Consider the following 55309-nt stretch of genomic DNA (forward strand, 5'->3'; position numbering starts at 1 on the left):
TAAAGACAATCTGGAAGCTTGGATCGACCGCGCAGCAAGAAGCCTGGTCGCGTCATTCGCCAACGGAGTCATCCGCGACCGGGCAGCGGTTCAGAATGCAATGACTTTGATGTGGTCGAACGGCCAGACTGAGGGTCAGATCACCAAGCTCAAACTCATCAAGCGGCAGATGTACGGCCGCGGACAGCTGGATCTGCTCGAAGCACGTATTGTGGGAGCGCCCTGATGTCATCGAGATTGCGTCAGAGCCAAGTTTGCACGCCGATTGACACCTTCCGGAGTTGAAGGAGTAGGCGACGAGGATGCCCATCGGCACGTAGAGAATGACGAAACAGGTGATGGCAAGCGTTGACGCACCCGGCAGCCGTTTGACGTTGAACGTGCCCTCAGCCATGGTTGGCCTCCGTCTTTTCGGAGGTGATGCGGGTGTACCAGACGAGTGCCAGCATCACGAGGATCGTGAGGGCGATGGCGAGTGCCGCGCCGAGCGGCCAGTTTCTGCCCTGGCCGAACTGCATCTCGATCAGGTTGCCCAGCATCATGGACTTGCCGCCCCCCATGATGCGCGGGGTGACGTAGGCGCCGAGCGCGGGCACGAAGACGAGGATCGAACCAGCGATGATGCCCGGGCGTACCAGGGGCAGGATGACCCGTCGCAGGCAGTAGAAGCGCGAGGCGTAGAGGTCATAGCTTGCTTCGGCAAGCGTGAAGTCGAACTTCTCGACCGCGGCATAGACCGGCAGCACCATCAGCGGCAGGAAGACATAAGCCATTCCGAGCAGCACCGCAAAATTGGTGAACATCAGTTGCAGGGGTTCCTGGATCAGTCCGAGCGCCATCAGGATCCGGTTCAGAACGCCCTCTGAGCGGATCATTTCCTGGACGGCGATGGTGCGGACCAGAAGGTTTGTCCAAAACGGTATGGTGATCAGGAAGAGCCAGAAACCTCGCTGCGATGCAGGCCGTGTCGCGATGAACCAGGCGGTTGGCAGGCCGAAGATCAAAGTGATGAGCGTGGTCGCAAGGGAGAGACCTACGGACCGGCCGAGAATCACGAGATTGGCCTGTGAGACCGTCACGGTGTCATCGAATATGTCCCGTTCGAAGAGGACCGAAAACCATCCGTCGGTCGAGAAGATCCATTTGACGTTGCCGAAGTCGCCAGGCGTGAGGAAGGAATAAACGAGAACGATGCCGAGCGGCAGGATGGAGAAAAGCATGATCGTCAGGATCGCCGGCAGCAGCAAGATCCAGCGGCGGGACGGTTCCGAGACAGTCATGCCGCAGCCTCCGTCTCGGCGATGATCTTCAGCGCCTGTGCCGGAAGTGCGATGGCGATCGTCTCTCCCTCAGTGAAGCTACGCGCTCCGTGCAGTGCATTCTGCACGCGAGCAACGAGCGGCGAGCCATCGGGCAGGGCGATATGCACGTGGCTATCGGTGCCGAGGAAGACCACCTGCGTAACGGTGCCCTTCAGGTTCATGGCGTCGTGACGATGCTCACCAAGCATGACATGCTCCGGGCGGATCATGAGTGTCAGCGGACCGTCGCCTGTGCCGGCGAACGAGATCTTGCCTGCCCCGACTTCTACGACACCGGCGGCTCCTCGTGCCCTCAGGAAGTTCGATTCCCCGATAAAGGAGGCGACGAAGCGATTGGCCGGGTTCTTGTAAAGCTCGACCGGGCTTGCGATCTCCTGGACGCGCCCGCCGCTCATGACAGCGATGCGGTCGGACATTGTCAGCGCCTCTTCCTGATCGTGGGTGACGAAGATGAAGGTCAGGCCCGTCTCGCGCTGCAGGCGCTTCAGTTCGGTCTGCATTTCCTTGCGCAGCTTCATGTCGAGCGCCGACAAAGGCTCGTCGAGGAGCAGTATGCGAGGCTTTGCGACGAGGGCCCTTGCGAGCGCCACGCGCTGCTGTTGCCCTCCGGAAAGCTCGATGCTTTTCCTATGTTTGACGTGTGAAAGCTGCACCAGTTTCAGCATGGCATCGACCGCCGGCTCGATCTCGCCGCGCGAGCGGCCCAGCGCCTCCAGGGCTAAGGCCACGTTCTGAGCAACCGTCATGTGAGGGAAGAGGGCGTAGTTCTGGAAGAGCGTGTTAACGGGACGCCGGTTGGGTGGCATATGGGCAATGTCTTTGCCGTCAAGGATCAGGGCGCCGTTGCTCGGGCTGCTGAAGCCGGCAATGAGCCGCAAGAGCGTGGTCTTGCCGCATCCCGAAGGCCCCAGAAGTGTGAAGAACTCTCCCTCGGCGATGGAGAAGTTCACCTCGTGCAGGGCGGTGACTGTTCCTTTGCCATGGCCGAACCGCTTGGATAACTCACTGATGTCGAGCATGTGCCTCTCATTCCCAAAAGCCTGTCGATATGGAATTGACAAAATTACTTTAGTCGATAAAATTTTTTATCGACGCAAATTTTTAATGGTGAGTAACTCATGGCCGGTCTGTCCAGCATTGCAAGCGTCGGCGAGCTTGGCTTGCGTAGTCGCAAGAAGGCGAAGCGGCGCGACGAGATCATCGCGGCGGCGGCCATACTTTTCGCCCGGCAGGGAATTGATCAGACCAGCATGGCAGACATCGCAGCCGCTGCAGGCATATCCATCCCGACGGTGTTCAACTATTTCGGGTCCAAGGACGGTGTTCTGATCGCATTGATCAGCGATGGCACCAGCGACGCGAGGGAGCAGGACCGCGATCAGCATTGGCGTGAGGGCGCCGATCTCGGCACGCTGATGGTCGAGCTTTACGTCCGTGTGTCTCGCCGGACGCTGGAGATCGCTGACAAGCGTCTATGGCGTTATGCGGAGTCTGCAGTGATCCGCCATCCGACAACGGAACTCGCGCTGCAGTATCAGGGTATCTCCGACGCGTTGGTCGATGTCGTTGCCGAATTCATCGACAGTCTGGAGCTCCGGCTGCGGCACGGACAGGTTGTCTCTGCGCCTTTCATGGCGCGACTCTTTCAGGACGTCTGGATGCCCTGTTTCCTCAGTTTCATCACGCATGAAGAGCAGAGCCTCGCCGCTCACGAGGTCATGTTGCGCGAGCGCATGCTGCCGCTCGTGGACATGCTGTTTGACGAAAGCTGCGCCAAGGCGCCCCAACGCAAAGGAAAGTGCGCATGACGGCTTCCCTTGTCTTCATCAACGCCCGGGTCCTGACAATGGACGCAGCTCGGCCACGGGCATCGGCCCTCGCCGTCGCCGGCAACAGTATCTTGGCGGTGGGCGAAGAGGACGAAATTCGCGACCATATCGGGTCGGGGACCAGGGTAATCGACGCCGCTGGTGCAACGGTGATGCCTGGTTTTGTCGAAAGCCACCTGCATATCTTCTCGGGCGCCTATGGCCAGACCCTTTTGCAGCTCGCCGATGTCAAAGGTTTTGACGCGATGAAGCGAGCCGTGGAAGCATTTGCGGTAGCGCGCCCGAACGAGGGGCTGCTCTTTGCTCAAGGGGCAGATTATGAAATCCTGGGTGCGGGAGTGCGACTGGATCGACACGCGCTAGATGCCATGTGCCCGGATCGGCCGCTCGCCGTCGTGGCTTATGATTTCCATACGCTTTTCGCCAATACCGCCGCTCTGAAGGCTGCAGGACTGCTCGACGGACGCGATCTGCCGGTTGGCAATGAAGTGGTGATGGGGGACGACGGGCTGGCAACCGGCGAGTTGCGCGAAAAGTTTGCCCTTCTTCCCGTCCTTGAGCTTCGCACATCAGGTGGGCGAGAAATGCTCGGCATGTCCGGGATCGAGCCACCGCAACCACCGACGGAGGCCGAGTGGCGCGAGGATGTCGAAATTCTCAAGGCCGGCATGCAGTTTGTTGCCTCGAAGGGGATCACGTCAATCCACAACATGGACGGCAACCGTCATCTTCTCGAATTGTTGCGCGATGTGGAGCGGGAAGGCGGGCTGCTCGCCCGCACGTCGGTGCCGTTCCACCTGACACGCGAAATGCCGCTTAGTGAACTTGATCGCGCGTCGGCCATGACCCGCGACTTTGTCGGCGATACACTGCGTTGCGGTCGCGTGAAAATCTTCCTCGACGGTGTGATCGAAAGCGGCACTGCCGCGATGGTCGCTGAGTATGCCGATCGTCCCGGCTTGCGAGGTGATCCCATTTTCGACCTGGAGAGCTTCAAGGAAGCAGCGATCGAGGTCGACAGGCGGGGTCTACAGATCACGGTGCATGCGATCGGCGATGCGGCTGTCCGAATAGCGCTGGACGGCTATCAGGCGGCGCGCGATACCAACGGTGTGCGCGACAGCCGTCACCGTATCGAGCACATCGAGATGATCGATCCCGCCGATATCGCCCGCTTTGCCGAGCTCGGCGTGATTGCTTCGTTCCAGCCGCTGCATGCGCCGAACGGGGAAAACCCGACGACACGGAGCATTGGAGCCGAACGTGCTCAGACCGCCTATGCCTGGCTCGCACTGGCGGAATCCGGTGCAGTGGTCGCCTTCTCGTCGGACTGGCCGATCGTGCCAATCGATCCTCTGCTCGGTATCCAGACCGCGCTCACACGCAAGCCGCATCTTCCGGGCCTGCCGGATCAGCGCCTGCCGCTCCATCTGGTGCTCGAAGCGTTCACCTGCAACGGCGCCTTTGCGGGCCATATGGAGGAGAAGACCGGGCGACTGGCGGCCGGGATGCTGGCGGACATCGTGGTTTTGGCCGGTGATATCGAGGCGACCCCGGTTCAAGAGATCGGATCGCTCGGTATCGTCATGACGGTCTGCAATGGACGCATTACCCATGAAGCGTGAAAGTCTGACCTTTGACATGATGAGCCTCGGTGCGGGTCGAACACTCCCGGCGCCGGTCTTGCGCAAGGCCTGCGTCATCCGTGCCGATATCGGGCAGGCCATGGAATTCATGACTACCGAGGGCCGCAGCAGAGCCTATTTCCCCATCATCGGCGGCGAAGTGCTCGGCGGAGGGTGGTCGGGCCGAATCGTACCCGGTGGCGCAGATTTTGCCATCGCTCTTCCCGATGGCTCCTATGCGATCGAAGCGAATACATGCTGGAACTTAACGACGGGACACCGGTCATGGTGAGCAATATAGGCCGAATGATCTGACAGGGGGACGGCAGTTATCATGGCCACACCCGTGCAACCCTTGAGGTGCCCGAGGGACGGCATTCGGTTCTAGGCAAAGCCTCCTATTTTGGCACGGCCCTCGCAGAGGCCGACGATCAGGATCACGTCTACATCGAATTGTGGGAAGCGGACCTCTGAAATCGAGACGCCTGGTTGGCTATGTTCTGCCATGCCGACCTGCAAGATCAATTTCCCATCGCCCCAGACACAAAGAAGCGGGCTATCTTCCGCAATTACACGGAGTAGAGCAAAATGGTTAGTATCCGCAGAGCCCTGGCCGATGCCACGCTCTAGCCCTTCTGGCTGGACAACAAGCTGGCGCCGGAGTCGGAAATGCACTTGGTCGGTCCAACCGATGCTGATCTGGTGATTGTCGGGGGTGGTTTCACCGGCCTTTGGGCCGCCATCTTGGCGAAGCAGGAAAATCCGGGTCGCGACGTGGTCATCATCGAGGCCGGCAAGGTTGGCCATGGTGCGTCAGGTCGGCCAGGCGGTGTCGTGTCGACCTCGGTGATGCATGGTCTCTACAACGCCAATCGGATCTTCCCGAATGATCTTGCAGCGCTGGAGCGCCTTGGTAAGGCCAATCTGGATGGATGGCAGAAGACGATCGATGATCATAAAATCGATGCCAACCTGGAATGGACGGGCGAGATGACCGTGGCCGTTGCCAATTCGCATCTCCAGGAACTGCAGGACGAGTATGAACTCGCCAAGCGACATGGCCATAACGTTGTGCTTCTTGATCGCGAACAGGCACAGGCCGAACTGGCGTCGCCGATCTTCGAGGGTGCCATGTGGTCGCGCGAGCGCAGCGGTATCGTGCATCCGGCCAAGCTGGCCTGGGGCCTGAAGCGCGTCGCCTTGAGCCTCGGCGTGCGCATCTACGAACACACGCCGATGACCGGCGTCGAGGACAATGGCTCGACGCTGACGATCACCACGCATGATGGTCGGGTCAAGGCACCCAAGATGCTGTTTGCCACCAATGCCTGGAATGCGGGTCACAAGAAGATCAAGAGCCGCATCGTCGCCGTTCGTGATCGGGTGATCGCGACCGAGCCTCTGACCGAAGAGCAGCTTGCGCGGCTTGGCTGGAAGAACAGACAAGGGGTCTACGACACGCGGACGCAGCTGAATTACACACGCCTGACCTCGGACAACCGCATCATCTTTGGCGGTCGTGTCGGCTACTTCTTCAACAACAACACGGATCCGGTCCAGGATCGTCAAATCGAAACCTATGAGCGGCTGGCCGGCTATTTCTTCAATACCTTCCCGCAGCTTCATGACGTGAAGTTCACCCACGCCTGGTCCGGTCCGATTGATCTGACCATGCGCCTTGCTGTGCATTTCCAGCGCTACTACGGCGGAAAGGGCATCTATGCGGGTGGCTATTCCGGTTTCGGTGTGACCACTACCCGTTTCGGCGCAAATATCGGACTGGATATACTCGATGGGAAGACGGGGCCGGACCTCAACCTGGATTTTGCCCGGACGCTGCCGAACTGGATCCCGCCTGAACCCTTCCGCTGGATCGGGGCCAAGCTCACCATGTATGCGCTCGATGAAGTCGACCAGAAGGGCGGCTGGCGCAAGCTGTGGATCAAAATGGTTCACCGGATGGGCTTCCCACTATGACGCCATAGATCGGATATGTGGCCGGTGGACTGGAATAGGCGCCCAGGCAAACTTCGCCAATGGCGTGTTGATCATTCCGCAGAAGGGAAGAATGGGAAACCCGACATTACGTTGGATAAGATCGTCCATGGGGGCATACTCGGTCTCAACCGCGATCCTGGCGCGACGACCGATACGGGCGAGTCCATCTCGATAAGCGTCCTCAAACAATCGGGACGCGGTGTGAGGATCAGCGGTTTGTCAGCAACGCTGTCGAGGTCCACCGGATGTTCTGGGGAAATCCCACTCCCGATCGGGCCGACGAGGTAGAGCTTTTCACGCAGAAGCGGCTCGGTGTGAAGATCGGGATCGTTCATCCGTCACAGCCTTGCGGAAATCTCGCTGACAGTTGGCCCCTTTGCCCGCCGGAGGATTGGCAGAATGTCCGTTGCGGCCACCACACGCACCCGGGTGCCGGCTTGCTTGCCGGCACCCGCTTGTCGGTCGTCAACTGACGTTTTTATTCGCTACCATCAATCATCGCGATCGATCGGTGACACGTCATGCATATCGCGGCTGCCGGCGATGATGGCGCGTTTGCCGACGTGGTTGGCGGGGCCGACCAGGCCTTCCTGCTCCATGCGCTCGACCAGGGACGCGGCCTTGTTGTAGCCGATCGAGAGGCGCCGCTGGATGTAGGAGGTGGAGCACTTCTTGTCGCGCATCACCACCTTGACGGCCTTTTCGTAAAGGTCGCTCGCATCCTCGTCGCCCATGGCGGTCTTGTCGAAAACGGCGGTGTCCTCTTCGGCAACCTCTTCCGCCGCTTCGTCGGCATCTTCCGTAACGGTGCCGAGATACTCCGGCCGGCCCTGCGTCTTGAGATGCGCCACCACCTTTTCAACCTCTTCGTCCGAGACGAAGGGTCCGTGGACGCGGGCGATCCGCCCGCCGCCGATCATGTGCAGCATGTCGCCCTGGCCCAGCAGGTGCTCGGCACCAGGTTCGCCCAGGATGGTGCGGCTGTCGATCTTTGAGGTCACCTGGAAGGAGACGCGGGTGGGGAAGTTCGCCTTGATCGTGCCGGTGATGACATCCACCGAGGGGCGCTGGGTCGCCATGATGATGTGGATGCCGGCAGCGCGAGCCATCTGGGCGAGCCGCTGGATCGCGCCTTCGATCTCCTTGCCGGCGACCATCATCAGGTCGGCCATCTCGTCGACGATGACGACGATATAGGGCATCGGTGTCAGGTCCATCTCTTCCTGTTCGAAGATCGGCTCACCCGACGAACGGTCGAAACCCGTCTGGACGCTGCAGAGGATGGTCTCACCCTTGGCGCGGGCGGTGGCGGCGCGGGCGTTGTAGCCATCGATATTGCGCACGCCGAGGCGGCTCATCTTGCGGTAGCGGTCTTCCATCTCGCGCACCGCCCATTTCAGCGCCATCACGGCCTTCTTGGGATCGGTCACGACGGGGGTCAGCAGATGCGGGATGCCATCATAGACCGAAAGTTCCAGCATCTTGGGATCGACCATGATGAGGCGGCATTCATCCGGGCGGAACCGGTAGAGCAGCGACAGGATCATGGTGTTGATCGCGACCGACTTGCCGGAACCGGTGGTGCCGGCCACGAGCAGGTGGGGCATCTTAGCCAGTTCGGCGATCACGGCTTCGCCGCCGATGGTCTTGCCCAGGCAGACCGGCAGCTTGAAGCGGGTTTCGGCATAATCCTGCGATTCGATCAGTTCGCGCAGATAGACGGTCTCGCGCACCGGGTTCGGCAATTCGATGCCGATGACGTTGCGGCCGGGGATGACCGCCACGCGTGCCGACAGGGCGGACATGGACCGGGCGATATCATCGGACAGACCGATGACGCGGGACGACTTGACGCCGGGGGCGGGCTCAAACTCATAGAGCGTCACGACCGGACCCGGGCGGACATCGATCATCTCGCCCTTGATGCCGAAATCCTCCAGCACGCTTTCCAGGAGGCCGGCGCTCTGCTCCAGAGCCTCCGGTGTTATGATGGTGGTCTGCTGGACCTGCGGCTTCTGCAAAAGGTCGACGGGCGGATGCTGGTATTCGCCTTCCGATAGGGCAGGGGCCTCATGGAAGACAGGCGCATTGCGCAAGGCGGATCGAACGGGAGCTATGACCGCGGCAGGAGCGGGCGCCACGGGATTTGCGACCAGAGGTGCTGCGATAGGTGCCGTGTCGATTGTCTGGGGCAGCGTCGCCGGTTCCACGGCAGCGGTTGGTGCAGGAGCTTCTAGCTGCGGCGGGGATGCCAGGTTCCGGGCGATCACCTGGCGGTAGAAGGCAACGACCGACAGGCCAGCTTCCTCGAAAGCGGATTGACCGATCGGTGGAAGCGGGGCGAGCACCACATGCGGGGCGGCAATCGCCACGGTCGGTGCGGAAGCGACGTCAGTGTTGACCGGAGCCGCGACCGACGGTGGCACGGCATCCAAGTCCAGGCCCATGGTTTCCCAGAAGGCATGGTCGGACAGGAAAGCGGCGGCGCTTGGCATGAAGGATGGGCGCGGCACATCGACGGGCTCTGTCGCAAATACGACCGGCTGAACTTCGGTGGCCGGGATAGGCGCAACCGCGTCCGGCGTCATCTCGGCGGCGGGTTCGGCGCCTGATGCAAGTTCGGGGTTGGCCGCCATTTCTGCCGCTTGCTGCTGTCGGGCCAGTTCGCGACGCAGGCGGTAGGTGAGGGCGCGCGCGCCCTTGGCGTCTTCCGGCTGGGGGAGGACAAGCGGCTTGGCGATACGTGGTTCGGGGCGCGGCACATAGACCATCGGCGGTGTGGGCGCTGCAACCGGTGCGGGAACATGAATGGCAACTTCCGGCGCGTTGGCCGTCAGGCCGGCATGCGGTGCGGCGGGCTGCGGAGCGGTGGTTTCAGGGCCAGGGCGCTTCGACAACGCGGCCTCGGGCGTTCGGGTGAAGCGCACGTTTGGTCCAAGCACGAAGGCGTTCTGCCACACGGGCATGTCGCTCCTACCCTCGATCTGGCTTGCGGCCATTTCATCGGCGCCAGGACCATCGCTCGCGTAGGACGGCGGGGTGGCCCGTGCCGGAGCAGGGTTGCGCGGCTGTGAAACCGCCTCTCGTCCGGCGCCTCCGTTATCCGCTATGTGGTTGACAGATGTCACGAAATTTGAGCGGGGAGGACGCATGGGCACCTGGGATACTCACTGATGGACAAAAAACGGCACACCACATCTGAATAGAAAATAAAGGTTAACCAGACATTGCCGTTTGGCCGGTCGCGTCAATTGTTCGTGCTGGCAGGCCAGCGAGTACCAAACGCCGAGGTTGCAGCAAGAGACGCCAGCCTTGTTGCCGGTCGCGCAGGGATTGTCAGTCAAATCCTCAGCATGACTAAAAAATTGTTTTTTGTTATATGAGTTGTACTCAAAATATTAAGCATTAACTGCGCGTATTTTAGACAATTCATCTGCACGCATCGGTGATGAAGAAACCTTAATATTAGCTGGGTCTGTTTCCATGTCGATTTCTTCCAAAGCTGCCGCTGCCATCAATGATCGCCTTAAATTTGTCGGTCTGGAGGACGCGCAGCGGAAGTCGCTGGCGGCCCTGCAGCAGACGATCGCCGAGAGCATCGGCCCGGCCTTGGACATCTTCTACGAGCGTGCCGCCAAGGAGCCGGAAACGAAGAAGCACTTCGCCAATGAAGGCCATATGCGGCACGCGAAGGAGATGCAGGTCCGCCATTGGAAGACGCTCGCGAGCGGCAAGTTCGACAAGGCCTATGTTGATGCCGTCATCCGGATCGGCGAGACCCATGCCCGGCTGGGGCTGGAACCCCGCTGGTATATCGGCGGCTACACGCTGATCATCGAGGGGATCATGCGCTCCATCGTCAAGCAGGCGACGTCGAGCCGTTTCTCGCGGGTGAACGGGGAGAAGCTCGCCGACGACATCACGGCCGTCATGAAGGCGGCGATGATCGATATGGACCATGGCATTTCGGTTTATCTTGAGACGCTGGCCGAGCAGCGGGAGGCCGTGACCAAGGCCGCCGCACAGCAGAAGGCCGAGCAGGATCAGGCCCTGGCCGCCCTCGACCAGGCGCTCGAGAAGCTGTCACGCGGCGACCTCTCCAGCGACATCCAGGCGTCGCTTGCCCAGGACTTTGCCGAGCTGAAGCAGAACTTCAACCGCACTGTGAGCAATCTTGGCGAGACCTTTACTGCGGTGGCACAGGCCGCAAACGACACGGCCAGCAATTCCCAGCATCTTTCCAGCGCCACCTCAGATATGGCACGCCGGGCGGAACAGCAGGCTTCAGCCCTGGAGGAGACCGCCGCCGCCATCGAGCAGATCAGCACCATCTCGCAGCAATCGCGGGAGCGGACCAATGAGGCCCGCGAAATCGTGCGCCAGACCACGGCGGAAGCCGAACGTTCGGTAACCGTTGTCGGTGATGCGGTGGCCGCGATGGGCGAGATCGAAAGCTCGTCCCAGAGGATCACGCAGATCATCGGGGTGATCGACGAGATTTCGTTCCAGACCAACCTGCTGGCACTCAATGCCGGTGTCGAGGCCGCGCGCGCGGGCGAGGCGGGACGCGGCTTTGCCGTCGTCGCACAGGAGGTCCGGGAACTGGCTCAGCGATCCGCGACCGCCGCGAAGGAAATCCGGCAGTTGATCCACAAGTCGTCGACGGACGTCACCAACGGCGTCGCCCTGGTCAACCGGGCCGGGGACGCGCTTACCACCATCGGCTCGCAGATCGCCTCCATCGAGACCCTGATCAATGCGATCGCCCAATCGGCGCAGGAGCAATCCCAGGGCATTGGCGAAATCAATTCCGCGGTCGGTTCCATGGACCAGATCACTCAGAAGAACGCCGCGCTGATGGAAGAGATCGACGCTGCCACGCACTCGTTGATGGCCGCCGGTGATAACCTTGTGGAGCTGATGCGGCGCTTCACCTTGAAGGGCGCTCCACGGACCAACGTCGCCGCGCAGCCTATGCGGCGCTCAGCCTGACATTTGCGCCAAGCATGACGGTGTTCGCTTGAAGTTGCGGATTAGGTCTAGATTTGTTCTGTAGGATTTGAGATGCCGGCTGTGGATTGTTGTGGAAAACTCTCCAGGCCGGCAACTGGCTTAAGAACTGGCACCCACCATTCGCGACTGCGGCAGCACGAAGGGCATGCGCGGCGGCGGAAAGCGGCCAACCGCTCCCCTGATCCCGTAGACATTCGAGACGGTCTCATCGGTCAGGGTATCTTCGGGCGAGCCTGCAGCAATGATTTTGCCCCGGTGCATGATGACCAGATGGTCGGCGAACTCCGCCGCGAGATTGAGGTCGTGCAGCACCGCCAGAACGGCACCACCGCCGCGCGCAAAATCGCGGGCAATGTCCAGCACGGCGATCTGGTGGCCGATGTCGAGGCTGGCGGTCGGTTCGTCCAGGAACAAGGTGCGGGGTATCCCGCCTTGAACCGGCTCCGGCAGTTGCGCCAGCACACGGGCAAACTGAACGCGCTGCTGCTCGCCGCCGGAGAGCCCGTGATAGGACCGGCCTTCGAAACCGGCGAGATCGACACGGTGGAGCGCGCGCCGGGCCGCAATTGATGGTTCAAGGCTGCCGAAGGCGACGGCGCCCATCCTTGCCACTTCCAGTGCAGTGAAAGGGAATGCCAATGCCGTGGACTGCGGCAGCACTGCGCGAAGGGCTGCGAGGTCGCGAGGGGCCATGCGCGTCACATCCCGGTCAGCATAGGTCACCGTGCCCTTGTCCGGCTTCAATTCACCCGAGAGCACCTTCAGAAACGTAGACTTGCCGGCGCCGTTCGGCCCGATGATCACGCAGAAGCGGCCAGGCGTCAGTTCAAGCGAGGCTCCATCCACGAGGGTTCTGCCGTCGCGGATGATGGCGATGTCGGTCGCTTTGATCATGAGAGATTGTCCATGGCGGCGCGACCGCTCTTGCCGAGAAGCAGGCTGAGAAAGACGGGCGCTCCGAGAATTGCGGTGACGATGCCGATCGGCAGTTCCGCCGGCGCCGCCACGCCGCGGGCGATGCTGTCGGCAAACAACAACAGGGCCGCGCCACCGAAAGCGGAGGCGGGTAGCAGGAAGCGGTGAGTCGGGCCGATCGCGAGGCGTAGCAAGTGGGGGACGACGATGCCGACAAATGCGATGGAGCCGGCGACGGCGACCGAGGCACCACAGGCGGCGGCGACCGCCAGGATCGTCACGCGCTTCACCCGCTGCACGGCGACCCCCATATGATAGGCCGCCGCATCGCCCAGCACCAGGGCATCAAGGCCGCGTGCCAGGAACGGCAGGGCTGCGAGGACGGCCACGATGAAGGGCAGGGTGGCGCCGACCTTGGTGTAGGTCGCGCCGCCCAGCGAGCCGAGGCTCCAGAAGGTGATGTCGCGCAACTGCCGGTCATCCGCCACGAAGATCAGGAGCCCGGTTGCGGCCGCGCTCATCGCCCCGATGGCAATGCCGGAGAGAATCAGCGCCATGGTGGATGTCCGACCATGGCGGGTGGCGATGGCATAGAGCAGGATGGTGTTCAAAAGGCCGCCGGCAAAGGCCATCAAGGACACGAAGTGATTGCCCATGAAGGCCTGCACGGGCGCCAATATGGTGGTGCCGAGAACGATGGCGGTGACTGCCGCAAGTGCCGCCCCCGAGGTGACGCCGACAATGCCCGGGTCCGCCAGCGGATTGCGAAACAGGCCCTGCATCAGGGCGCCGGAAACACCAAGGCCGGCACCGACGAGCATTGCCAGCGCTGTGCGTGGCAAACGCACCGCTTCGAGAACCACGCGTTCCTGCTGAGACAGTACGGACGGGTCTGCGAACAGATATTGCCAGAGATCGCCGAGCCCAACGCCGGTCGGCCCGCTGCCGAGCGAGACGAGGCAGGCGAGGGCCATGAGGGCCGCGGTCGCCATGACCGTGGCCGCGCCAACTGCATCGCGGTCGCCTGCCTGTCGGCGCAGAAAGCCTGAAGTCGCAGGCATCGTCATGGCTTGATCGCATCCGGATAGAGCTTGGCCGCCAGATCGCGGGCCGCCTCCGGCGTTCTGGGACCGAGGCCGAGGAGATAGAGCCCGTCCATGGCAATGAACGCCTTGTTTGCGGCGGCGGGGCTTGATTGCAGCGACGGCAGGGCAAAAGCTTCCTCCTGCGTCACCCGCGCGCCACCATTTTCCATGACCAATAGCACCTCTGGTGCTGCTGCGATGACGGCCTCGTCGTTGACGGGCTTATAGCCCGTCATGGCCGCGGTCGCGTTTTCGCCACCCGCGAGCCCGATCACCGCATTTGCCGCGGTATCCGAGCCTGCCGCCATCATGCGTCCATTGGCGACGGACAGCGCGAACAACACCTTCTTCCTCGGCGCCGGAATGGCTTGGATGTCCTTTTCAAGGGCAGCTAGCCGCGCCTCGACATCCGAAGCCAGAGCTTCGGCTTCCTTGGTCTTGCCCAGCACTGCGCCGACGGCGCGGATCTTCGGCGCGATGCCCTCGACAGTCGGCGGTGTCGGAATGGTGACGACAGGCGCGGAACTGGCCTTGAGAATGGAGATCGTGTCCGGCGGGCCGGCGCCTGCCTCCGCGAGGATCAGGTCCGGCTGCTGGGCGAGAATGCCTTCGGCGGAAAGCTGGCGCATGTAGCCGACATTGGGTTTTGCTGTGGCTTCCGGCGGATAGAGGCTGGTCGTATCCACGGCGATCACCCGGTCGCCGGCGCCAAGCGCGTAGATGATTTCGGTGACCGTTCCTCCGAGCGAAACGATACGCTTGGCATCCGGATAGCTATCGGCGGCGCTTGCCGATGACGGGGATACCAGCATGGCTCCGCCAAGCGTGAGGGCGAGCGCCGCGCTGATCGTGCGGAAACGGAATAGCTTCATAATATCAAAATCCTATCGTCTTCAGCGTCCACAGCTCCGCCACCGTTTCCGCGACTTTCCGGACCACCGGCTGCGCAAAACGGGGCGTCTTCCCGATGCCATTATTTAACTTGACTTCAATACACAAGATTAAATATCAACGCAACAAGCCTCGGCACGGAACCGCTCAAACCAGTGGCAATTCCGGTGCCCGGCGAGGCGCCGCTACGTGCGGCCGAAGGTTGGGGTCGGCGGATTTGGCGCTGGGAGGATGCATGATCTTTTGGTTCGGATTTCGCTATTCCAGGGCCTGTCGCGGTGCTCTTTTTTCCGGCCGTTGCCGTCTGTTGTGCGCAAAAGTTCCCGATATACTGGCATCGCTGTGCAGAGCTTGCAGGTCCCTTTGCCCGACCGATAGCGCCAGGCCATCCCTAGGTTTCACATCTCCAGCATAAGGAAGAAGCAGATGTATATTGCCATGAACCGTTTCCGCGTGGTGCCAGGTTCGGAGGAGGCCTTCGAAGCACAGTGGCGCAATCGCCAGGGCCGGCTTTCCGAGGTTCCGGGTTATGTGGAGTTCCACATGCTCAAGGGGCCGAAGGCTGAAGATCACACGCTTTATGCATCCCACACCGTATGGGCAACCAAGGAGGATTTCGTTGCCTGGACGAAGTCCGAGCAGTTCCGCGCTGCCCATGCGCGCGCCGGCGAAAGCAAGGTGCAGTATCTCTCAGGCCCGCATTTCGAAGGCTTCGACGTCATCATCCATGAGGACCGCGACGGCAAGCGCCAAGCGGACGCCGCGTGAGCCGCCATGGATAGCATGAGCAACGATCTTGCTGCCCGCCTCGAGCGGGCGAGGGCAGCCTTGGCCGAGAAGCCCGATGGCGTTGTCGAGGCGATCGCCTCAAGCTCGGGAACGACGCCGGCCGATGTGCTGTCGATCCTGCCGGAAGGCGCCGCGAAGCTGGTGCCTGCCTCGCATTTTGCCGATATCTGGACGCAGATGGGTGGCTGGGGCGAGGTGCTGATGATCGTCCATACCGAAGACATCGTCTTCGAGGTGGTCGGCTCGCTGCCGCAGGGCTCCGAAGGGCATGGCTGGTTCAACATTCACGGTGACAGCCCCATCGGCGGTCATATCCGCAAGGACCGCTGCGTCTCGATCGCCTTCGTGGATCGCATGTTCCACGGCCGACGCTCCTGTTCCGTCTGGTTCATGAATGCCGATGGCAACGTGATGTTCAAGATCTTCGTGCGTCGCGATGCCGCCAAGGAATTGCTGGCCGACCAACTCTCGGCCTTCACGGCGCTGCGCGAGACGCTGGCAACGGCCTGATCGGTCGACCCTCGACAATATCATCCGCCACCGCGACGATGCTCTCGTTGCGGTGGCGGATCGTTTTTTGCCCTGCAGCACGCGCTCCTTTCATTTGACCAGATCAGGCTCTATGTTCCGGCCGCTTCGCAGTGATTTCAGCCGGAAGATCGATCTTGCCTCCCATCAAAAGCCTTTACCTTCGCGTTATCCTGTCCTTGTTCCTGCTGTCCGTCGGGTTGCTGACCGCGCCCTCGCATGCTCAGGACGCAAGCCAGGACAGCGTCATTGTTGTCAATGATGTCGCCGAGGAGGCGCGCACCAAGCTGAACCAGGCGCAGGGGCGGTTGGAAGGTCTCTTTGCCACCGTCGAGGACAGCAAGACGGATGATGGTCGTCTTGCGGATACGAAGATCAAGGTGGATGCGCTTGTCCAGGAACTGCTTCAGGTTTCCGTCAGCCTCCGGCCGCGATTTGACCAGATCAAGGCCCGCCTTGCGGAGCTTGGCGAGCCCCCTAAGGACGGGCAGCCTGCGGAAGCCGTGGAGGTCTCGGAAGAGCGCAACAAGCTGACGGCCGAGCGGCTGGCGATCAACAATCTGACGGGCGACGCCGAAAACCTGTCGATCAGCGCCACGCAGCTCTCCAATACCATCAGCCAGATTCGCCGCGACCTGTTTGCTGACAGGCTGCTGGAGCGCAAGGAGATTTCCGGGGCGCTGCTGCAGGACGCGCTCAATGCGGCGGATACGGAAGTTGCGGATTTCAAGCGCACGGTGGGCAGCTGGCTTGCCTTCATCTGGAAGTTCAAGCGCGCGGCGCTAGGCAGTGCCGTCATGCTGTCGATATTCGTGGCGCTGGTGCTTCTGGTGGCGGAATACCGCCTGTTCGGCTCCTTCATCAAGCGCGATCCGTCGATCGAGGCACCGGCCTATGTCAGCCGCCTTTCCGTGGCCTTCTGGTCCACCATCATTCCCTCGCTGGCGGTCGGTGTCTTTCTCGCTTCGGCCTATATCTTTCTCGACGTCTTCAACGTGCTGCGTCAGGACACCGCGCCCATCGTCCTGGCCTTCCTGGCATTTGTCGGCCTGATCTTCTTCGTGGCGATGCTAGCGCGGGCGCTGCTGGCCCCAAAGGCGCCCAATTGGCGCCTGGTGCCCCTGTCAAACCGCGGCGCCGGCTATATCGCTGTGGCCGTGGTGCTGATGGCCGTGATCAACGGATTTGACTATGTGTTGAGCACAGTCTCGGAGGCCCTTGGTTCGCCTGTCGTCGTGACCGTCATGAAGAGCCTGCTCTCGTCGGCGATTGTCGGGTTGATGGTCTTCCTGATCTCCTTCCTGAAGCCGGTGATCAGTGCGGATGGCGATCCCACGGCCCCCGGGCGGCCCTGGCCAAGGGGCATTGCCTCGATGCTGCGCCTTATCGGTTTGGGCGTGATATTTGCCGGTTTCATTGGTTATGTCGGCCTTGCCCGCTTCCTGGCAACCCAGCTTGTGCTCACCGGTGCGGTGATCGCAACCATGTATATCGGCATCCTCTCGGGTCGAGAGATCTCGGCGCCAAATCGCTTTGGCGAGACCCGTGTCGGCCGATGGGTGGCCCGCCGCTTCGACCTCAATGAAGTTGGGATCGACCAGGCCGGCATGGTCGCGGGCTTGCTGATCTACATCTTTGCCCTGATGGTCGGCGTGCCGCTGATCCTGATCTCCTGGGGCTTCCAGCCGCGCGACCTGCAGATCTGGGCCTTTCAAGTCTTCACGGAGATCCAGATCGGCTCGATCCGCATATCGCTGATCGGCATCGTCGGCGGCATCCTGCTTTTCGCGCTGGGGCTCTATGGCACACGCTGGCTGCAGAAGTGGCTGGATGGCGGGGTTCTCGCGCGGTCACAAGTGGATGCGGGTGTGCGCAACTCCGTGCGAACGGGTGTCGGCTATCTCGGCACGGCCTTGGCCGGTCTTATCGGCATCTCGGCGGCGGGCATCGACCTTTCGAGCTTCGCGTTGGTCGCCGGTGCGCTCTCGCTCGGCATCGGTTTCGGCCTCCAGAACATCGTCTCCAACTTCGTCTCTGGCCTGATCCTGCTGGCTGAACGGCCGTTCAAGGTGGGCGACTGGGTTGCCACCGGCACGACAGAAGGGTTCGTGCGGCGCATCTCCGTGCGGGCGACCGAAATCGAGACCTTTCAGCGGCAGTCGATCATCGTTCCCAATTCGCAGTTGATCAACAACTCCGTTGGTAACTGGACCCACCGCAACAATCTCGGGCGTGTCGATCTTGAGGTCCGAGTGAGCCAGGAAAACGATCCCCGGCATGTGATCAACGTGCTTCAGGAACTGGCCAGCGTGCAGGCGGGCGTGCTGCGCAATCCCGAGCCCTTCGTCATCTTCTCCGGCTTTGGCCCGTCATCCCTGGACTTCAAGCTCTGCCTCTACATCCCCGATGTGATGAACAGCCGGGTTGTCAAGAACGAGACGCGTATCGCGATTTTCGACCGCTTCAAGACCGAAGGGATCGAACTGGCCAAGACCTGATGGAATTCGGATTTGCCAGATGCCGGTGTCGATGCCACAATCATCCTTCATGAACGAGATGTTCAGGTCCCGTTCAGTCGCAATGACGTAAACCGGCAACATATCGAAGGACGCGCTTTCCAATGGGTTCGTGTCCGGTCTGGTCGAACGAGAGGGCGGCGCTCAGGCGTCGAAGGGGCATGAAAAGACTTCTGACGGGTGCTCTGTTGCTGCTGTCTGTCGCGGGTGTTGCCCATGCTGCGTCGGTCACAAATGCCGGCGACACGGCCGTGGTGCTGACGGTGGTCGAGGGTGGAAGCCGCGTCCAAGTGGCACTTGATCCCGGCGCGACCGAGACGATCTGCACGGGAGGCTGTTTCGTCACGCTGCCAAACGGCGACCGGCTGCCGCTGAGCGGCGGGGAAACGGTGGAAATTTCCAACGGCTCTGCTGTCGTAAAATAGAACAGCACGCGATCTTCAAAGTTGCCAGCAACGCCCGCGCCACCCGCGGGCGTTTTCGTTTGTGCTGCCATTTTAGCCCGTGGTGATATTTTCCTTCCAGACACCCCCGAGATTAATGTTTCTGCAAATTGTTTCCGTTATTCCAAATGCTTGACAAAATCCTCCCGCAGCAAAAGGCGTGTCATGACTTTCTTCGGTATTTCTGGAATGCAGTATTCGGGCGATCTCTTTCCAGAAGCTCGCATCATCGTCGCCGAGGACTCCAACGTCTTTACATCGATGATCCGGACACGTCTTAAGGAACTCTTCAACATTGACGTTGAGATCTGCCGGACCTTCGAAGATCTACAGGCCGCCAACGAGCTTTCCGAAGAACCCGTCACGCTTGCGATCTCGAACATCAACCTGCCGGGTGCCGAGAACGGCGAAGCGCTTGAATACCTGATCGACCTGAACATCCCGACGATCGTCTTCACTGGGACCTTCCAGGAGCAGACGCGCGAGGCGATCCTGTCGAAGGACATCGTCGACTACATCCTGAAGGACAATGTGTTCGCGGTCGAACTTCTGGCTGAGGCCGTCTGCCGGTTCCTCACCAACCACCGCCATCACGTGTTGATCGTGGATGACAGCCCGACCGCCCGGGCGCTCTTGTCAAGCCGCCTGAAGCGTTACAATTTCCGAGTCAGCCTGGCTGAAAACGGCGCCAAGGCGCTGGAAATCCTGAAGGCCAACAAGGATATCGGCCTTGTGGTGACCGACTACAACATGCCCGATATCGATGGCTTCGAACTGACCCGGCGCATCCGCTCCGTGCGCGGCAGCCATGAACTGCGCATCATCGGCGTTTCGTCCTCGACCAACCGGCTGCTGTCGGCGCGCTTCCTGAAGGTGGGCGGCAACGACTTCATGCTGCGCCCCTTCATTGACGAGGAATTCTATTGCCGCGTCAACCAGAACCTCGACACGCTGACGGCCATTGCGGCGGCCCGTGTTCGGCGCGCCTGACGCAATCGGCACGCCGCGTCTGGTTATCACGCCAGTGTTACCTATATTGAGCGGGATATTTTTATGGATCCCTTCCCGCCATGGCCCCCATCATTTCCATCCGTAACCTTTCGAAGACCTATTCGAATGGGTTTTCCGCCCTCAAGAACGTGTCGCTCGATATCGAGGAGGGCGAAATCCTTGCCCTGCTCGGTCCGAATGGCGCCGGCAAGACCACGCTGATTTCGATCGTCTGCGGCATGACCAATCCGACCGGCGGCCAGGTGCTGGTCTCCGGTCACGACGTGGTCAAGGACTTCCGCAAGACCCGCGGCGAGATCGGCCTCGTTCCGCAGGAACTGACGACCGATATGTTTGAGAGCGTGATCAACACGGTCAGCTTCTCTCGCGGTCTCAACGGGCGAAAGCCCAATCCTGAGCTGATCGACGACATCCTCAAGGACCTCACTCTGTTCGACAAGCGCCAGAATGCGCTGCGTGAACTGTCCGGTGGCATGAAGCGACGGGTGCTGATCGCCAAGGCCCTGTCGCATGAGCCGCGCATCCTGTTTCTCGACGAGCCGACCGCGGGCGTGGATGTCGCCCTGCGCAAGGATATGTGGCAGCTGGTGTCGCGCTTGCGCGAGAAGGGCGTCACCATCATCCTCACGACCCACTATATCGAGGAAGCCCAGGAGATCGCCGACCGGGTGGGGGTGATTAACAAGGGCGAGCTTCTGCTGGTCGAGGAGAAGAACGCGCTGATGCGCAAGCTTGGGAGCAAGCAACTGGCGATCGAACTGACGACGCCGCTTCAGGCCATACCGCCTGAGCTTGCCGGGTTGAACCTGTCGCTGAGCGCTGATGGCCGGCAGATCATCCACGATTATGAACTCGGCGGCAATGGCGGTGCCATCGGGCCGCTGCTGCAGAGGCTCGAGGCTGCGGGCATAGGTTTCGGCGACCTCTCGACGCGTCAGACGTCGCTTGAGGATATTTTCGTCTCGCTGATTGGAGAAGCCAAATGAATTTCGAGGCGATCAAGTCCATCTACTTGTACGAAATGGCCCGCACGCGGCGCACGCTGCTGCAGAGCGTCGTGTCGCCCGTACTCTCTACGGCCCTATATTTCATCGTTTTCGGGGCCGCCGTCGGCTCGCGCATGCAGGAGGTCGAAGGCATATCCTACGGGGCCTTCATCACGCCCGGGCTGATTATGCTCACGCTGATCACGCAGTGCATTTCGAACGGGTCGGCGGGCATCTATTTTCCAAAGTTCACCGGGACCATCTATGAGATATTGTCCGCGCCGGTCGCGATGACCGAGATCCTGATCGGGTATGTCGGCGCTGCGACAACCAAAGGCATGATGATCGGCCTGATAACCCTGGGGACCGCGGCTTTATTTGTCGATCTGTCGATCGATCATCCCGCGCTGATGCTCTTCTTCATGCTGCTGACGGCCATCGCCTTCAGCCTTGCGGGCTTCATCATCGGCATCCTGTCGAAGAATTTCGAGCAGTTGACGCTGGTGCCGTCGCTCGTCGTGCCGCCGCTGACTTTCCTGGGCGGGACCTTCTATTCCGTAAACATGCTGCCACCCTTCTGGGAGGCGGTCAGCCACTTCAATCCGGTGCTCTATCTCGTCAGCGGTTTCCGCTGGAGCTTCTTCGAAGTGTCCGATGTGCATCCGCTGATCAGCCTCGGCATGATTACGCTGTTCCTGCTGGCAGGCCTTGGCTTCCTGGCTTGGGTTTTCCGCACCGGCTACAAGCTGCGCAGCTAGGGGCGTTGGGGCCGGTCTAGCGCTGGTCCCGCAGCCGCAGCTCGTCGGACTGGATGGTCAGAGAACCCAGCGTGCCAAGAAATGTCATGCCGAGCAGGCTCTGATGCAGCCGGCCCGGCTCGGCGACGATGGCCCTGATGTCGTTGCGCACGATGGGGCCAATGGCCACCTGCGACAGGCGCACCGGCGCGCCTTTGGCCTCGCCATTCGCCGTCAGGATCGTCTGGCTGTAGCGCAAGGTGTCCGGATCGATGCCGATGCGCATGGCGTCCTCGTAGCTTAGGGCGATGCTGCTGGCTCCGGTATCGACCAGCATGCGCAATTCGCGCGCATCGACGGAAACATCGGCCTCGAAGTGGCCACCGCGGGAGCGGTGCAGGATGATCTCGGCATTCCCTGACGCATCGGTCGCGACCACGGCGCGCCCGGGCATCAGCCCGGCGGTCAGTCTCTGGCCAAAGCCTTCGAGATCTCCGCGATAGAGGTAGCCCGCGACGAGGGCAAGTCCGATCAGCAGCCACCAGGAGAGGTAGCGCAGGCTCTCGCCCATGCGCCGGCCCGCCAGGATGCCCGCCGAGAGCAGGGCGACCATCGGCAAAAGCACGATCATGCGGCCGAAATCGTCATTGTCCATGCCAAAGCTTTGGCCGCTGTCATTGTTGAGGAACAGCACCACCAGGCCAAAGCCAAGGATTGCGAGAACGAAGCCGAGCCGCATCATGTCGTCCCACGCTCCCGTGCCATGCGGGTGCGGCGGGTCTCCCGGCGCGGCTTGCGTTCCACCGTTTCCAACCGCGCGGGAAGTTCGCGCATGATGGCGCGGCGCTGTTCGCCGGTATAGCCGATCCAGCCGGCAATTTCGTCGCGGGTGCGACCGCAGCCGAAACAGAGGCCGGTCTTGTCATCGATCGAACAGACGAGAATGCAGGGAGATTCCATAACTTGCTTGCCTTGTTGAACCCGGAATATTGGGATTTCAGATCGATGTGGCAAGGGCGGCCAGCGCAACCGCCTCGCAAATCTGCTGGGTTGCGCCGATGGTGTCGCCCGTATGTCCGCCCAGTTTGCCGCTGACATGGGCGGTGAAACCGGCTGCCGCGAGGCTGGCAAGGCCAAGAACAAGCGCCATCGTTGCGATCGACGTGACGGGCCAGAGCAGGATTGCAAACAGGGTTGTGCCCACGAGTATGGCCATACGAAAGGCCGGCTTTTCCGGCATGCCGGCATTGGCAGCAACCCCTTTGGCGCGCGCCGAGGGCAGGGACGACCAGTGCCAGACCATCATCATGCGGCTGAGGCTACCGATCGCGAGCAGGGCTAACGCGACGGATGTCGGCGGCAGGTCATGGGCGATCGCAGCGATGGCCGCGGCCCGCAGGCCAAAGCCCAGGATCAATGCGACGGTGCCGTAGGAGCCGATCCGGCTATCCTTCATGATCTCAAGCGCATGGTCGCGGTCGCGCCCCCCGAACAGGCCGTCGGCGCTGTCGGCCAAGCCGTCTTCATGCAGGGCACCTGTTGTCACGGTCTGGATGGCAAGCGCGACGATGGCCGCCAGCATGGGATCGGCGCCTAGTTCCATAAGCAGAAGCAGCGAGAGCGCCGAGGGCACGAGAATCAGCACGCCGGCAGCCGGAAAGGCTCTTACCGTCTGGGACAGGCTGCCGTCATGGCCGGCAAACACGCGCGCCGGCACGGAGAAGCGGCTGAGAAAAGCGATCGAGCGCAGGATGTCGGCAAAATAGTCCCGCAATTCCATTGGGTTGACCCGCTCCCTTGTTTTGGCGACAGGAATGGCCGCTTTTTGGGTTGTGGCGCCGTAAAGCGCTGATTATGAGAGGCGCACCAAGCCTGATTTCGACAGCAAAGACAAGGAACTTGCTCCATGAGCGTGACCGGCCTGCCATTCGACGATTTCCGCACCCTGCTGCGTGATCTGCCGGGTCCGGACACGGCGGCGCTGGTGGCGGCGCGGGAGCGGGACAAGCACCTCACCAAACCGCCGGGTGCGCTCGGTCGGTTGGAGGAAATTGCCATGTGGCTGGCCGCCTGGACCGGTCGCCCGCCCGCCGTCAACCGTCCTCTGGTCGCGATCTTTGCCGGCAATCACGGCGTGACCCGGCACGGCATCACGCCGTTTCCGCCATCGGTGACGCAGCAGATGGTGGAAAACTTTGCTGCTGGCGGTGCGGCCATCAACCAGATCTGCGTGACCCATGATCTCGGCTTGAAGATCTTCGATCTGGCGCTGGACTATCCAACCGGCGACATCACCTGCGAGGCGGCGCTTTCGGAGCGTGATTGTGCCGCGACCATGGCGTTTGGCATGGAGGCGATTGCGGGCGGCACGGATCTGCTCTGCATCGGCGAAATGGGCATCGGCAATACGACCATTGCCGCGGCGATCAATCTCGCGCTTTACGGCGGTGAGGCGGAAGACTGGGTCGGTCCCGGCACCGGCTCCCATGGCGAGATCCTGCAGCGCAAGATCGCGGCCGTGAAGACGGCGGTCGAATTTCACCGCGATCACCTCAACGATCCGCTGGAAATTCTCCGGCGCCTGGGTGGACGCGAAATCGCGGCGATGGCCGGTGCCATCCTGGCAGCCCGCGTGGAGCGGATCCCGGTGCTGATCGACGGCTATGTGGCGACCGCTGCGGCAGCCATCTTGAAGGCAGCCAATCCCTCGGCGCTGGATCATTGCCTCATTGGTCACGTCTCGGGCGAGCCCGGGCATCTCAAGGCGATCGAGAAGCTGGGCAAGACGCCGCTTCTGGCGCTTGGCATGCGCCTGGGCGAGGGCACCGGTGCAGCGCTCGCCGCAGGCATCGTCAAGGCGGCAGCCGCCTGCCATTCCGGCATGGCAACGTTCGAAGCCGCGGGGGTCAGCAACAAGACCGATGGATGATCAGCAGGAAGAGGGCCGCGCCGGCTACGGCCACGGAGTGCCGGGGCGGAAGGAAACGGGCTTTGCTCATTTTCTCTCGGCCTCCCGCTATTCCTGGCAAGGCTTTCGCCGCCTGCTCCGGGAGGCGGCCTTTCGCCATGAACTGGCCTGCTACGGCGTTGGGCTCGTCCTCTTTGCCATTGTCGGGGCTGGAGCCCTTGATTATCTTGGCTTCACGATCCTGGCTCTGCTGTTGTTCTCAGCCGAGGCGTTGAACACGGCGATCGAGGAGGTCGTCGACCGGGTGTCGCCGGAGTTTTCGCTGGTGGCGCGGCACGCCAAGGATCTCGGCTCGTTTGCGGTGTTCTGCCTGCTCGTCGCCAACGGATTGTTCGTCGGTTACGTGATTTTCTTCTAAAGCGCGTCGCGATCTTTCAGATTCGCTTTCCTCGCTTTAGTCCTTTGTTTTTTGAGCATGTCGTTATCGCAAAACCGCGGCACACTTTTGCGCGACATGCTCTAGCCGATCACGCGAAGTGCCGGCGACGCGGTTCGACCGCACGGGTTTCTTCGACGGCCGGCAGGCTTTGCAGGACGCGGACCGCCGGCAGGATGGCAATCACTTCGGTGCCCTCGCGCAGCTTGGACTTCAGCTTGAACTCACCGCCGTGCTTGGCAAGAATGGCTTGCACGATCGGCAGGCCGAGGCCTGTGCCTTGTTCAGCGCTCTTGATCGCGATTGATCCCTGACCGAAAGCGGAGAGCACGACGGGGATCTCGTCCTCGGGAATGCCAGGTCCGTTGTCCTTGATGGCGATATATTGACCGCCGCCAGCCGTCCAACCCACGCGCACCATGATCTCGCCGCCCTGCGGGGTGAACTTCACCGCATTGGAGAGGAGGTTCAGCGCAACCTGGCGCATGGCCTTCTCGTCCGCCCAGACCAGCGGCATCGAAGGTTCGAACTGCTGGGAGATCTTGATGTTCTTCGCGCCGGCGCGAAGCTGTACCATGCCGATGCAATCCTCGGCCAGTTCGAGCAGCGAGACCGAGTCTTCATTAAGTTCGTATTTGCCGGCCTCGATGCGCGAGAGGTCGAGGATCTCATTGATCAGGTTCAGGAGATGCTGGCCGGAGCGATGAATATCGTGCGAATATTCCTTGTAGAGCGGATTGTTGAGCGGCCCGAGCACTTCTGTTGCCATCACCTCGGAAAAGCCGAGGATGGCGTTGAGCGGCGTGCGAAGCTCGTGTGACATGGAGGCGAGAAAGCGGGATTTGGCTAGGTTTGCCTCTTCGGCGCGGCGGCGAGCCTCGTCGGACAGCGATTTTGCCACTTCCAGCTCGGCGATCAGGTCGTCCTTCTCGGTCTGGAAGGACAGGAGCGTGATCGTGGTCTGGTAGAGGCGGCTCGTGACATAGACGAAGAAGATCAGCGATGTCGTGAACATCGCGGTCATGCCGATGTCGAGCACCTGGCGATGGGTTGCCGCGACATAGATCAGGGCAAGCACCGTCGGCAGGAAACCGAAAAGCACCGCCTGCCGCAGCAGCATGGTCGCCATGGCCGTGACCGACAAGACGATCAACAGCACGGCGCCGCGATAGAACATGAAGCTCTGGCCATCGCAGGTCGAACAGGACTGCATGGCAAAGATTGCCCAGGCCAGACCCATTGCTACCTGGCCGACCAGCAGCAGACGCCGCCAGCGCGGCGTGTTTTCCGCGGTCAGTTCGCTTCGCTGAATTCGGCGCAGGATGAGGATGTTGGCCGCATGGACCGTGAGGCTAAACAGCGCCCAGATATAGAGTTCCGGACCGGGATCGAGATAGGCGCCGATGCCGGCAACGAGCACGATCATGAACGGCATGACCGCGGCGCCCTGCAGCGCTGCCGTGACATACATGCCGAGCGTTTCGCGATCGAAGACGGGGCTGCCCGTCTTGGCATATTGCAAACGCTCGCGCGTCACCCGAACGGCCTTCGACGCGGCCTTGTTGCGATGGCTGCGCGAGAGGTCGACGATGTTCTTGTCGGTGGAGGTACTGACGCCTTTACTCATGGACACACGTGATCGCTTACGCCTCGACCTGTGAAGACTAGTGGGTAAATCTTAAAAAGATTCCCCATGGCAAGGATTTGTTTGCCATTGTCGGCAAGGATTCGTTCGTCAACAAGGCGCAGATGTGGCTATCCTTCGCAAGATCCGTGATGCGATCGTGCTTGTCTGCATGCTAGTGCTGGGCCTGTTGATCCTTGCCAAGCTGGAGCAGCAGCAGGGATCCACCTATTCCGGGCCGTTCTGGGCTGTGGATGGCGACACGGTCTCGGACGCGGGGGAACGGTTGCGGCTGGCCGGCATCGATGCGCCCGAGCTTGCGCAGACCTGCGAGCATAATAATCGCCCCTGGCCCTGCGGCCGTGTTGCACGCGACCGCCTGCAGGCGCTTGTCACCGCACGAGAGGTGCGTTGCGAGGGTTTTAGCCAGGACAAATATCACCGAGTGCTCGTGACCTGTCGAAACGGCGAGGAGGACCTCGCCGCGCTTCTGGTCCGTGAGGGGTTGGCGGTATCCTATGGCCGGCATCAGAGCGAGGAGGCAGCGGCTCGTGCCGCGGGTCGCGGCCTGTGGGCGGGGCCGTTTATGCGACCGCAGGATTATCGCCGCCAGCAAGGGCTTGCCGAAGAGGATATCGGCGACGCATGGCTTTCAAGGCTTGTCGATTGGCTGTTCTGTCTCATGTGAGAGAGGAGAGATATCATGAAGCTCTATGACGGAGGCCGTGCCTCTAATCCGCGCCGGGTCACGATCTTCCTCAAGGAGAAGGGTGTCTCGGTCCCGACTGTGCCCGTGGACATGGCCGCGCTCGGTCACCGGGCGCCTGAAGTGACGAGCCTCAATCCGTTTCAGCGACTGCCGGTCCTTGAACTTGATGATGGCACTGTCATCACCGAATCGGTGGCGATCTGCCGCTACTTCGAGGAACTGCATCCCGATCCGCCGCTTTTCGGGCGCGACCCTCTTGAAAAGGCGTTGGTGGAGATGTGGGATCGCCGGGTGGAACTCATCTATTTTGCGGCGGTCGCCGCGGCCTTCCGGCATCTGCACCCGGCCATGGCCGGCTGGGAGGTGCCCCAGGTGCCGGAATGGGGCGAGGTGAACAAGCCCAAAGCGCTGGATTTCCTCGGTTTCCTCAACGAGGAACTGGCCGGTCGCGCCTGCATCGCGGGCGAGCGCTTTTCCATCGCCGACATCACCATGCTGGTGGCCTTCGATCTGATGAAGCCGGCGCGCATCACCTGTCCGCCGGAACTCAACCATGTCTGGCGCTGGTATCGCGAAACCTCGTCCCGCCCCAGCGCGGCGATTGCGAGGGTCTGAGCGGCGTGGCGGAGCGCATCTCCCTCCCGGACCTGCGGGGCGATATCGCCGCCTGCCGCATCTGTCGGGACAATCCCTTGCGCGGACCGGATGACCGTCTGCCGCACGAGCCGAGGCCGGTAGCCGTGATCTCGGAAACGGCGCGCATCCTGATCGCCGGGCAGGCGCCCGGGCTGAAGGTGCATGAAAGCGCATTGCCGTTCAACGATGCCTCCGGCGACCGGTTGCGCAGTTGGCTGGCCGTCGACCGCGAGACGTTCTACGATAGCGACAAGTTCGCGATCGTCCCGATGGGCTTCTGCTTTCCCGGCTATGATCTCCAAGGACATGATCTGCCGCCGCGCCGGGAGTGTGCGCCGCACTGGCGCCAGATGGTGATGGACGCGATGCCGCAGGTCGAACTCGTGCTCGCCATCGGTCAATATGCGCAGGCCTGGCATCTTGGCGGCCGCCGCGCCAAGACCATGACCCAGACGGTGCGGGATTGGCGCGATCACCTGTTGTCCAACAGTCCGCCGCGCATCCTCCCGCTTCCCCATCCGAGCTGGCGCAATACAAGCTGGCTCAAGAAGAACCCATGGTTCGAAGCCGAAGTCCTGCCTGTGCTGCGCCGTGAAATCGAGCGTCTGATTACCTGAAAAAGCCCTTTATGTCTGTCACAACTCAGATATACGGGAATAAAATTCTGAAAGGTTACTGCATGGATCGTCTCGACCGAAAGATTTTGCGCATATTGCAGGAAGACTCGACCCTGGCGGTCGCTGATCTCGCCAAGAAGGTCGGGCTGTCCACCACGCCATGCTGGCGCCGGATCCAGAAGATGGAAGAGGATGGCGTGATCCAACGCCGCGTGGCGCTGCTCGACCCGGGCAAGGTCAATACCAAGGTCACGGTGTTCGTCTCGATCCGCACCAACAGCCATTCCATCGAATGGCTACGGCGGTTCTCCGAGGTGATCGCGGAGTTTCCCGAGGTGGTTGAATTCTACCGCATGAGCGGCGATGTCGACTATCTGTTGCGGGTGGTGGTGCCTGATATCGGCGCCTATGATGCCTTCTACAAGCGCATGATCGCCAAGATCGAGATCCGGGACGTGTCTTCGGCCTTTGCCATGGAGCAGATCAAGTACACGACGGAACTGCCGCTCGACTACATGGTGCTCGACAACCAGAAGTCCGGCGAGGAGTGAGGCAGCCGGTTAGGACCGTGCGGCAGTGCGGGCGAGAACCTTCTCGCTCGTAAGCTCCTTGACGGCGTCCTTGCCGATCCAGCGGGCCGTCTTGTCCTTTGAGGTGGCCAGCTTTTCCGCCATCGCCAAGGCCGGGCCGTGGCAGTGACGGTTGCGCTTGCCGATATTGCGCAGCGACCAGTTCACGGCCTTGCAGACGAAGTTTCGCGCATCCGTGGAATGCGCCTCGACCAGCGGCAGGAAGCCGAGCAGGGTATCGTCCGGCTCACTCTTGTTGTGCACGGTCGCGCCGGCAATCATGGAAAACGCCGTCCGGCGGACGAATTCGCGGTCGTCGGCTGCGAATTCCTGGATCAGGTCACGCCAGAACGAGGTTTGTGTCAGCAGGTCGGCCGCCGCGTCGACAATTTCCCAGGAATTGAAATCGGCGACGAGCCTGCGGATATCCGCCACAGTCAACGCGCTGGCGTCGAAGGTGTAGAGTGCCAGCAGCCGGGCTTCGCGGATATCGGTGGCCCAGAGTTCGAAGGCACGCGCGTGGTTCGTCTTGATCAGCCTTGCCAGTTTCTGCAGGTCGGGATTGGAAATCCCGACCGCCTTGTCGGCGACGATGCCGAAGCGCGTCATGCCGGCGATGTTGTCTTCAGAGCGCCGGGCCTTGAGTTCGCTGACGATCTCCGGGACGCTCGAGGCCGGCGACAGGGTCATTTTTCCAGCCGTGCCAGCAGCGAGGATGTATCCCAGCGTTTGCCGCCGAGTTTCTGGACCTCACTGTAGAATTGGTCGACCAGGGCCGTGACCGGCAGGTTGGCGCCATTGCGACGGGCTTCCGTCAGGACGATGTCCAGGTCCTTGCGCATCCAGTCGACGGCGAAGCCGAAGTCGTATTTTCCGGCATTCATGGTCTTGTGGCGGTTTTCCATCTGCCAGGAGCCTGCGGCACCCTTGGAGATGACTTCGACAACCTTTTCAATATCAAGCCCGGCCTTCTTGCCAAAATGAATCCCCTCGCTCAAGCCCTGGACGAGGCCGGCAATGCAGATCTGGTTGACCATCTTGGTGAGTTGGCCGGCGCCGGCAGGACCCATCAGGCCGACCATGCGGGCATAGGCATCGATGACGGGACGGGCCTTTTCGAAGACCGCTTCGTCGCCGCCGCACATGACCGTCAGCACGCCGTTTTCTGCGCCGGCCTGTCCGCCGGAGACCGGCGCGTCGATGAAGCCCAGGCCCTTCGCCGTGGCCGCGTCATAAAGCTCGCGGGCGACTTCGGCAGATGCCGTCGTGTTGTCGATCAGGATGGCGCCTGCCTTCATGCCGGAGAATACTCCGTTTTCCGCCGTGGTCACGGAGCGAAGGTCATCATCATTGCCGACGCAGGTGAAAACGAAATCTGCGCCTTCGGCAGCCTTGGCGGGGGTTTCGCCCATCGCGCCACCATATTGCTTCACCCAGGCCTCGGCTTTCGCGGCGGTACGGTTATAGACCGTAACGTCGTGACCGCCCTTTACCTTCAGATGTCCGGCCATGGGATAGCCCATGACGCCAAGACCGATGAATGCCACCTTTGCCATGCCGTATGCTCCTGCGTGATGATGTCGTCACAAGGAGGCATAAAGCATGGGGCGGCACGGGGGAAGCATCATTGCGAACCAGTGCCGCCAGGGTGGATCATGTCTTGCCCTGCGCGATCTCTTGGTCGTTCAACAGCCCCACGGATTGCGGACCGAGACGTACGGAAATCTCGTTCCACAAGCGGCGCAGCCGTCTGACGTGCAAGTCGTCACCGATCCAGTCCATCAGGTGTTCGATGGCCAGGGACGCTGATTGGTTGCTGGCACCGATGGAGTTGAGCGCCCAGATGCTGAATTCTGCTGCATCCACCTGCTTGATCTTCCCCCCTTCATCCGGAACCAGAAATTTGGCCTCTCCGGCCTTTTGGATCCCGACCAGCATGCTGTTGGGTGCAAACAGCACGGCCGCATAGATGCGATCGAAGTGGTCGGTTGCAGCCTTGGCGGCTTCGTCCTGTGTCTTGTTCTGCTTCAAAGCGCGTTCCAGGTCGAAGATCGTGCGTATGTTGAACTGCCTCAACATCAGGAAGCGATCCAGACCGACGACGCAGCAAAGCTGCGCCTGCGCTATCCAGTCGATCGCCTGATAGATGCCGTAGGGAGTCTCGATATGCAGCATGATGGGGTTGTAGGTTGCCAGAGACTGGACTTCCGATATGCCGCATTCTTCTAGGCGAAAGCGTGTAAAATAGTCTATTCCATCGATCACATCGAGCGGCACGACACGGGTCCATTTGACGAACCGATCGTCTGTCTGCTTGACCCAGTTTATGACATTGGAAGCCTTGACCACCGCGAACTGGAACACGCTGCCGGGAAGCAGGCCGAAGGCGAGTGCCAGCACCATCCACCCAAAAGAAACACCGCTGTTTTCTGTCATGGCGGCTGGCTTGGTCCAGGCCTGTGACATCACGCTCGCATCGGGGAGTGCCCGATACAGGATCACAGTTACGAACACGGAGATGACGATCATCGCCGTTTGTCGGATCATGGTGTATCCAGACAGGTCGAAGATCGAAAGCGCCTGCACCATGTAGCGTAGGGAGGCGACATAGGCGCCGGTGAAGGTTATGGCCGCGATCGTCAGCGTGTTCTGAGCCGTCCACCTCAAGACATCCGAGGCCGCCTCGCTTGATGCTACGGGGAGACCGCCAACCATCAGGAAGTTCAGATACAGTTGTGCGCATCCATCCGTCGCGAAATTGCAGAACGGACCGGTGAAAACCAGTTTGAAGCCAAAAAAGATGACGAATACGTAGGGGATGGCCGCCGCCGCGAGACGCCAGTCGCCCCGGTTCATGAAGAAGCGTGTTTTACTGATGGTCTCGTTTATTTCATCGATCACGATGAAAGGTGCGTTGGGTGCAGCCGTCTGAACGCCCGAAGTCCGATCCTGATCGAAATTCTCGTCCCTCGATCGCACATCCGCCGAATACTTCGTCCGGACAAATTCGAAGGACGGATTGATGCCGTGTTGATCGTCTGGACCTGTCGTATTTGGAAAGGCGCGGACATAATCACGGATCATCCGCAATCGTCGAAGCCTTATCTCGTAGCGTCCGAAAATCAGGGCAAAAAATGTACCCGCGGCGAGCGCAGCTGAAGCAAATGTCGCGCTCGAAACAAGGCTGCCAAGCCATTCCCATAACGATTGTATCGTGACCATGATCGTTCCCCCATCATGAGGGAATGATACAATCAACCATTAAGAGCGCAACTTATTTATAATCTTAAAAGTTGTCTTTTCGCTTTCTGGCAATCACCAGATGGCCGGGGCTGGGGGCGCCGTCCTGCATGCGGACATTGATCTCCTCGATATCGAGAATTTCGAAGCCGGTGGCGGCGAGCCGCTCCCTGATATAGCTTTCCTTGTGCATGAAGCGCTGATGTGGCCCGACCTTGTAGGGCAGGTCGTGTGCGTCGTCCTCTGCCATGGCTTCGGACGAGAAGGCCAGGATGGCGCCTTCCACCATGTTTTCCGCAGAACCGAAGAACAGCGGCTCCAGCGCGCCGAGATAGGGCAGGACGTCGGTCGCGGTGATCAGGTCGAATGCCTCGTCGTCATTGTCTTCCAGGAAATCCTCGACCTCGGCGACGTAGAGCGTCTCATAGATGTCCTTTTCATGGGTGATCTCGACCATGTTTTCCGAAAGGTCTATGCCGGTGATATCGGCTGCCATGTCTCGCAGGGCGGCTCCCGTCAGGCCGGTGCCGCAGCCGAGATCCAGCATGCGCTTGAACGGCCCGAGCGACAGGGACTGCAGCTTTTGCCGCACCATCATCGGCACGGCATAGCCGAGTTGCTCGACCAGGATATCCTCGAAATCCTCGGCATGCTGGTCAAAGAGCGTCTCGACATAGGCATCCGGGGCCCGGGGCGGCGTCTCGCCGCGGCCCATGGCTGCCAGCCGGACAGCGGCACCGCCATGATCCTCGGGGTCTATGGCGAGCACGTCCTGGTAGGCCAGGGCGGCGGCGTCAAACTCGCCTGCCTTTTCGAGCGCCAGCGCGCGGTTATAGGCTTCGGCAAGCGCTTCCTCGTCAATCCTCGCCATCAGGCTCTCCCAATCGGACGACCGTCCTTAAAGTCTATAGCTGTTCTGTTCGCGTCTAGTTTGTCGCTGGGTGAATTGCAATGGCGATTGGGCGGAACCGCGGCCTGCTTTTTCAGTTGAGCTAAAAAAGGTTTTACAGGGCAGGAAACAGACCATGGCCGACCAGATCGTCGCAGCCCCCGAGGCGAAGGGACGCGCGCCATCCTTGCCCGCGAGCGCGGTCGAAAAATCCAACATGATCATTCACTATTATCGCGGCGAAATCGGCCGGATGACGAGCTGGCGCGACCGGATCGACCGGACATCGAACTGGGCGATGACCGTTGTTGCCGGTCTTTTGTCCGTGTCGCTGTCTACACCGACGTCCCATCACGGTGTCGTGTTGTTTGCGATGCTGTTGATCTCGCTGTTCCTGTTCATCGAGGCCAGGCGGTACCGGTTCTTCGATGTCTACCGCGCCCGGGTGCGCCAGTTGGAGCGATATTATTTTGCGCAGGCGCTCAGCCCGCAGGCCGAACTCAATCCGGATTGGGCGACGGCGATTGCGAGCAGTCTCCGGCGGCCCGTCTTCCTGATGAGCTATCGCGAAGCGCTGTTTCGCAGGCTCCGGCGAAATTACTGCTGGATGTATTTCATCCTGCTCCTGGCTTGGGGGCTGAAGATCTCCTCGCCGAAACTGCTGCCGGATCAGGATCGCACCGAGTTCGTCTATTCCCTGGTGCATCTCCTGGGAAATGCGACCCTGGGGCCGGTTCCTGGTATCGCGGTCATCGCCGCCGTTGCCGTCTTCTACGCCGCGGTTCTCTGCGCCTCCGTGTATCGAGAGCCCGACGATGGTGAGTTCGCGCATGGGGAGGTGCATGTCTGACGGCAGTCAGTGCAGGATGAATTCGCCCTTCAGCGCCCGCCATTCATTGGCGCGGATCAGCTTTTTGTGGACATAGCTCACCGAGTGGAGCGGGCCATCCAGCTTGTCCTGCCAGAATTTGAGGAAGTTCTTCATTTCGGGAAAATCCGGCGCCAGGTCGTAATGCTGCCAGACATAGGTCTGCAGCAGTGCCGGATGGTCGGGCAGGCGGTACAGGATATGCGCCGTCGTCAGGCCGTAGCCCCGCAACATCAGTTCCATTTCCGAATTCATGCAAGCCTCGCTTTTTTCGTTCCCACTCTGTGACGAGGAGGCCGGCGCGACGGCTTGCCGAAGGTGCCATCTGGTCCGGCTCCCGACCGCGTGAAACGCGGTTGATAAAATGGAAACACCGGCTGCTTAATCGAGGCTTAACAAAACTGTCATATCGGCAGATTAATTGGAAAAACAAGGGCTTGGCAGCCGATTTGGGAGAGTGCTGCCAAATCATTCGATTTGCGCCGGGCATGCTAGCATTAGGCTGACTGTGGTCATTAATCTGGCTGCGGGGCGCCAAATGGTATAAGCTAATGACATGAACAGGACCGAAGCCATCAATAGACTGAAGCAGCACGCCGATGCCGTGAAGGATATGGGCGCAACCGCCTTGTATCTGTTCGGATCGACGGCCCGCAACGACGCCCGCGCGTCAAGCGATCTTGACCTGTTCATTGATTACGACCCCGCCAAGCGGTTCTCCCTGATCGACCTGGTCAGCATAAAGCAGTTCTTGGAAGAAAACCTCGCCATGACGGTGGATGTAACCACGCGAAACAGCCTGCACCCCATGCTGCGTAGCGATATCGAGCAGTCTGCCGTCCGCGTCTTCTAGTGGCCAAGCGCAGGGTCGGGCCGGTTCTGGCCGAAATGCTGGAAGCGATCGACGGCATCGCGGCACATACAGCCGGAAAGTCTCTTGCTGAATTTGAGCAAGATTGGCTGCTGCGTCTTGCCACCCAGCGGGCGCTTGAGATTATTTCGGAAGCATCCCGGCATATTCCCGAAGACCTGCTATCGCGGGCACCCGATGTGCCGTGGAAGCAAATCAGGGGTATCGGCAATATCTTGCGCCACGAGTATCACAGGATTGCAGATGAGGTCGTCTGGACGGTCATTACCGAGAACCTCGCGCCTCTCAGAGCAGCCATTGAGGTAATTCAGCAGACGGTCGGCGATGAATAACCAGAAAATCCAAGGAAGCCACTCAAAGCTGTTTCTCAAATAAAGCTATATACTTATTTGATGCTTCTCTGATCTTGCTTCCGCTTCCTGTGCGCACCTTACCGCTTGAGGTGCCAGGTCAATCCTGCTTCCACGGCGCCCAAAACTTGTCGCATGCCCTCGACAATCGTCAGATAGAAGACCGCCGCCCAGAGATAGGCCTGATAGTCGAAGGTCCGAGAGAAGGTGTAGCGTGTCTGGCCCATGATGTCGAAGACGGTGACGATCGAAACCACGGTCGAACCTTTGATCAGCAGGATGATCTCGTTGCCATAGGGTCGAAGCGCCACGATCAGCGCCTGCGGCAGGATGATCTTGAAGAAAGTCACCGTCTTGCTGAGGCCAAGGCTGGCGGCGCCCTCGCGCTGGCCGCGCGGTACGCTTTCTATCGCGCCACGAAGGATTTCCGCCTGATAGGCGGCGGTGTTCAGGGTCAGCGCCAAAAGGCTGCAATACAAGGCATCCCGGAAGAACCACCAGAGACCGACGCTCTCAAAAGCCGAGCGAAAACTGCCGAGGCCGTAGTAGATCAGGAACAGTTGCGCCAGAAGCGGTGTCCCTCGGAAGGTATAGACGAAGGCAAAGGAGACCGTCTGCAGCACCGGGTTCTTCGACATGCGGGCGAAGGTTACCGGCAGCGACAGGATCGCACCCATGACGACGGACAGGGATACCAGCATGACGGTGATCAAGAGCCCGTCCCAGTAACGGGGGCCATAGCGAACAAATTTCTCGACGTCCCAGTTCGATACCAGCATGAGCAGCAGCTGGGCGACCAGCAGCAGCCAGATGCCAAGCGTGATCCAGCCAATGACCCGGGCGCGCGTCAGTGGCGGGCGGACGGCGGGTGGAGCCGGGCGAGGGGGGATCATCTCCTGGGCAATGCTCATCGCGGCGCCTCCGACCTGCGGATCCTTCGGTCGATGAAGCCGATGCCGATGGAGGAGGCAAGGGCCAGCACCAGATAGAGGGCGCAGGCGAACAGGTAGAAGAAGAAGGCCTCCTTGGTGACCTTCGCGGCAATGCCGGTCTGGCGCATGATTTCGGACAGGCCGATGACGGAGACCAGGGCCGTGTCCTTGAGCAGGTTCATCCAGAGATTGACCAGACCCGGCAGCGCAATGCGGATCAATTGCGGCACGATAATCAGAAGCATCGTCTTGCCGGAACTGAGGCCAAGCGCGTGGCCTGCCTCATACTGGCCCTGGGGAATGGCCTTGAAGGCAGATTGCAGGACCTCCGAACAATAGGAGGAAAACACGACGGAAAGCGCGATCATCCCGGCGAAGAAGGAGTTGATCTCGACCCGTTGCTCCACGCCCATGGAGGCGAGCGCGGACTGGATAAGAAATTGTAGGCCGTAATAGATGATGAACAGGGTCAGCAGTTCCGGCAGGCCGCGGAAGATCGTCGTGTAGATGCCGGAGGATAGCCGGAGCACCCTGTCCGTTGACTGGTTGCCGAGCGCCACGAGGAAGCCGAGGGTGAGGCCTACGGGCAGGGTGGCGATTGCCAGCGAAATCGTGATCTTGACCCCGAAGGCGATGTCATCGCCCCAGCCCGCGTCACCGCAGGACAGGATCGAGTTGCCGCCGAACCAGGTCAGTATGCCCGCGGGCCCGCAAAGCGGATCCAGGATATGCCCGATCCACGCAATCAATGTGCCAAGGGCGGAAAACACTCCGCTGATCAACTCGGTTCCCCTTACGGCTCAGCCGCTTTGCTTTTGCCTGACAATGTCAAATAAAAACGGCGGAAGGGCAAGCCTTCCGCCGCGCGCTTTCTTGAGGTGAGCCGTTTATTCGCCGTAGACGTCGAAGTCAAAGTACTTGGCGTTGATTTCCTTGTACTTGCCATTGGCGCGGATGGCGGCGATGGCTGCGGTGAACTTGTCCGCAAGCGCCGTTTCGCCCTTGCGCACGGCAATGCCGGCGCCCTGGCCGTTGATCTCGACATCGATCGGCAGGGGGCTGAGGATCTTGCAGCAGGCGCCTTCCGGCGACTTGATCCATTCCGACAGCACGACAATATCGTCGACCACGGCGTCGATTCGGCCGTTGGAGATGTCGAGCTTGTATTCGTCGGCGGTCGGGTAGAGCTTGATGTCGGCCTTCGACATATGCTTTTCAGCATAGTTCGAATGGGTGGTGGAGCCCTGGGCGCCAATGGTCTTGCCTGCCAGCGCCGCCTCGGTTGCTTCCGTCAGCGGGCTATCCTTGGGCACGGCAATCGCCGGCGGGGTGTTGTAGTATTTCTTGCTGAAATCTACCTTTTCCAGGCGCTCCGGCGTGATCGACATCGACGCGATGATGGCGTCGAACTTCTTCGCCTGCAGCGCGGGAATGATGCCGTCCCAATCGTTGGTGACGAATTCGCAGGTCACCTTCATTTCCTCGCAAAGCGCCTTGGCAATGTCGATGTCGAAACCGACCAGCGTGCCGTCAGCCTGCAGATTGTTGAAGGGCGGGTAGGCGCCTTCCGTGCCGATAACCAGCTTTTCCTGAGCCATCGCGCTGCCGGCAAACAGCGACAGGGCGGCAATCGAAGCCGCGGCAAAGAATCTGGATGAGATACGCATGAGGATCCTCTCTGTTGGTGGGAGCCGCTGTCTTTTATTTCGGCTCTCCATGCGGCGTGACGTGCGGTCGTCACTTGGCCTTATTATACCCACTTTTGGACGGCGAAAATCAACTCCAAAGACGTGTATCGGGGAAAATGTCGCCGCTTTCGCAATTTAGGGGAAAAACGGAAGGCGCTGAGAAACCAAATCGTTCAGGTCGGGTTAATGCAGCGCTCTATAACGTCGAGCATCAGGGATGGCCGATTCCAAGGCCGGAAACACGTGGGATGAACCTCGGCCAGCGGGTCGGGCACCGGGATCCCAGCAGGAAGGAAACGTGAATGAAAAGAAGATCTACGCTGTTGGCGACCGTTGCCATACCGGTGCTGTCGCTTGCCATCGTCGCAAAGCCGGCCGTGTCGTCGCCACTGCGAATCGGTTCGGCTATGTCCCAATCGCATCTCGCCGAGGCTTCGCTCATTGAATTGGCGCAAGCCGTCGTGTGCCCCGATGGCGTAGAAGCCGCGGACCAGGCCACCTGTGACGCGCGCGAGGCGCAGCGTCAGGCAGAGGCCGAGGCCCAGCGGCAGGCCCAGGAGGCAGAAGCCCAACGCCAGGCGCAAGAGGCTGAAGCCCAGCGTCAGGCTCAGGAAGCGGAAGCCCAGCGTCAGGCCGAAGCCGAGGCCCAGCGCCAGGCGCAAGAGGCGGAAGCACAGCGTCAGGCCGAAGCCGAGGCCCAGCGCCAGGCGCAGGAGGCAGAAGCCCAACGCCAGGCCCAAGAGGCGGAAGCGCAGCGTCAGGCCCAAGAAGCGGAAGCCCAACGCCAGGCACAAGAAGCCGAAGCGCAGCGTCAGGCACAGGAGGAAGAACTCCGGCGCCAGGCGGAGGCCGAGGCTCAGCGCCAGGCGCAGGAAGCAGAGGCTCAGCGGCAGGCTCAGGAGGCAGAAGCACAGCGTCAGGCCCAGGAAGCCGAGGCTCAGCGTCAGGCCCAGGAAGCGGAAGCCCAGCGTCAAGCCGAAGCAGAGGCACAGCGGCAGGCACAGGAGGCCGAGGCTCAGCGTCAGGCCGAACAGCAGGCACAGCAGCCTGCAGAGGCACCAGCGGCTGTTACCTGCGCTGATGGCTCCCAGGCCGCGTCGGCGGAAGCCTGCCCGGCTCCGGCAGACAATGCGCAGCAGCCCGCCGAACAACCGGCCGATCAGGCGCCCGTGGCCGAACAGCCGGCTCAGCCCCCGGCAGACCAGCCAGCCGTCGCACAGCCTGACAATGCCCAGCCGCCGGCCGATGCGCCTGTGGCCGAGCAGCCGGCTCAGCCTTCTGCGGATCAGCCCGCCGTCGCCCAGCCCGATGGCACGCAGCCAGCGGCAGACGCACCGGTAGCTGAGCAGCCCGCGCAGCCCGATGGCCAGGCGCCGGCTCAGCAGCAGGCTGGCGAGCAGCAGCCTCAGCCCGAGCCGCAGCAGGTCGTGGTTCCGGCAACCCTGCCGCCGGCCGACGCACCTGTTGTCGCGATCGAAGAAACGCAGACCGAGGAGCAGAAGCAGGAAGTCGCCGAAGATCCGGCCAAGACCGCCGAGACTGTTGTCCTGCCGGTCGATGGTGGCGCTGCCGTGCTCGACAGCGACAAGGATGCCGACAACACTGGTGGTGCCGCAGCACGCGAGACCCGCACCGAACTGCGTGCGCAGGAGCAGCCTGTTGCCGCCCCGGAAAGCGATGCCGCCGCACAGGCCGAGATCAAGGTTGATCCGCAGGCCATCCAGGCTGCCGCAACCGAGGACGGAACACGGCTGCAGGCCGCACCGACCTTTGCCGTGCCGACGACGGTTGTGAACAATGTCACCAACGTGACCAATGTGACGAACGTCACCAATGTCACGAACAACACCGTGACCAACAACAATGTCACCAACAACACGGTGAACAACGTCAACAACGGCGTTCAGAACAACATCGTCCAGAACAACATCGTCAACCAGGTGACGCAAGTTAAGGTGATCGAGCAGGTCGATAACCGCACGATCATCAATGTCGGCAATCAGGTCGTGGTTCGCTCCAATGACCGTGATCGCCTGCGCTACGACGCGTCCGAAACCTACTACGAAGAACTGTCCCGCGGCCGCGTCCGCGAAACGGTGATCCGTTCGGACGAGTCGCGTATCGTTACGGTCTACAACCGCTATGGCGACATCATTCAGCGGTCCCGCATCAGCCCCCGTGGCCGGGAATATGTGTTGATCTATTCGCCGGAGGCCGATCGCGAGGAAGCTCGTGTGTTCATCGACGTCGGCTTGAGCCTGCCGCCGATGCGCCTGACGGTTCCGGTCAGCGATTACATCGTAACGACGTCGCGTGCGCCTGACCGCGACTACTACGACTTCCTGGCAGAGCCGCCGGTCGAACGGGTCGAGCGCGTCTACTCGATCGACGAGGTGAAGTCCTCGGCACGTCTGCGCGACAAGGTGCGCCGTATCGACCTCGATACCATCACCTTCCCATCCGGTTCGGCCGAAGTGCCGCTGGAACAGGCCCGGACCCTGCGCAAGGTGGCCGAAGCCATGGAGAAGATCCTGGACAATGATCCGGGCGAAACCTTCCTCATCGAAGGTCACACGGATGCCGTGGGCTCTGACCAGGCTAACCTGATCCTCTCCGACAAGCGTGCAGAAACGGTGGCGAACCTCCTGACCCAGGTTTACGGCATTCCGCCTGAAAACCTGCAGGTCCAGGGCTATGGCGAGCGCTATCTGAAAATCCGCACCCTCGAAGGCGAACAGCAGAACCGCCGCGTGGCGATCCGCCGCGTGACCTCCCTGGTGCGGCCCGTCGCCGTCAACCAGTAAGACCGCGCGTGAAGCGACATGAAGAGGCCGCCGGCGACCTGCCGGCGGCCTTTTGCGTTTCAGGCTATGGGTGGAAGGCCGGTGACGCCGGCGATGAAATCGGCAATGGCCATGGTGTCATCGAGATCAAACACCGGCAGCCCCGTGTCGGTCACGGGGTGATCGGCGGCCACCGCAACGATGTGCGGATCGGTGGGAGCAAGCGGTTCACGGTTTGCAGCAGCGGTCCGCCGTGCCTCGATCTTCGGAACCGGCTCGCGCTTGTAGCCTTCGATCAGAACGAGATCGCAAGGGGCGATCCGCCCGAGGATCTCGGCAAAGCTGGGTTCCGGCGCGCCGCGCAATTCATGCATGATGGCCCAGCGCGTGCCTGAGACGATGGTCACTTCGTGGGCGCCAGCCTCGCGATGGCGGAAGCTGTCGGCGCCGACCTTGTCGATATCGAAGTCGTGATGGGCGTGCTTGATCGTGGAGATGCGATAGCCACGCCGGGTGAATTCCGCGACCAGCCGAACGGCGAGCCCGGTCTTGCCCGAGTTCTTCCAGCCGGAAATTCCAAAAACCCTTGGTGCACTCACAGTCCCAAAGCCCTTGCCAGTGTTTCCGCCTCAGCCAGATCCTGCCGGGTGTTCACATTGAAGAAGGGATCTATATCGCCGATCGCCGAGACATGCGACGGAAACTCCACCGTCTCATGCTGATGTCTTGCAATGTAGGAGAGGACCCTGCGGTTCTCGTGATGGGATAGCCATTCCTCAAGATCGTCGGCAAGAGCAGCCGGCCAGTAAGTTGCCAGGGGGTGGCTGCGGCCTTTGTGAGCGGCCAGTGCGATGATCGTTCCCTCGCGGGAGGCTGCGGTGAGGCGGGTAACAAGATCGAGGGGAAGGAAGGGGGTGTCACCCGCGATGGTGACCAGGCCCGGTGCGGCGGGGGCGGCCTTGGCGAGATGGCGCAGCCCAGCCAGCACGCCCGCCAGCGGCCCCTGATGTGCCGCCATCGTATCGGGTATGATCTCTCTGCCCACAGAATGCGCATAGTCCAGCGGCGCATTGACCCAAAGCCTGGTGACCTGCGGGTCAAGCCTTGCGATCACATGCTCGATCAGCATCCTGCCGGCGAGACGTTCCTGCGTCTTGTCCGTGCCCATGCGGCGCGACTGGCCGCCGGCAAGGATCAGTCCGGGAAAACCGGGAGCGCTCATTGATCCTCGCCTGGATTTGCAGCGTCGCCGAGGAAGCGTACGAACAGGATCGCCGCCATGCTGAGCAGACCCGATATCAGCATGACATTCAGGACAGGCCAGGGTCCGCTCTGTTCCGTCACTAGGGCGGATGCCAGCACGGAGAAGGATGCCCCGCCACCGATGGTGATGGCGCCTGCCAGTCCGGAGGCCGAGCCGGCCAGGTCGGGCTTCACGCTGACGATACCGGCATTGGCGCTCGGCAGCGTCATTCCGTTGCCGAAGCCGACCACGGCCTGAGGGACGAAGAAGGCGAAGGTGGGATCGACGCCCCACGCGAGCAGCACCATAGAAAGGGCCGCCCCCAAGGTGCCGATGATGCCACCGCCGAGCATCATGTTGGCGACGCCGATGCGCTTGGCATAGCGGCCCGAGACGAAGTTGCCGACCATATAGCCTGCCGTGATGTAGAAGAATTGCAGCCCCAGTTCGCCGGGTGTCAGTTTCAGCACGACGCTGCCGATGAAGGGTCCGGCGCCGAGAAAGACGAAAAACGCGCCGGACGAAAAGGTTGCGGTCAGCGTGTAGCCCCAGAAGCGGGGGGATGTGATCAGTTTCGGCCAGGCGGCAAACTGGGCGCCGAAGCTTTCCGAGCGGCTTTTGTTTGTTTCCCCAAGGTCGAGATAAGCGATGATGAGGACGAGCACGCCGAGGACCAGCAGCGTGACGAAGGTTGCCTGCCAGGAAAAGAGGTCATTGAGGTAGCCGCCGAGGGTCGGGCCGATCATCGGAACCAGCGTCATACCCATGGTGACATAGCCGATCATCGAGGCGGCCTCTTCCATCGGCACCATGTCGCGCACGATGGCGCGCGAGAGCACGAAGCCAGAGACAACGGCCGCCTGGAGGATGCGACCGGCCATGAAGACGCTGAGCGATGTCGCGAAGATGCAGAGAAGCGTGGCCGCGAGATAGACCAGCAGGCAGGCGATGAGGGTCGGCCGCCGGCCATAGCGGTCCGAGGCCGGTCCGATGACAAGCTGGAGAATGGCCGTCACCGTGAGGTAGCCCGAGACGGCAAACTGCATGATGGCATAATCGGCGCCGAAGAAGCGGGCCATTTCCGGCAGCGAGGGAAGGAAGATATTCATGGTCAGCGCTGCGAGGCCGGCGATGGCGACCAGAGTCAGGATATGCGGCGGGGTCTTCCGGTTGAACGGTATGCCTTGGTTCACTCTGTTATTCCTCCCGCATGATCGTCCACGCCCTCCTCAGAGCGGCGATCCTGGCAGTGATTCTTGTCCCATGGCCAGCCTTGCCGCGCGCTTGCGCTCGCGCGAGAAGGTGTAGAGGCCGGAGCAGATGACGATGACGGCGCCGGTGATCGACCAAAGGTCCGGGCGTTCGGCGAAGAACACCATGCCGAGCCCAATCGCCCAGAGCAGGCTGGTATAGCGGAACGGCGCGATGAACGAGATTTCGCCGGTCCGCATGGCCATGACGATGGACTGGTATCCGACCAGGACCAGCAGCGATGCCAGCGCTAGCATGCCCAGCGTGAAAGCCGAAATCGGCTGCCAGCCACCGAGCGGCACGATCAGCAGGCCGCCAAAGAAGGCATTGCCTGCGGTGGTATAGAGCGTCACCGTCAGGGATGGCACATCGGCCGAAATCCGCGTTGTCACCAGGTCGCGGGCAGCCGTGAAAAACACGCAGGTGACACAATAAAGCGACGCGATCGTGAAGCCTTCAGGGCCAGGGCGGATGATGATCATGACGCCTATGAAGCCCACGACGATCGCCGCCCAGCGCCGCCATCCGACAGGTTCGCGCAGAAAGATTGCCGCTCCCAATGTGACCGCCAGGGGCAGTGACTGCAGGATCGAGGCGGCATTGCTGAGCGGGATTTGACCGAGTGCTGTGACATATAGCAGAGCCGCGCCGATTTCGAAACAGACCCGCAGCAGCAGCATGGGTTGAAGCAGAACGCTTGGTGGCCTGATTGCCCCCATGCGCCGCGCGATCAGATAGACGAGCACGAGCGTCATCGACCCGCGCAACATCATGATCTGCCCGACATTGAGATACGGAGAGACGGCTTTGATCACCGCGTCGTTGCAAGTAAAGGCCGCCATGGCAAGCGCCATCAGCAGCGCCCCCTTGGTGTTGTCGGACAACGCCATATCTGTCTCGTCTCGATTGTCGTGATGCCGTATCTATCGCAATCGCATCATCGGACAAGCCTAGATTGCCATTGATCCGTCGTGTGCGCATTGATTTTCGGCATGGTTTGCCGAAAAGCGATGTCAGCCGCCGGTGACGCTCATATGGCGAGGCACGGCGGGATGATTGTTCCGGTCGATGACGAAATCATGGCCCTTCGGCTTGCGTCCGATTGCGGCGTCAATGGCTGCCGACAGAAGGGCATCCGAATCTGCCGCGCGTAATGGGGCTCTGAGGTCGGCGGCGTCGTTCTGGCCGAGGCACATATAGAGCGTGCCGGTGCAGGTGAGGCGCACGCGATTGCAGCTCTCACAGAAATTGTGGGTCATCGGCGTGATGAAGCCCAGGCGTCCGCCGGTTTCCTTGACCTCCACATAGCGGGCCGGGCCACCGGTGCGGTGTGCGATGTCGGTCAGCGTGAACTGACGCTCGAGGTCTGCCCTGACCTGCGACAAGGGAAGATAACGGTCTGTGCGGTCTTCGTCGATCTCGCCCATTGGCATGGTCTCGATCAGGGTCAGTTCCATGTCGCGCCCGTGCGCGAAGCGCATCAGTTCGACGATCTCGTGCTCGTTGAAATCCTTCAGCGCCACCGCGTTCAGCTTGATGCGCAGACCGGCTTTCTGGGCGGCGTCGATGCCTTCCATGACCTTGTCGAGCTCACCCCAGCGCGTGATCGCCCGGAACTTGGCCGGGTCCAGCGTATCCACCGACACGTTGATACGGCGCACGCCGCAGTCATACAATTCGTCGGCATAGCGGGCGAGTTGGGAGCCGTTGGTGGTCAGCGTCAGCTCGTCCAGCGCGCCGGACTTGAGGTGTCGGCCAAGCGAGCGCACGAGGAACATGATATTCTTGCGCACCAGGGGTTCGCCGCCCGTCAGCCGCAGCTTGCGCACGCCCTTTTCGATGAAGGCGGAACAGAGCCGGTCCAGTTCCTCCAGCGTCAGCAGGTCCTTCTTCGGCAGGAAGGTCATGTTTTCCGCCATGCAATAGGTGCAGCGGAAATCACAGCGATCCGTCACCGAGACCCGCAGATAGGTCACGGCGCGGCCGAAAGGATCGATCATCGGCTGGCCCTTGGGTCCCAGCAAAGACACCGCTTCGAACGGCCCGGCGACAGTGTTCAAGATGTGCACTCCCTTTCCCACTAATTTGGGCAGTCTGGCTGCCTGCGTCAAGCAAACAAGGTTTCGATGCGCTGCGAAAATGCCTTGCGCCGCGAGAGCGCCGCGCTTAACTCATCCTTCGAATGAAGAGCGAGGCGACATGAGCGAGATCTGGCCAACGGAATTGAAGGTGTCGAAGGACCGCAAGCAATTGACGGTTACTTTCAATGACGACGCGCGCTTTGCGCTGCCGGCCGAAATGCTGCGCGTGTTGTCGCCGTCCGCCGAAGTGAAGGGCCATGGGCCGGGCCAGGAGGTCACCGTTCCCGGCAAGCGTGACGTCGCCATCGCCAATCTGGTGCCCACGGGCAATTATGCGGTGCGCATCGCCTTCGATGACGGCCACGATACCGGCATTTTCACCTGGACCTATCTGCACGAACTGGGCACGGATGGAGACAGGCTGTTTGGCGAATATGAGAAGAAGCTCGAGGAGAAGGGTCTCAGTCGCGACCGCCGCTGACGGCCATACCAACTCTTCAACGTATCAATCGCGTCCGCCTTCGGCCTGAAGGCGCTCAATCAGCTTTTCCATGGCCTCTGCCATCTCAAGGCATTGCTCGATTGGCGTCGCGGACAGCGTGCGCTCGATCATGTCCGTCTGGATCGCCATGGCCTGCGCCGTTAAGTCTTGGCCCATAGGGGTCAAGTGCAGGCGTAGCACGCGCTTGTCCTTGGCATCGCTGCGTCTCTCAATCAGGCCGCGTTTTTCCAGTTGCGGCAGCAGCATGCTCATGTTCGAGCGACCGACCAGCAGTTTGCGCGCCAGTTCCTGCTGCGAAATGCCATCGAAACGATAGAGATTGACCAGGATATCGAGATGCGGCGGCTTGATGTCGAGATGAGCGAGCGCTCGCGCCAGCGTGTTCTGCATCATCTGGCAGGCGCGTCCAACGGCGATCCAGCTTCTGAAACGCGGGTGGTCCCAAGGCAGGCCTTGCTTTTTGTTCATGCTTGTACTTTATTGTTCATCGTTGAACATATTACGGGAGTCTGACTATGCCATCCTTTCGCCGGCGGGTCACGCGGCTTGCATTCTCGACGTTGAGCAAGGTCAGTCCCGTGACGGCGGGTCGTCTGGCCTTGGCGCTGTTTTGCAGAACGCCGCCGAAGTCTGCGAAGGCGGGCAAGGCCCGCACAGCCCTGGACACCGGGCGCAAGCTGTTGGCGCAGGCGGGCGTCTCATCGCATCCCCTGGCGTTTTCGCTCACCGGCCAGTCGGTCATGACCCACCGGCTTGCCGGGGCTTCTCCGTCGGCCAAGCGGGTGCTGGTGCTGCACGGGTGGGGCTCCCGCTCGGAATATCTGGCGCGGATGGCACTTGAGATCCATGCCACGGGCGCAGAGGTGGTCATGATGGACCTTCCGGGGCACGGCGGATCGTCGGGCCGGCATCTGCATCTGCGCAGCGCCGCCGAGGCGATTGCGGCCGTCAACCGGACTTACGGGCCGTTCGATGGGGCGGTCGCGCATTCTTTTGGTGGCGCCTCGCTGATGGTTGCCGTCGGCGGTGTCTTTCCCTGCGTTCCGAGGTTTGACGTTGGGCGCATCGTGCTGGTGGGCGCCCCGACGGAGATCGAAAGCCGGTTTGCCTGGGTATCGCGCGAACTTGGACTTAACTCCGCCGCCAGTGCGGATCTGATCCGCCGGGCCGAAGGCATCGGCGGCGTCTCCCTGGCCGCGCTGGATACCATTCCCATCGCCCGCTCGCTGCGCGTGCCGATCCTGGTGGTGCATGCCGAGGACGACAAGGAAGTGGATGTGCAACACGCGCGCCGATACGAAGGTGCTACGCCGACGCTGCGGTTTCACTGGGCCAATGGTTTCGGACATCGGCGGATCGTCAGCGCGCCATCAGTCGTCGCCCATGTCGCGAGCTTTCTGGTCGATGTGGAACCGCGGGCGGCCTGACAGGGCTGCCGCCAACCGTCACAATCGTGTTAACTGTCCGTCGTAGACGCGCATGTTAACACTGACGGAGAAGACACCGTGACCATCATCCGCACCCCAGAGGCGCTCAAGGAAATCTATGGCGACGTTTCGGAAGCGTCGGTTGCGAAGGTGACACGGCATCTGACGGCGGAATACCGGCTGATGATCGAGAAATCGCCCTTTGTGGCGCTGTCGACCGTCGGTCCGGAGGGATTGGATTGCTCGCCGCGTGGAGATCGTGGCTCGGTCGTTCGCGTCGAGGATGAGCGGACTCTGGCCTTGCCGGACTGGCGGGGCAATAACCGAGTCGATTCGCTTCTCAACATCGTGTGCGACCCGCGCGTCGCGCTGATGTTCCTCATTCCGGGCTCCAACACCGCGATGCGGATCAACGGCAAAGCCGTGGTTTCCGTGGCACCCGAACTCCTCGAGAGTTTTGTGATGGATGGCAAGCATCCGCGCACGGTCGTGGTCGTGTCGATCGATGAGGTCTATTTCCAGTGTGCCCGGGCGCTGATGCGCTCGGATCTTTGGAATCCCGCCAATTTCGTCGAGCCATCAAGCCTGCCGACGCCAGGCGATCTCCTGAAAGCCGCCAAGGCGGATTTCGACAAGGACACCTATGACCGGGAATGGCCGGCTCGCGCCGCCAAGACGATGTGGTGATTTCGGGTGTTTTCGCCGTGAGGATCAGCGGCGATAGATCAGCCAGCTCTTGCTGAAGTCTTTCTTCATGCCGTCCTCGAATATCTTGGTCCGGTTGCGCCCGGCATTCTTGGCGCAATAGAGGGCGATATCGGACTTGCTGTAGAGTTCGCCGGCGTCTGCCGCATCGGCAGCCATGCAGAAGCCGAGCGAGATGGTGATCGGTCCGTAGTTGACGCCAGTCTTCGAATTCTTGAACGGGGTCGATTCCAGCGCCGTGCGAACGCGTTCGCACATCTGGTTGACCTCCTCGGCGGTGTTGCCCTCAACGATGATGGCGAACTCTTCCCCGCCCGTGCGGGCGACGAAATTGTCGCGCCGCACATTGGCACGGATAACGCTGGCAACGGTTGCGAGGATCTTGTCACCGACGGGATGACCATAGGTGTCGTTAATCTTTTTGAAATGATCGATATCCAGCAGGGCGAGTGCGGCCAGTTGCGTGCCGGCGGGCTGGGAATAGACCATGGCAAGCCGCTCGTCGAAGGCGCGGCGGTTGGCAAGACGCGTCAGCGAGTCGGTGTTGGCGATGCGCTTGTATTCGTCCAGTTCCTTGCGGACCTGGTCCATCTCCTGGGACTTCTGGTTGACGCTTTCCACGGTCTTTTCACCATGGGCCATGGTGTTGCCGGTGGCATCCGTCAGCATGTTGATGGCGTTGCGCAGAAGGTCGGCGCTCGATGAGCTCTTGGAATTGATCTGGGAATAGGTCTCGCCCAGCAGCTTGTTATAGCTTTCGAGAGAGCTCTGTTCCTGCTTCAGAACCCGCAATAGCTGGTCCAGTTCGCCGATCAGGCGGCTATGGGCGCGCTCAATGACCCGGGTCTGCTGGTTGCCGATATACTGCTCGCCCAGCGCATCCAGCTCTTCCTGCGTTGCGCGGTTTCCGAGTGCTGCCAGTTCGCGGGAAAGGGGAGGGTTGGAACCGATATAGGCTTCGTAGAACAGTTCGTAATTCCGGGGAATGGGAGCGATACCCATCGCGCGCATGGCGTAGGTTATCTGCCCCACAATATCAGGAATTTGCGCCTTCGGCGTCGTTGCCGTGTTCATCGGCGAACTCCCATATTTTCCCGTCATTCGTATCAATATAATTGTTAGGGCAAATTCCTTTGAAAAGATTTAATGGCAGATACCCCAATAATGGCCATAGATTTATTGTGGGTCAGCGGTATCTGCCATTCAAGTCATTGAAATCGCAATGCAAGCGCCCAAAGCATCAAAGGCGTGCAGTTAGCGAACGTTCTATTTTGGGTGGAAATTAACCCAGATTGAACTCCTGGAAGAAATCATTCCCCTTGTCGTCGGTTACGATAAAGGCCGGAAAGTCCTCAACCTCGATCCGCCAGACGGCTTCCATGCCGAGTTCAGGATATTCCAGGACCTCGACCTTGCGGATGCAATCCTGCGCCAAGCGGGCAGCCGGTCCGCCGATCGAGCCGAGATAGAAGCCCCCATGCTTGTTGCAGGCTTCGCGGACCGCGCGGGAGCGGTTGCCCTTGGCTAGCATGACCATCGATCCGCCGAAAGACTGGAACTGGTCGACGTAACTGTCCATGCGGCCCGCGGTGGTCGGTCCGAAGGAGCCGGATGCGTAGCCGGTCGGCGTCTTGGCTGGACCGGCGTAGTAGACCGGGTGGTTCTTCATGTAGTCAGGCATGCCTTCGCCACGCTCAAGCCGCTCGCGGATCTTCGAATGGGCGAGGTCGCGGGCCACGACGATGGTGCCGGTTAGCGACAGTCGGGTCTTGACCGGATGCTTGGTCAGTTCCGCGAGGATCGCGCTCATGGGTTGGTTGAGGTCGATCTTCACAACGGATGACGACAGGGCCGTCTCGTCGATATCGGGCATGTATTTCGACGGATCGGTTTCCAACTGCTCGATATAGATGCCGTCGCGGGTGATCTTGCCGAGCGCCTGGCGGTCGGCGGAACAGGAGACGCCAAGACCGATTGGCAGCGATGCGCCGTGACGGGGCAGGCGGATGACCCTGACATCGTGACAGAAGTATTTTCCGCCGAACTGGGCGCCAACGCCGAGGGATTGCGTGAGCTTGTGGATTTCCTTTTCCATTTCGAGATCGCGGAAGGCGTGGCCGCTCTCGGAGCCCTGAGTGGGCAGGTCATCCAGATAGCGCGTGGAAGCGAGCTTGACCGTCTTCAAGGTCATTTCGGCCGAGGTGCCGCCGATCACCACCGCGAGGTGGTAGGGGGGACAGGCCGCCGTGCCAAGCGACAGGATCTTGTCCTTGAGGAAGTCGATCATCCGGTCATGGGTGAGCAGCGAAGGCGTGCCCTGGTAGAGGAAGGTCTTGTTGGCCGAGCCGCCGCCCTTGGCGACGAAGAGGAACTTGTAGGCGTCCTCACCCTCTTCATAGATATCGATCTGGGCGGGCAGGTTGTTCTTGGTGTTCTTTTCCTCGAACATCTTGATCGGGGCGAGCTGCGAGTAGCGCAGGTTCTTGCGCTCATAGGCGTCCAGAACACCCTTGGCCAGCGCCTGGTAGTCGCCGCCCTCGGTCCAGACGCGGCGCCCCTTTTTTCCCATGATGATCGCCGTGCCAGTGTCCTGGCACATCGGCAGAATGCCGCCGGCGGCGATGTTGGCGTTCTTCAGGAGGTCATAGGCGACGAAGCGATCGTTGTCGGTCGCTTCAGGATCCTGCAGGATCGACGCCAGTTGCTTGAGGTGGCCGGGACGGAGCAGATGGTTGATGTCGGCGAAAGCTGTCTCGGCGAGCAGGCGCATGCCTTCCGGATCGACGGTCAGGATTTCCTGGCCCTTGAAGGTGTCGACGGACACGTAGTCGGAGGAAATCTTGCGGTAAGTGGTCTTGTCTTCGCCAAGCGGAAAGAGATCGTCAGCCATCGCGGAACCTTTGGAGGTCAATTGAGATGGCTGACGTTTAAGTGGCAGAGGTTAATATTGCAATGATTCTAAAGTGGAGAGATTAGCCTGTCGGCAACAGGCTTTATCAAGTCTCAACAAGGCCATACCGAGTGCCGCGGTCGCCTGCGGCCTCATGCGACAAGCGACTTATTTGGGGCCGATCATCAGTTCCGGCCGGACAAACTGGTCGAATTCCTCATTGGTGAGGTAGCCGCCGCCGACTGCCTCTTCGCGCAGCGTGGTGCCGTTCTTGTGGGCCGTCTTGGCGATCTTGGCGCAGATGTCATAGCCGAGGCGACCGTTCAGCGCCGTCACCAGCATCAGTGAATTCTCCACGCCCTTGCGGATGTTGTCTTCGCGCGCCTCGATGCCGACGACGCAGTTGTCGGTGAAGGAACGGGCCGCATCACCAAGCAGCTGAACCGACTGAAGGAAGTTGTAGGCCATCATCGGATTGTAGACGTTGAGTTCGAAATGGCCCTGGCTGCCGGCGAAGGTGATGGCGGCATTGTTGCCGAAGATGTGGGCGCAGACCTGGGTCAGGGCTTCCGACTGGGTCGGGTTGACCTTGCCCGGCATGATCGAGGAGCCCGGTTCGTTTTCCGGCAAAGCGAGTTCGCCAAGGCCGGCACGCGGGCCGGAACCGAGGAAGCGGATGTCGTTTGCAATCTTGAACAGGGCGGCAGCGGCCGCGTTGATCGCGCCGTGTGCGAAGACCATCGCGTCATGGGCGGCAAGGGCCTCGAACTTGTTGGGAGCCGTGACGAACGGCATGCCGGTGATGGCCGCGATCTCCTCTGCGACCTTTTCAGCGAAACCGACCGGGGCGTTGAGGCCCGTACCGACCGCGGTGCCGCCCTGGGCCAGTTCCAGCAGTCCGCCCATGGTGTCGCCGATGCGCTTGATCGCCGAATGCACCTGGGCCGCATAGCCGCCGAACTCCTGGCCGAGGGTGAGGGGGGTCGCGTCCTGCGTGTGGGTTCGGCCGATCTTGATGATATGGGAAAAGGCCTGGGACTTCGCTTCCAGCGCCTTGTGCAGGTGGGTGAGCGCCGGGATCAGGTGATGCGCGATCTGCTCGGCGCAGGCGATATGCATGGCCGTCGGATAGGTGTCGTTGGATGACTGGCTCATATTGACGTGGTCATTGGGATGCACGGGCTTCTTGGAGCCCATCACCCCGCCCAGCATCTCGATGGCGCGGTTGGAAATCACCTCATTGGCATTCATGTTGGACTGCGTGCCGGAACCCGTCTGCCATACCACCAGCGGAAAATGGTCATCGAGCTTTCCGTCGATGACCTCCTGGGCTGCGGCGATGATCGCCTGGCCCAGATTGGCGTCCAGCCCTCCAAGAGCCATATTGGCGCGGGCAGCGGCCTGCTTGATGATGCCGAGTGCACGGATGACAGAGGCCGGCTGCTTTTCCCAGCCGATCTTGAAATTGCCGAGCGACCGCTGCGCTTGCGCGCCCCAGTAACGGTCTGCGGCCACTTCGATAGGCCCAAAGGTATCAGTCTCGCTGCGCGTGGTCATGGATTTCGCCTGTCGTCGGTTGGGAAGTCAGAAGCCATATGTAACGCCCGGAGGTTTTCCGGCAACCGGATCATGAAATCATGATAATTAAATTCATGTTATCCACACAAGGTTACCTTCGGGATCGAGTTGCGGTGCTGGCGTCGATGTGGATATCAGGCAACGCTTGATGAAGAATTTAATCAATTCTTAAGTACATTTTCAGACTGAATGAATTCGCGCTCGGTCTCGACTGGGGCGTCACATAAAGTTGAGGCGACGAATCGCCGAGGCTCTGAAACGATTCCTTCCCAATGCCAAAGTGTTCGGCTAGTGCTGCGCGCCAAGGCTGGAACGGGTCGATGGGCCGTCCACATCACTCTCGGGAATGACGATGCAGATGAACAGGAAAACTCTCGCCGCAGGCCTACTATCCGCAGTGTCCGCCATCAGCCTGCCGGTCGGCGATGCTGGCGCCACGACGCTCATGGACCTGCTGCGAGGCGGCCCGGCGGCCAACAAGACGCAAGGCGCCAGCAAGCCGCTGTTCGGTGGCACCGCTCAGGAGATCGAAGGGGCGATCAGCGATCCCGATCCGCTGCCGAAGATCACCGGACCGCGCTACTATACCTACAAGACCGATGCGCTGCGCGTCATCCAGACGGCCAAGTTCGTGGCTGCGCCGGCTGCCGATGCGACCGTGACGTCGTCGACAGCTGCCCCGGCTGCTGATCCCCGGGCCGCAATGGCCGGTGTCAAGGTGTCGGCGCCCGATGAGATTGCCAAGGCGATCGAGGATTATTATGGCTCTGGCCGACCCCTGATCTGGGTGCAGGCGGGTGAGATTTCGCCTAAGGCGCAGGCGGCGATCACGGCGCTCGCGGCTGTCGGCGACGTCGGGCTCGATGCCGAAGACTATGCCGTCACCGCACCCGACCTGTCGGCAATCACCGATCCGGCGGCCCGCGATCTTGCCTTGATGCAATTCGAGCTGACCCTGTCGGCCAAGGTCTTGACCTATGTGCAGGACACGGAGCGGGGTCGGGTCGATCCCAACAAGCTTTCGGGCTATCATGACTTCAAGCGCAAGACGGTCAACCTGAAGCCCGTTTTGAACATGCTGCGGCTGAGCCCCGACGTGGCGGCCTATCTTCGCACCCGCGACCCTGACAATACCCAGTTCCTGGCCATGAAGGCGGAGCTTGTCCGCCTGCGTGCCGAAAATGTGGGTGGCGAAGCGCCGATTACCATTGCGCCGGGAACGGTGCTGAAGCCTGGCAAGGATGATCCCGAGCTTGCCAACGTGATCAAGGCGATTGGCCGCAAGGCATCCGATGCGCTCAAAGTCGAGCATTCCGTGACCCTGGCGAATTATGCCGGTACGCCGCAATACACGCCTGAACTCGTGGCGCTGGTCGAAGGCTTCCAGAAGGAAAACGGCCTCAAGCCCGATGGCGTCGTCGGTCAGGCGACCATTCGCAAGCTGGTGGGCGACACCAATCAGGAGAAGATCAACAAGCTGATCGTTTCGATGGAACAGCGGCGCTGGCTGCCTGACGATCTCGGGTCGCGTTTCGTCTTCATCAACCAGCCTGCCTTCCAGGCCTACTACTTCAACGAAGGCAAGCAGCAGATCGCGATGCGTGTCGTGGTTGGCTCCAAGTCCAACCAGACCTATTTCTTCCAGGATCAGATCGAGACCGTCGAATTCAACCCCTATTGGGGTGTGCCGCAGTCGATCATCGTCAATGAAATGCTGCCGAAGCTGAGGGCCGATCCGAGCTATCTCGACCGGCTCGGCTATGAAGTCAGCCATGGCGGCCGCAAGGTTGCATCGAGCCAGGTGAACTGGAACACCAATCCCAATGTCGATGTGCGCCAGCCGCCGGGTGGCGATAATGCGCTGGGCGAGTTGAAGATTCTGTTCCCGAACTCGCATGCGATCTACATGCATGACACGCCGTCGAAGAGCTTCTTCCAGCGCGACATGCGCGCACTCAGCCATGGCTGCGTGCGTCTGGCCGAACCACGCGTGATGGCGGCTGCCGTCATGGGGACGACCGTGGCGGAGATCGGCAAGCAGATTGCATCGGGCCAGAACCGGGCAGTTTCCGTGCCGCAGAAGATCCCGGTCTATGTCTCCTACTTCACGGCATGGCCGGATGAGGCCGGTGGCCTGCACTTCTATGCCGATGTCTACGACCGGGATGCGCATACGATGAAGGCGTTTGCGGCGATCACGTCATCGCGAAGCGGCCGCAGCTGAACCAGGCTGCCGGAGCCTCAGGCGGCTCCGGCACGCTTCTCGTCAATGAGCCGGGCAGCCAGTTCCGGCGTCAGTTGATCGAAATGGGTGATCAGCACATCTGCACCCAACTGTTCTACCGGCGGATCGGAATAGCCGAAGGGCACGGCGATGCAGGCGATGCCAGCATTTTGGGCCGCAAGAATGTCATTGATGCTGTCGCCCACCATGACGGCACGCTGCGGATCGCCGCCGGCCATCGCGATCGTATCGGTGAGGTGGCGCGGGTCGGGCTTGCGCACCGGGAACGTATCCCCACCGGCAATGGCCTGGAAGTGCGGGGCCAAGCCCAGCTTCTCAATCAGGGTGACGGCGAAGCGCTCCAGCTTGTTGGTGCAGACGGCAAGCCGGTAGCCGGCATCCGAAAGCCGCGTCAGTGACTCGACCAGGCCCGGAAAGGCCTTGCTGTCGCCGGGCATGTTGGCGCCGTAGTGGTCGATGAAGCGCGCCATCAGCCGGTCGAGATCGTCAGACGAGAGTGGCGCCTGGCGGAGCGTGAAGGCGCGCTCGATCATGGCGCGGGCCCCATGGCCGACAAGGTGCGTCAGATCATCATAGGTC

56 protein-coding genes (1 of these 56 cut by a window edge) are annotated in these 55309 nt (G+C 61.0%); 27 read left to right on the forward strand and 29 right to left on the reverse strand.

The annotated features are described in order from the left end of the window. Window positions 1-226, forward strand: a 226-nt coding sequence (locus B9A97_RS10470; RefSeq protein WP_143530405.1) for a transposase, incomplete at its 5' end; no start/stop codon positions are given. Window positions 227-386: 160 nt separating this feature from the next. Here the strand turns inward: B9A97_RS10470 and B9A97_RS10475 are convergent. Further along, window positions 387-1280, reverse strand: coding sequence for an ABC transporter permease (locus B9A97_RS10475; RefSeq protein WP_084365283.1), 894 nt, complete (start codon window positions 1278-1280; stop codon window positions 387-389). Next, complete coding sequence (locus B9A97_RS10480; protein WP_084365284.1) at window positions 1277-2341, reverse strand: ABC transporter ATP-binding protein; 1065 nt, start codon at window positions 2339-2341, stop codon at window positions 1277-1279. Before B9A97_RS10480 ends, B9A97_RS10475 begins: the two co-directional genes overlap by 4 nt. A 99-nt stretch (window positions 2342-2440) precedes the next feature. Between B9A97_RS10480 and B9A97_RS10485 the strand changes: the two genes are divergently transcribed. From B9A97_RS10485 to B9A97_RS10500, 4 genes are all read left to right on the forward strand, one after another. Further along, entirely contained in the window at window positions 2441-3130 is a 690-nt protein-coding gene (locus B9A97_RS10485) for a TetR/AcrR family transcriptional regulator (RefSeq protein ID WP_084365285.1), read from the forward strand. Then, complete coding sequence (locus tag B9A97_RS10490; RefSeq protein ID WP_084365286.1) at window positions 3127-4776, forward strand: amidohydrolase; 1650 nt, start codon at window positions 3127-3129, stop codon at window positions 4774-4776. The genes B9A97_RS10485 and B9A97_RS10490 overlap by 4 nt, the downstream gene beginning before the upstream one ends. Beyond that, on the forward strand, window positions 4766-5068 hold the full coding sequence (locus B9A97_RS10495; RefSeq protein WP_179145265.1) for a DUF3237 family protein: 303 nt from the start codon (window positions 4766-4768) through the stop codon (window positions 5066-5068). Before B9A97_RS10490 ends, B9A97_RS10495 begins: the two co-directional genes overlap by 11 nt. A gap of 377 nt (window positions 5069-5445) precedes the next feature. Beyond that, a complete protein-coding gene (locus B9A97_RS10500; RefSeq protein WP_143530406.1) occupies window positions 5446-6753 on the forward strand; it encodes an NAD(P)/FAD-dependent oxidoreductase in 1308 nt (435 codons plus the stop codon). Window positions 6754-6824: 71 nt separating this feature from the next. Here the strand turns inward: B9A97_RS10500 and B9A97_RS29355 are convergent, their stop codons facing one another. Both B9A97_RS29355 and B9A97_RS10505 read right to left on the reverse strand, forming a co-directional pair. Beyond that, window positions 6825-7109 carry a type 2 periplasmic-binding domain-containing protein gene (locus B9A97_RS29355; protein WP_143530407.1) on the reverse strand — a complete coding sequence of 95 codons (285 nt, stop codon included), beginning with the start codon at window positions 7107-7109 and terminating at the stop codon, window positions 6825-6827. Window positions 7110-7265: 156 nt separating this feature from the next. Next, the gene (locus B9A97_RS10505; protein ID WP_244564177.1) at window positions 7266-9773 is read right to left on the reverse strand and encodes a DNA translocase FtsK; all 2508 of its coding nucleotides are present in this window, start codon (window positions 9771-9773) and stop codon (window positions 7266-7268) included. A 484-nt stretch (window positions 9774-10257) separates the two neighbouring features. On the opposite strand from B9A97_RS10505, the gene B9A97_RS10510 reads away from it, so the two are divergent. Next, complete coding sequence (locus tag B9A97_RS10510) at window positions 10258-11766, forward strand: methyl-accepting chemotaxis protein (protein ID WP_084365289.1); 1509 nt, start codon at window positions 10258-10260, stop codon at window positions 11764-11766. 120 nt (window positions 11767-11886) lie between these two features. Here B9A97_RS10510 and B9A97_RS10515 read toward each other — a convergent pair whose 3' ends face one another. Genes B9A97_RS10515 through B9A97_RS10525 form a run of 3 tightly spaced genes read right to left on the reverse strand, consistent with a single transcriptional unit; the run spans window position 11887 to window position 14599 of the window. Then, the gene (locus B9A97_RS10515; RefSeq protein WP_084365290.1) at window positions 11887-12681 is read right to left on the reverse strand and encodes a heme ABC transporter ATP-binding protein; all 795 of its coding nucleotides are present in this window, start codon (window positions 12679-12681) and stop codon (window positions 11887-11889) included. Next, window positions 12678-13769, reverse strand: a complete 1092-nt coding sequence (locus tag B9A97_RS10520; RefSeq protein ID WP_084365291.1) for a FecCD family ABC transporter permease — start codon at window positions 13767-13769, stop codon at window positions 12678-12680. The genes B9A97_RS10515 and B9A97_RS10520 overlap by 4 nt, the downstream gene beginning before the upstream one ends. Further along, window positions 13766-14599, reverse strand: a complete 834-nt coding sequence (locus tag B9A97_RS10525; protein ID WP_244564191.1) for a heme/hemin ABC transporter substrate-binding protein — start codon at window positions 14597-14599, stop codon at window positions 13766-13768. The genes B9A97_RS10520 and B9A97_RS10525 overlap by 4 nt, the downstream gene beginning before the upstream one ends. 505 nt (window positions 14600-15104) lie before the next feature. Between B9A97_RS10525 and B9A97_RS10530 the strand changes: the two genes are divergently transcribed. From B9A97_RS10530 to B9A97_RS10560, 7 genes are all read left to right on the forward strand, one after another. Next, complete coding sequence (locus B9A97_RS10530; protein ID WP_084365293.1) at window positions 15105-15446, forward strand: antibiotic biosynthesis monooxygenase family protein; 342 nt, start codon at window positions 15105-15107, stop codon at window positions 15444-15446. A gap of 6 nt (window positions 15447-15452) precedes the next feature. After that, window positions 15453-15977: a heme utilization cystosolic carrier protein HutX gene (gene hutX, locus B9A97_RS10535; RefSeq protein WP_084365294.1), complete on the forward strand. Its 525-nt coding sequence runs from the start codon at window positions 15453-15455 to the stop codon at window positions 15975-15977. Between the two features lie 155 nt (window positions 15978-16132). Continuing rightward, entirely contained in the window at window positions 16133-18493 is a 2361-nt protein-coding gene (locus B9A97_RS10540) for a mechanosensitive ion channel domain-containing protein (RefSeq protein ID WP_244564178.1), read from the forward strand. A gap of 179 nt (window positions 18494-18672) precedes the next feature. After that, on the forward strand, window positions 18673-18936 hold the full coding sequence (locus tag B9A97_RS10545; protein WP_084365296.1) for a hypothetical protein: 264 nt from the start codon (window positions 18673-18675) through the stop codon (window positions 18934-18936). Between the two features lie 183 nt (window positions 18937-19119). After that, the gene (locus B9A97_RS10550) at window positions 19120-19944 is read left to right on the forward strand and encodes a response regulator (protein WP_084365297.1); all 825 of its coding nucleotides are present in this window, start codon (window positions 19120-19122) and stop codon (window positions 19942-19944) included. An 80-nt stretch (window positions 19945-20024) separates the two neighbouring features. Further along, window positions 20025-20951: an ABC transporter ATP-binding protein gene (locus tag B9A97_RS10555; protein ID WP_084365298.1), complete on the forward strand. Its 927-nt coding sequence runs from the start codon at window positions 20025-20027 to the stop codon at window positions 20949-20951. After that, complete coding sequence (locus B9A97_RS10560) at window positions 20948-21709, forward strand: ABC transporter permease (RefSeq protein ID WP_084365299.1); 762 nt, start codon at window positions 20948-20950, stop codon at window positions 21707-21709. The genes B9A97_RS10555 and B9A97_RS10560 overlap by 4 nt, the downstream gene beginning before the upstream one ends. A gap of 16 nt (window positions 21710-21725) precedes the next feature. On the opposite strand, the gene B9A97_RS10565 is transcribed toward B9A97_RS10560, so the two are convergent. The 3 genes from B9A97_RS10565 to B9A97_RS10575 are packed head-to-tail and all read right to left on the reverse strand — an operon-like array spanning window position 21726 to window position 23468. Beyond that, window positions 21726-22430 carry a retropepsin-like aspartic protease family protein gene (locus B9A97_RS10565; protein ID WP_084365300.1) on the reverse strand — a complete coding sequence of 235 codons (705 nt, stop codon included), beginning with the start codon at window positions 22428-22430 and terminating at the stop codon, window positions 21726-21728. Further along, on the reverse strand, window positions 22427-22648 hold the full coding sequence (locus B9A97_RS10570) for a DUF1289 domain-containing protein (RefSeq protein WP_084365301.1): 222 nt from the start codon (window positions 22646-22648) through the stop codon (window positions 22427-22429). The genes B9A97_RS10565 and B9A97_RS10570 overlap by 4 nt, the downstream gene beginning before the upstream one ends. A gap of 37 nt (window positions 22649-22685) precedes the next feature. Beyond that, window positions 22686-23468, reverse strand: a complete 783-nt coding sequence (locus B9A97_RS10575) for an adenosylcobinamide-GDP ribazoletransferase (RefSeq protein WP_084365302.1) — start codon at window positions 23466-23468, stop codon at window positions 22686-22688. Window positions 23469-23594: 126 nt separating this feature from the next. On the opposite strand from B9A97_RS10575, the gene cobT reads away from it, so the two are divergent. Together cobT and B9A97_RS10585 are read left to right on the forward strand one after the other, a co-directional pair. Next, the gene (gene cobT / locus B9A97_RS10580; protein WP_084365303.1) at window positions 23595-24617 is read left to right on the forward strand and encodes a nicotinate-nucleotide--dimethylbenzimidazole phosphoribosyltransferase; all 1023 of its coding nucleotides are present in this window, start codon (window positions 23595-23597) and stop codon (window positions 24615-24617) included. Beyond that, entirely contained in the window at window positions 24610-25014 is a 405-nt protein-coding gene (locus tag B9A97_RS10585; RefSeq protein ID WP_084365304.1) for a diacylglycerol kinase, read from the forward strand. The genes cobT and B9A97_RS10585 overlap by 8 nt, the downstream gene beginning before the upstream one ends. 109 nt (window positions 25015-25123) lie before the next feature. Here B9A97_RS10585 and B9A97_RS10590 read toward each other — a convergent pair whose 3' ends face one another. Beyond that, the gene (locus tag B9A97_RS10590; RefSeq protein ID WP_084365305.1) at window positions 25124-26659 is read right to left on the reverse strand and encodes a sensor histidine kinase; all 1536 of its coding nucleotides are present in this window, start codon (window positions 26657-26659) and stop codon (window positions 25124-25126) included. Between the two features lie 124 nt (window positions 26660-26783). Here B9A97_RS10590 and B9A97_RS10595 point away from each other — a divergent pair, with 124 nt between their 5' ends. From B9A97_RS10595 to B9A97_RS10610, 4 genes are all read left to right on the forward strand, one after another. After that, window positions 26784-27344, forward strand: coding sequence for a thermonuclease family protein (locus B9A97_RS10595; RefSeq protein ID WP_084365306.1), 561 nt, complete (start codon window positions 26784-26786; stop codon window positions 27342-27344). Between the two features lie 15 nt (window positions 27345-27359). Further along, entirely contained in the window at window positions 27360-27980 is a 621-nt protein-coding gene (locus B9A97_RS10600) for a glutathione S-transferase (protein ID WP_084365307.1), read from the forward strand. A gap of 5 nt (window positions 27981-27985) precedes the next feature. Further along, the gene (locus tag B9A97_RS10605; RefSeq protein WP_084365308.1) at window positions 27986-28618 is read left to right on the forward strand and encodes a uracil-DNA glycosylase family protein; all 633 of its coding nucleotides are present in this window, start codon (window positions 27986-27988) and stop codon (window positions 28616-28618) included. Between the two features lie 62 nt (window positions 28619-28680). Continuing rightward, window positions 28681-29169, forward strand: a complete 489-nt coding sequence (locus tag B9A97_RS10610; protein WP_084365309.1) for an Lrp/AsnC family transcriptional regulator — start codon at window positions 28681-28683, stop codon at window positions 29167-29169. Between the two features lie 9 nt (window positions 29170-29178). On the opposite strand, the gene B9A97_RS10615 is transcribed toward B9A97_RS10610, so the two are convergent. The 4 genes from B9A97_RS10615 to B9A97_RS10630 all read right to left on the reverse strand — a co-directional run bounded on the left by B9A97_RS10615 (window position 29179) and on the right by B9A97_RS10630 (window position 33298). Continuing rightward, a complete protein-coding gene (locus B9A97_RS10615; RefSeq protein ID WP_084365310.1) occupies window positions 29179-29877 on the reverse strand; it encodes a DNA alkylation repair protein in 699 nt (232 codons plus the stop codon). Beyond that, a complete protein-coding gene (locus B9A97_RS10620) occupies window positions 29874-30743 on the reverse strand; it encodes an NAD(P)-dependent oxidoreductase (RefSeq protein ID WP_084365311.1) in 870 nt (289 codons plus the stop codon). Before B9A97_RS10620 ends, B9A97_RS10615 begins: the two co-directional genes overlap by 4 nt. Window positions 30744-30840: 97 nt before the next feature. After that, window positions 30841-32409 carry a hypothetical protein gene (locus B9A97_RS10625; protein ID WP_143530408.1) on the reverse strand — a complete coding sequence of 523 codons (1569 nt, stop codon included), beginning with the start codon at window positions 32407-32409 and terminating at the stop codon, window positions 30841-30843. A 64-nt stretch (window positions 32410-32473) separates the two neighbouring features. Then, window positions 32474-33298: a class I SAM-dependent DNA methyltransferase gene (locus B9A97_RS10630; protein WP_084365313.1), complete on the reverse strand. Its 825-nt coding sequence runs from the start codon at window positions 33296-33298 to the stop codon at window positions 32474-32476. 235 nt (window positions 33299-33533) lie between these two features. Between B9A97_RS10630 and B9A97_RS10635 the strand changes: the two genes are divergently transcribed. Continuing rightward, window positions 33534-34166: a DUF2270 domain-containing protein gene (locus B9A97_RS10635; protein WP_244564192.1), complete on the forward strand. Its 633-nt coding sequence runs from the start codon at window positions 33534-33536 to the stop codon at window positions 34164-34166. Window positions 34167-34172: 6 nt separating this feature from the next. On the opposite strand, the gene B9A97_RS10640 is transcribed toward B9A97_RS10635, so the two are convergent. Next, window positions 34173-34439 carry an usg protein gene (locus B9A97_RS10640; RefSeq protein WP_084365315.1) on the reverse strand — a complete coding sequence of 89 codons (267 nt, stop codon included), beginning with the start codon at window positions 34437-34439 and terminating at the stop codon, window positions 34173-34175. A 301-nt stretch (window positions 34440-34740) separates the two neighbouring features. Between B9A97_RS10640 and B9A97_RS10645 the strand changes: the two genes are divergently transcribed. Together B9A97_RS10645 and B9A97_RS10650 are read left to right on the forward strand one after the other, a co-directional pair. Beyond that, window positions 34741-35037 carry a nucleotidyltransferase family protein gene (locus tag B9A97_RS10645; RefSeq protein ID WP_084365316.1) on the forward strand — a complete coding sequence of 99 codons (297 nt, stop codon included), beginning with the start codon at window positions 34741-34743 and terminating at the stop codon, window positions 35035-35037. A 35-nt stretch (window positions 35038-35072) separates the two neighbouring features. Further along, complete coding sequence (locus tag B9A97_RS10650) at window positions 35073-35387, forward strand: HepT-like ribonuclease domain-containing protein (RefSeq protein WP_244564179.1); 315 nt, start codon at window positions 35073-35075, stop codon at window positions 35385-35387. A gap of 98 nt (window positions 35388-35485) precedes the next feature. Here B9A97_RS10650 and B9A97_RS10655 read toward each other — a convergent pair whose 3' ends face one another. The 3 genes from B9A97_RS10655 to B9A97_RS10665 form a co-directional block, all read right to left on the reverse strand. Next, a complete protein-coding gene (locus tag B9A97_RS10655) occupies window positions 35486-36316 on the reverse strand; it encodes an ABC transporter permease (protein ID WP_084365318.1) in 831 nt (276 codons plus the stop codon). Beyond that, window positions 36313-37116, reverse strand: a complete 804-nt coding sequence (locus tag B9A97_RS10660) for an ABC transporter permease (protein WP_084365523.1) — start codon at window positions 37114-37116, stop codon at window positions 36313-36315. The genes B9A97_RS10655 and B9A97_RS10660 overlap by 4 nt, the downstream gene beginning before the upstream one ends. A gap of 108 nt (window positions 37117-37224) precedes the next feature. Continuing rightward, entirely contained in the window at window positions 37225-38004 is a 780-nt protein-coding gene (locus tag B9A97_RS10665) for an ABC transporter substrate-binding protein (protein ID WP_084365319.1), read from the reverse strand. A gap of 323 nt (window positions 38005-38327) precedes the next feature. Here B9A97_RS10665 and B9A97_RS10670 point away from each other — a divergent pair, with 323 nt between their 5' ends. Further along, entirely contained in the window at window positions 38328-40829 is a 2502-nt protein-coding gene (locus tag B9A97_RS10670; protein ID WP_084365320.1) for an OmpA family protein, read from the forward strand. 59 nt (window positions 40830-40888) lie between these two features. Here B9A97_RS10670 and mobB read toward each other — a convergent pair whose 3' ends face one another. The 5 genes from mobB to moaA all read right to left on the reverse strand — a co-directional run bounded on the left by mobB (window position 40889) and on the right by moaA (window position 45302). Then, window positions 40889-41407 carry a molybdopterin-guanine dinucleotide biosynthesis protein B gene (mobB, locus tag B9A97_RS10675; protein ID WP_084365321.1) on the reverse strand — a complete coding sequence of 173 codons (519 nt, stop codon included), beginning with the start codon at window positions 41405-41407 and terminating at the stop codon, window positions 40889-40891. Next, window positions 41404-42030: a molybdenum cofactor guanylyltransferase MobA gene (gene mobA, locus B9A97_RS10680; RefSeq protein WP_084365322.1), complete on the reverse strand. Its 627-nt coding sequence runs from the start codon at window positions 42028-42030 to the stop codon at window positions 41404-41406. Before mobA ends, mobB begins: the two co-directional genes overlap by 4 nt. Further along, window positions 42027-43244 carry a multidrug effflux MFS transporter gene (locus B9A97_RS10685; protein WP_084365323.1) on the reverse strand — a complete coding sequence of 406 codons (1218 nt, stop codon included), beginning with the start codon at window positions 43242-43244 and terminating at the stop codon, window positions 42027-42029. Before B9A97_RS10685 ends, mobA begins: the two co-directional genes overlap by 4 nt. A gap of 36 nt (window positions 43245-43280) precedes the next feature. Further along, window positions 43281-44192, reverse strand: a complete 912-nt coding sequence (locus B9A97_RS10690; RefSeq protein ID WP_084365324.1) for a DMT family transporter — start codon at window positions 44190-44192, stop codon at window positions 43281-43283. 123 nt (window positions 44193-44315) lie between these two features. Then, a complete protein-coding gene (moaA, locus tag B9A97_RS10695; RefSeq protein WP_084365524.1) occupies window positions 44316-45302 on the reverse strand; it encodes a GTP 3',8-cyclase MoaA in 987 nt (328 codons plus the stop codon). Window positions 45303-45501: 199 nt separating this feature from the next. Between moaA and B9A97_RS10700 the strand changes: the two genes are divergently transcribed. Beyond that, window positions 45502-45864, forward strand: a complete 363-nt coding sequence (locus B9A97_RS10700; RefSeq protein WP_084365325.1) for a gamma-butyrobetaine hydroxylase family protein — start codon at window positions 45502-45504, stop codon at window positions 45862-45864. A 24-nt stretch (window positions 45865-45888) separates the two neighbouring features. On the opposite strand, the gene B9A97_RS10705 is transcribed toward B9A97_RS10700, so the two are convergent. Next, window positions 45889-46353 carry a MarR family winged helix-turn-helix transcriptional regulator gene (locus tag B9A97_RS10705; protein WP_084365326.1) on the reverse strand — a complete coding sequence of 155 codons (465 nt, stop codon included), beginning with the start codon at window positions 46351-46353 and terminating at the stop codon, window positions 45889-45891. 47 nt (window positions 46354-46400) lie between these two features. On the opposite strand from B9A97_RS10705, the gene B9A97_RS10710 reads away from it, so the two are divergent. Both B9A97_RS10710 and B9A97_RS10715 read left to right on the forward strand, forming a co-directional pair. After that, window positions 46401-47312 carry an alpha/beta hydrolase gene (locus B9A97_RS10710; protein WP_084365327.1) on the forward strand — a complete coding sequence of 304 codons (912 nt, stop codon included), beginning with the start codon at window positions 46401-46403 and terminating at the stop codon, window positions 47310-47312. Between the two features lie 78 nt (window positions 47313-47390). Next, on the forward strand, window positions 47391-47999 hold the full coding sequence (locus B9A97_RS10715) for a pyridoxamine 5'-phosphate oxidase family protein (protein WP_084365328.1): 609 nt from the start codon (window positions 47391-47393) through the stop codon (window positions 47997-47999). Between the two features lie 24 nt (window positions 48000-48023). Here the strand turns inward: B9A97_RS10715 and B9A97_RS10720 are convergent, their stop codons facing one another. From B9A97_RS10720 to fumC, 3 genes are all read right to left on the reverse strand, one after another. Continuing rightward, window positions 48024-49091 carry a GGDEF domain-containing protein gene (locus tag B9A97_RS10720; protein WP_084365329.1) on the reverse strand — a complete coding sequence of 356 codons (1068 nt, stop codon included), beginning with the start codon at window positions 49089-49091 and terminating at the stop codon, window positions 48024-48026. Window positions 49092-49299: 208 nt separating this feature from the next. Further along, entirely contained in the window at window positions 49300-50907 is a 1608-nt protein-coding gene (locus B9A97_RS10725; RefSeq protein WP_084365330.1) for a fumarate hydratase, read from the reverse strand. Between the two features lie 168 nt (window positions 50908-51075). Then, complete coding sequence (gene fumC / locus B9A97_RS10730) at window positions 51076-52464, reverse strand: class II fumarate hydratase (protein ID WP_084365331.1); 1389 nt, start codon at window positions 52462-52464, stop codon at window positions 51076-51078. A gap of 373 nt (window positions 52465-52837) precedes the next feature. Between fumC and B9A97_RS10735 the strand changes: the two genes are divergently transcribed. Continuing rightward, window positions 52838-54709: a L,D-transpeptidase family protein gene (locus tag B9A97_RS10735; protein WP_084365525.1), complete on the forward strand. Its 1872-nt coding sequence runs from the start codon at window positions 52838-52840 to the stop codon at window positions 54707-54709. Window positions 54710-54726: 17 nt separating this feature from the next. Here B9A97_RS10735 and B9A97_RS10740 read toward each other — a convergent pair whose 3' ends face one another. Then, window positions 54727-55309: the 3' portion of an HAD family hydrolase gene (locus B9A97_RS10740; RefSeq protein WP_244564180.1), read on the reverse strand. Its footprint extends 110 nt past the window's final position; the window shows 583 of its 693 coding nt (coding positions 111-693); its start codon lies beyond the right edge, outside the window — the gene reads right to left on this strand; it ends in the stop codon at window positions 54727-54729.

Origin of the sequence: Rhizobium sp. RU36D, assembly GCF_900176345.1 — a bacterium.
GTDB lineage: Bacteria > Pseudomonadota > Alphaproteobacteria > Rhizobiales > Rhizobiaceae > Allorhizobium.

Excerpts from the sequence above, each read along its gene's own strand:
- B9A97_RS10475 (WP_084365283.1), bottom strand. The coding sequence starts at position 1,280 with ATGACTGTCTCGGAACCGTCCCGCCGCTGGATCTTGCTGCTGCCGGCG.
- B9A97_RS10480 (WP_084365284.1), bottom strand. The coding sequence starts at position 2,341 with ATGCTCGACATCAGTGAGTTATCCAAGCGGTTCGGCCATGGCAAAGGA.
- B9A97_RS10485 (WP_084365285.1), top strand. The coding sequence starts at position 2,441 with ATGGCCGGTCTGTCCAGCATTGCAAGCGTCGGCGAGCTTGGCTTGCGT.
- B9A97_RS10490 (WP_084365286.1), top strand. The coding sequence starts at position 3,127 with ATGACGGCTTCCCTTGTCTTCATCAACGCCCGGGTCCTGACAATGGAC.
- B9A97_RS10495 (WP_179145265.1), top strand. The coding sequence starts at position 4,766 with ATGAAGCGTGAAAGTCTGACCTTTGACATGATGAGCCTCGGTGCGGGT.
- B9A97_RS10500 (WP_143530406.1), top strand. The coding sequence starts at position 5,446 with ATGCACTTGGTCGGTCCAACCGATGCTGATCTGGTGATTGTCGGGGGT.
- B9A97_RS29355 (WP_143530407.1), bottom strand. The coding sequence starts at position 7,109 with ATGAACGATCCCGATCTTCACACCGAGCCGCTTCTGCGTGAAAAGCTC.
- B9A97_RS10505 (WP_244564177.1), bottom strand. The coding sequence starts at position 9,773 with ATGGCCGCAAGCCAGATCGAGGGTAGGAGCGACATGCCCGTGTGGCAG.
- B9A97_RS10510 (WP_084365289.1), top strand. The coding sequence starts at position 10,258 with ATGTCGATTTCTTCCAAAGCTGCCGCTGCCATCAATGATCGCCTTAAA.
- B9A97_RS10515 (WP_084365290.1), bottom strand. The coding sequence starts at position 12,681 with ATGATCAAAGCGACCGACATCGCCATCATCCGCGACGGCAGAACCCTC.
- B9A97_RS10520 (WP_084365291.1), bottom strand. The coding sequence starts at position 13,769 with ATGACGATGCCTGCGACTTCAGGCTTTCTGCGCCGACAGGCAGGCGAC.
- B9A97_RS10525 (WP_244564191.1), bottom strand. The coding sequence starts at position 14,599 with ATGCTGGTATCCCCGTCATCGGCAAGCGCCGCCGATAGCTATCCGGAT.
- B9A97_RS10530 (WP_084365293.1), top strand. The coding sequence starts at position 15,105 with ATGTATATTGCCATGAACCGTTTCCGCGTGGTGCCAGGTTCGGAGGAG.
- hutX (WP_084365294.1), top strand. The coding sequence starts at position 15,453 with ATGGATAGCATGAGCAACGATCTTGCTGCCCGCCTCGAGCGGGCGAGG.
- B9A97_RS10545 (WP_084365296.1), top strand. The coding sequence starts at position 18,673 with ATGAAAAGACTTCTGACGGGTGCTCTGTTGCTGCTGTCTGTCGCGGGT.
- B9A97_RS10550 (WP_084365297.1), top strand. The coding sequence starts at position 19,120 with ATGACTTTCTTCGGTATTTCTGGAATGCAGTATTCGGGCGATCTCTTT.
- B9A97_RS10555 (WP_084365298.1), top strand. The coding sequence starts at position 20,025 with ATGGCCCCCATCATTTCCATCCGTAACCTTTCGAAGACCTATTCGAAT.
- B9A97_RS10560 (WP_084365299.1), top strand. The coding sequence starts at position 20,948 with ATGAATTTCGAGGCGATCAAGTCCATCTACTTGTACGAAATGGCCCGC.
- B9A97_RS10565 (WP_084365300.1), bottom strand. The coding sequence starts at position 22,430 with ATGATGCGGCTCGGCTTCGTTCTCGCAATCCTTGGCTTTGGCCTGGTG.
- B9A97_RS10570 (WP_084365301.1), bottom strand. The coding sequence starts at position 22,648 with ATGGAATCTCCCTGCATTCTCGTCTGTTCGATCGATGACAAGACCGGC.
- B9A97_RS10575 (WP_084365302.1), bottom strand. The coding sequence starts at position 23,468 with ATGGAATTGCGGGACTATTTTGCCGACATCCTGCGCTCGATCGCTTTT.
- cobT (WP_084365303.1), top strand. The coding sequence starts at position 23,595 with ATGAGCGTGACCGGCCTGCCATTCGACGATTTCCGCACCCTGCTGCGT.
- B9A97_RS10585 (WP_084365304.1), top strand. The coding sequence starts at position 24,610 with ATGGATGATCAGCAGGAAGAGGGCCGCGCCGGCTACGGCCACGGAGTG.
- B9A97_RS10590 (WP_084365305.1), bottom strand. The coding sequence starts at position 26,659 with ATGAGTAAAGGCGTCAGTACCTCCACCGACAAGAACATCGTCGACCTC.
- B9A97_RS10600 (WP_084365307.1), top strand. The coding sequence starts at position 27,360 with ATGAAGCTCTATGACGGAGGCCGTGCCTCTAATCCGCGCCGGGTCACG.
- B9A97_RS10610 (WP_084365309.1), top strand. The coding sequence starts at position 28,681 with ATGGATCGTCTCGACCGAAAGATTTTGCGCATATTGCAGGAAGACTCG.
- B9A97_RS10615 (WP_084365310.1), bottom strand. The coding sequence starts at position 29,877 with ATGACCCTGTCGCCGGCCTCGAGCGTCCCGGAGATCGTCAGCGAACTC.
- B9A97_RS10620 (WP_084365311.1), bottom strand. The coding sequence starts at position 30,743 with ATGGCAAAGGTGGCATTCATCGGTCTTGGCGTCATGGGCTATCCCATG.
- B9A97_RS10625 (WP_143530408.1), bottom strand. The coding sequence starts at position 32,409 with ATGGTCACGATACAATCGTTATGGGAATGGCTTGGCAGCCTTGTTTCG.
- B9A97_RS10630 (WP_084365313.1), bottom strand. The coding sequence starts at position 33,298 with ATGGCGAGGATTGACGAGGAAGCGCTTGCCGAAGCCTATAACCGCGCG.
- B9A97_RS10635 (WP_244564192.1), top strand. The coding sequence starts at position 33,534 with ATGATCATTCACTATTATCGCGGCGAAATCGGCCGGATGACGAGCTGG.
- B9A97_RS10640 (WP_084365315.1), bottom strand. The coding sequence starts at position 34,439 with ATGAATTCGGAAATGGAACTGATGTTGCGGGGCTACGGCCTGACGACG.
- B9A97_RS10645 (WP_084365316.1), top strand. The coding sequence starts at position 34,741 with ATGAACAGGACCGAAGCCATCAATAGACTGAAGCAGCACGCCGATGCC.
- B9A97_RS10650 (WP_244564179.1), top strand. The coding sequence starts at position 35,073 with ATGCTGGAAGCGATCGACGGCATCGCGGCACATACAGCCGGAAAGTCT.
- B9A97_RS10655 (WP_084365318.1), bottom strand. The coding sequence starts at position 36,316 with ATGAGCATTGCCCAGGAGATGATCCCCCCTCGCCCGGCTCCACCCGCC.
- B9A97_RS10665 (WP_084365319.1), bottom strand. The coding sequence starts at position 38,004 with ATGCGTATCTCATCCAGATTCTTTGCCGCGGCTTCGATTGCCGCCCTG.
- B9A97_RS10670 (WP_084365320.1), top strand. The coding sequence starts at position 38,328 with ATGAAAAGAAGATCTACGCTGTTGGCGACCGTTGCCATACCGGTGCTG.
- mobA (WP_084365322.1), bottom strand. The coding sequence starts at position 42,030 with ATGAGCGCTCCCGGTTTTCCCGGACTGATCCTTGCCGGCGGCCAGTCG.
- B9A97_RS10690 (WP_084365324.1), bottom strand. The coding sequence starts at position 44,192 with ATGGCGTTGTCCGACAACACCAAGGGGGCGCTGCTGATGGCGCTTGCC.
- moaA (WP_084365524.1), bottom strand. The coding sequence starts at position 45,302 with ATGATCGATCCTTTCGGCCGCGCCGTGACCTATCTGCGGGTCTCGGTG.
- B9A97_RS10700 (WP_084365325.1), top strand. The coding sequence starts at position 45,502 with ATGAGCGAGATCTGGCCAACGGAATTGAAGGTGTCGAAGGACCGCAAG.
- B9A97_RS10705 (WP_084365326.1), bottom strand. The coding sequence starts at position 46,353 with ATGAACAAAAAGCAAGGCCTGCCTTGGGACCACCCGCGTTTCAGAAGC.
- B9A97_RS10710 (WP_084365327.1), top strand. The coding sequence starts at position 46,401 with ATGCCATCCTTTCGCCGGCGGGTCACGCGGCTTGCATTCTCGACGTTG.
- B9A97_RS10720 (WP_084365329.1), bottom strand. The coding sequence starts at position 49,091 with ATGAACACGGCAACGACGCCGAAGGCGCAAATTCCTGATATTGTGGGG.
- B9A97_RS10725 (WP_084365330.1), bottom strand. The coding sequence starts at position 50,907 with ATGGCTGACGATCTCTTTCCGCTTGGCGAAGACAAGACCACTTACCGC.
- fumC (WP_084365331.1), bottom strand. The coding sequence starts at position 52,464 with ATGACCACGCGCAGCGAGACTGATACCTTTGGGCCTATCGAAGTGGCC.
- B9A97_RS10735 (WP_084365525.1), top strand. The coding sequence starts at position 52,838 with ATGCAGATGAACAGGAAAACTCTCGCCGCAGGCCTACTATCCGCAGTG.